General features: G+C 74.9%; 44 protein-coding genes (1 of these 44 running past the window's edge). 32 read left to right on the top strand and 12 right to left on the bottom strand.

Annotated elements, in window-relative coordinates; all coding sequences use genetic code 11:
• Together AB0G11_RS23180 and AB0G11_RS23175 are read right to left on the bottom strand one after the other, a co-directional pair.
• Positions 1-611 carry the beginning of an AAA family ATPase gene (locus tag AB0G11_RS23180; protein WP_357588094.1) on the bottom strand. Its footprint begins 2,083 nt before the window's first position, so the window shows 611 of its 2,694 coding nt (coding positions 1-611); it begins with the start codon at positions 609-611; the stop codon falls past the left edge of the window.
• A gap of 145 nt (positions 612-756) precedes the next feature.
• Positions 757-2,556 carry a 2-isopropylmalate synthase gene (locus AB0G11_RS23175; RefSeq protein ID WP_357588092.1) on the bottom strand — a complete coding sequence of 600 codons (1,800 nt, stop codon included), beginning with the start codon at positions 2,554-2,556 and terminating at the stop codon, positions 757-759.
• Positions 2,557-2,834: 278 nt separating this feature from the next.
• Here AB0G11_RS23175 and AB0G11_RS23170 point away from each other — a divergent pair, with 278 nt between their 5' ends.
• Positions 2,835-3,755, top strand: coding sequence for a UbiA family prenyltransferase (locus AB0G11_RS23170; RefSeq protein ID WP_357588091.1), 921 nt, complete (start codon positions 2,835-2,837; stop codon positions 3,753-3,755).
• 156 nt (positions 3,756-3,911) lie between these two features.
• On the opposite strand, the gene AB0G11_RS23165 is transcribed toward AB0G11_RS23170, so the two are convergent.
• Positions 3,912-4,100: a hypothetical protein gene (locus AB0G11_RS23165; RefSeq protein ID WP_219509608.1), complete on the bottom strand. Its 189-nt coding sequence runs from the start codon at positions 4,098-4,100 to the stop codon at positions 3,912-3,914.
• Positions 4,101-4,154: 54 nt separating this feature from the next.
• Here AB0G11_RS23165 and AB0G11_RS23160 point away from each other — a divergent pair, with 54 nt between their 5' ends.
• On the top strand, positions 4,155-4,931 hold the full coding sequence (locus AB0G11_RS23160) for a sensor histidine kinase (protein WP_357588089.1): 777 nt from the start codon (positions 4,155-4,157) through the stop codon (positions 4,929-4,931).
• The gene (locus tag AB0G11_RS23155) at positions 4,921-5,580 is read left to right on the top strand and encodes a response regulator transcription factor (RefSeq protein WP_357588087.1); all 660 of its coding nucleotides are present in this window, start codon (positions 4,921-4,923) and stop codon (positions 5,578-5,580) included. Before AB0G11_RS23160 ends, AB0G11_RS23155 begins: the two co-directional genes overlap by 11 nt.
• Here AB0G11_RS23155 and AB0G11_RS23150 read toward each other — a convergent pair.
• Positions 5,556-6,521 carry an aldo/keto reductase gene (locus AB0G11_RS23150; protein WP_357588085.1) on the bottom strand — a complete coding sequence of 322 codons (966 nt, stop codon included), beginning with the start codon at positions 6,519-6,521 and terminating at the stop codon, positions 5,556-5,558. The genes AB0G11_RS23155 and AB0G11_RS23150 overlap by 25 nt on opposite strands.
• 280 nt (positions 6,522-6,801) lie before the next feature.
• Between AB0G11_RS23150 and AB0G11_RS23145 the strand changes: the two genes are divergently transcribed.
• Together AB0G11_RS23145 and AB0G11_RS23140 are read left to right on the top strand one after the other, a co-directional pair.
• A complete protein-coding gene (locus tag AB0G11_RS23145) occupies positions 6,802-7,512 on the top strand; it encodes a 4'-phosphopantetheinyl transferase superfamily protein (protein WP_219509612.1) in 711 nt (236 codons plus the stop codon).
• The gene (locus AB0G11_RS23140) at positions 7,509-8,345 is read left to right on the top strand and encodes a TIGR03621 family F420-dependent LLM class oxidoreductase (protein ID WP_357588083.1); all 837 of its coding nucleotides are present in this window, start codon (positions 7,509-7,511) and stop codon (positions 8,343-8,345) included. Before AB0G11_RS23145 ends, AB0G11_RS23140 begins: the two co-directional genes overlap by 4 nt.
• Here AB0G11_RS23140 and AB0G11_RS23135 read toward each other — a convergent pair.
• On the bottom strand, positions 8,326-9,819 hold the full coding sequence (locus tag AB0G11_RS23135) for an NDP-hexose 2,3-dehydratase family protein (RefSeq protein ID WP_219509614.1): 1,494 nt from the start codon (positions 9,817-9,819) through the stop codon (positions 8,326-8,328). The genes AB0G11_RS23140 and AB0G11_RS23135 overlap by 20 nt on opposite strands.
• Positions 9,820-9,843: 24 nt before the next feature.
• On the opposite strand from AB0G11_RS23135, the gene AB0G11_RS23130 reads away from it, so the two are divergent.
• The 3 genes from AB0G11_RS23130 to AB0G11_RS23120 are packed head-to-tail and all read left to right on the top strand — an operon-like array spanning position 9,844 to position 12,274.
• A complete protein-coding gene (locus AB0G11_RS23130; RefSeq protein ID WP_219509615.1) occupies positions 9,844-10,440 on the top strand; it encodes a DUF1707 domain-containing protein in 597 nt (198 codons plus the stop codon).
• A 10-nt stretch (positions 10,441-10,450) separates the two neighbouring features.
• Positions 10,451-11,671 carry a class I SAM-dependent methyltransferase gene (locus tag AB0G11_RS23125; RefSeq protein WP_357588081.1) on the top strand — a complete coding sequence of 407 codons (1,221 nt, stop codon included), beginning with the start codon at positions 10,451-10,453 and terminating at the stop codon, positions 11,669-11,671.
• A 3-nt stretch (positions 11,672-11,674) separates the two neighbouring features.
• The gene (locus AB0G11_RS23120) at positions 11,675-12,274 is read left to right on the top strand and encodes a dTDP-4-dehydrorhamnose 3,5-epimerase family protein (protein WP_357588079.1); all 600 of its coding nucleotides are present in this window, start codon (positions 11,675-11,677) and stop codon (positions 12,272-12,274) included.
• On the opposite strand, the gene AB0G11_RS23115 is transcribed toward AB0G11_RS23120, so the two are convergent.
• Positions 12,246-13,346, bottom strand: a complete 1,101-nt coding sequence (locus tag AB0G11_RS23115; protein WP_357588077.1) for a DegT/DnrJ/EryC1/StrS family aminotransferase — start codon at positions 13,344-13,346, stop codon at positions 12,246-12,248. The genes AB0G11_RS23120 and AB0G11_RS23115 overlap by 29 nt on opposite strands.
• 171 nt (positions 13,347-13,517) lie before the next feature.
• Between AB0G11_RS23115 and AB0G11_RS23110 the strand changes: the two genes are divergently transcribed.
• Together AB0G11_RS23110 and AB0G11_RS23105 are read left to right on the top strand one after the other, a co-directional pair.
• Positions 13,518-14,705: a macrolide family glycosyltransferase gene (locus AB0G11_RS23110; protein WP_357588075.1), complete on the top strand. Its 1,188-nt coding sequence runs from the start codon at positions 13,518-13,520 to the stop codon at positions 14,703-14,705.
• Positions 14,705-16,120: an AfsR/SARP family transcriptional regulator gene (locus AB0G11_RS23105; RefSeq protein WP_219509619.1), complete on the top strand. Its 1,416-nt coding sequence runs from the start codon at positions 14,705-14,707 to the stop codon at positions 16,118-16,120. Before AB0G11_RS23110 ends, AB0G11_RS23105 begins: the two co-directional genes overlap by 1 nt.
• A 17-nt stretch (positions 16,121-16,137) precedes the next feature.
• On the opposite strand, the gene AB0G11_RS23100 is transcribed toward AB0G11_RS23105, so the two are convergent.
• Positions 16,138-17,775, bottom strand: a complete 1,638-nt coding sequence (locus AB0G11_RS23100; RefSeq protein WP_357588073.1) for an FAD-dependent oxidoreductase — start codon at positions 17,773-17,775, stop codon at positions 16,138-16,140.
• A 161-nt stretch (positions 17,776-17,936) separates the two neighbouring features.
• Between AB0G11_RS23100 and fabG the strand changes: the two genes are divergently transcribed.
• From fabG to AB0G11_RS23010, 18 genes are read left to right on the top strand one after another with little or no spacing between them, the layout of a single operon-like run.
• On the top strand, positions 17,937-18,665 hold the full coding sequence (gene fabG / locus AB0G11_RS23095) for a 3-oxoacyl-ACP reductase FabG (RefSeq protein ID WP_308125978.1): 729 nt from the start codon (positions 17,937-17,939) through the stop codon (positions 18,663-18,665).
• Positions 18,666-18,706: 41 nt separating this feature from the next.
• Positions 18,707-18,997 carry a phosphopantetheine-binding protein gene (locus AB0G11_RS23090; RefSeq protein WP_219509622.1) on the top strand — a complete coding sequence of 97 codons (291 nt, stop codon included), beginning with the start codon at positions 18,707-18,709 and terminating at the stop codon, positions 18,995-18,997.
• Positions 18,994-19,470, top strand: coding sequence for a 3-hydroxyacyl-ACP dehydratase FabZ (gene fabZ, locus AB0G11_RS23085; protein ID WP_357588071.1), 477 nt, complete (start codon positions 18,994-18,996; stop codon positions 19,468-19,470). The genes AB0G11_RS23090 and fabZ overlap by 4 nt, the downstream gene beginning before the upstream one ends.
• 2 nt (positions 19,471-19,472) lie before the next feature.
• Complete coding sequence (locus AB0G11_RS23080; RefSeq protein WP_246645972.1) at positions 19,473-20,537, top strand: glycine cleavage T C-terminal barrel domain-containing protein; 1,065 nt, start codon at positions 19,473-19,475, stop codon at positions 20,535-20,537.
• Between the two features lie 31 nt (positions 20,538-20,568).
• Complete coding sequence (locus tag AB0G11_RS23075; protein ID WP_219509625.1) at positions 20,569-23,040, top strand: beta-ketoacyl-[acyl-carrier-protein] synthase family protein; 2,472 nt, start codon at positions 20,569-20,571, stop codon at positions 23,038-23,040.
• Complete coding sequence (locus AB0G11_RS23070) at positions 23,037-23,765, top strand: nitroreductase family protein (protein WP_219509626.1); 729 nt, start codon at positions 23,037-23,039, stop codon at positions 23,763-23,765. The genes AB0G11_RS23075 and AB0G11_RS23070 overlap by 4 nt, the downstream gene beginning before the upstream one ends.
• Positions 23,762-25,006 (top strand): FAD-dependent oxidoreductase, encoded by a 1,245-nt coding sequence (locus AB0G11_RS23065; RefSeq protein ID WP_308125979.1) that lies wholly within the window; start codon positions 23,762-23,764, stop codon positions 25,004-25,006. The genes AB0G11_RS23070 and AB0G11_RS23065 overlap by 4 nt, the downstream gene beginning before the upstream one ends.
• Complete coding sequence (locus AB0G11_RS23060; protein WP_357588069.1) at positions 25,003-25,872, top strand: alpha/beta fold hydrolase; 870 nt, start codon at positions 25,003-25,005, stop codon at positions 25,870-25,872. Before AB0G11_RS23065 ends, AB0G11_RS23060 begins: the two co-directional genes overlap by 4 nt.
• 12 nt (positions 25,873-25,884) lie before the next feature.
• Complete coding sequence (locus tag AB0G11_RS23055) at positions 25,885-26,790, top strand: ACP S-malonyltransferase (protein WP_357588067.1); 906 nt, start codon at positions 25,885-25,887, stop codon at positions 26,788-26,790.
• On the top strand, positions 26,787-27,248 hold the full coding sequence (locus tag AB0G11_RS23050; protein ID WP_357588065.1) for a phosphopantetheinyl transferase: 462 nt from the start codon (positions 26,787-26,789) through the stop codon (positions 27,246-27,248). The genes AB0G11_RS23055 and AB0G11_RS23050 overlap by 4 nt, the downstream gene beginning before the upstream one ends.
• Positions 27,248-28,090, top strand: a complete 843-nt coding sequence (locus AB0G11_RS23045) for an ester cyclase (RefSeq protein ID WP_219509631.1) — start codon at positions 27,248-27,250, stop codon at positions 28,088-28,090. Before AB0G11_RS23050 ends, AB0G11_RS23045 begins: the two co-directional genes overlap by 1 nt.
• 11 nt (positions 28,091-28,101) lie before the next feature.
• Entirely contained in the window at positions 28,102-28,887 is a 786-nt protein-coding gene (locus AB0G11_RS23040) for an alpha/beta hydrolase (RefSeq protein WP_219509632.1), read from the top strand.
• On the top strand, positions 28,884-29,420 hold the full coding sequence (locus AB0G11_RS23035; RefSeq protein ID WP_357588063.1) for a hypothetical protein: 537 nt from the start codon (positions 28,884-28,886) through the stop codon (positions 29,418-29,420). Before AB0G11_RS23040 ends, AB0G11_RS23035 begins: the two co-directional genes overlap by 4 nt.
• Positions 29,411-30,427, top strand: coding sequence for a right-handed parallel beta-helix repeat-containing protein (locus AB0G11_RS23030; protein ID WP_357588061.1), 1,017 nt, complete (start codon positions 29,411-29,413; stop codon positions 30,425-30,427). The genes AB0G11_RS23035 and AB0G11_RS23030 overlap by 10 nt, the downstream gene beginning before the upstream one ends.
• The gene (locus AB0G11_RS23025) at positions 30,424-31,362 is read left to right on the top strand and encodes an ABC transporter ATP-binding protein (protein ID WP_357588059.1); all 939 of its coding nucleotides are present in this window, start codon (positions 30,424-30,426) and stop codon (positions 31,360-31,362) included. The genes AB0G11_RS23030 and AB0G11_RS23025 overlap by 4 nt, the downstream gene beginning before the upstream one ends.
• 1 nt (position 31,363) lies before the next feature.
• Positions 31,364-32,542: an ABC transporter permease gene (locus AB0G11_RS23020; protein WP_357588057.1), complete on the top strand. Its 1,179-nt coding sequence runs from the start codon at positions 31,364-31,366 to the stop codon at positions 32,540-32,542.
• Entirely contained in the window at positions 32,539-33,696 is a 1,158-nt protein-coding gene (locus AB0G11_RS23015) for an ABC transporter permease (RefSeq protein ID WP_357588055.1), read from the top strand. Before AB0G11_RS23020 ends, AB0G11_RS23015 begins: the two co-directional genes overlap by 4 nt.
• A gap of 17 nt (positions 33,697-33,713) precedes the next feature.
• Positions 33,714-34,694, top strand: coding sequence for a hypothetical protein (locus AB0G11_RS23010; RefSeq protein ID WP_219509635.1), 981 nt, complete (start codon positions 33,714-33,716; stop codon positions 34,692-34,694).
• Here the strand turns inward: AB0G11_RS23010 and AB0G11_RS23005 are convergent.
• Genes AB0G11_RS23005 through AB0G11_RS22995 form a run of 3 tightly spaced genes read right to left on the bottom strand, consistent with a single transcriptional unit; the run spans position 34,681 to position 38,393 of the window.
• Complete coding sequence (locus tag AB0G11_RS23005) at positions 34,681-35,859, bottom strand: cysteine desulfurase family protein (protein WP_357588053.1); 1,179 nt, start codon at positions 35,857-35,859, stop codon at positions 34,681-34,683. The two genes, AB0G11_RS23010 and AB0G11_RS23005, sit on opposite strands and share 14 nt — an antisense overlap.
• 4 nt (positions 35,860-35,863) lie before the next feature.
• Entirely contained in the window at positions 35,864-36,754 is an 891-nt protein-coding gene (locus tag AB0G11_RS23000) for an LPD16 domain-containing protein (protein ID WP_357588051.1), read from the bottom strand.
• Positions 36,755-36,758: 4 nt separating this feature from the next.
• Entirely contained in the window at positions 36,759-38,393 is a 1,635-nt protein-coding gene (locus tag AB0G11_RS22995) for a condensation domain-containing protein (protein WP_357588049.1), read from the bottom strand.
• A 176-nt stretch (positions 38,394-38,569) separates the two neighbouring features.
• Here AB0G11_RS22995 and AB0G11_RS22990 point away from each other — a divergent pair, with 176 nt between their 5' ends.
• Positions 38,570-38,839 (top strand): phosphopantetheine-binding protein, encoded by a 270-nt coding sequence (locus AB0G11_RS22990; protein ID WP_219509639.1) that lies wholly within the window; start codon positions 38,570-38,572, stop codon positions 38,837-38,839.
• Between the two features lie 20 nt (positions 38,840-38,859).
• Here AB0G11_RS22990 and AB0G11_RS22985 read toward each other — a convergent pair whose 3' ends face one another.
• Together AB0G11_RS22985 and AB0G11_RS22980 are read right to left on the bottom strand one after the other, a co-directional pair.
• Positions 38,860-40,392, bottom strand: coding sequence for an AMP-binding protein (locus AB0G11_RS22985; protein WP_357588047.1), 1,533 nt, complete (start codon positions 40,390-40,392; stop codon positions 38,860-38,862).
• A 24-nt stretch (positions 40,393-40,416) separates the two neighbouring features.
• Complete coding sequence (locus AB0G11_RS22980) at positions 40,417-41,790, bottom strand: condensation domain-containing protein (protein WP_357588045.1); 1,374 nt, start codon at positions 41,788-41,790, stop codon at positions 40,417-40,419.
• A gap of 263 nt (positions 41,791-42,053) precedes the next feature.
• On the opposite strand from AB0G11_RS22980, the gene AB0G11_RS22975 reads away from it, so the two are divergent.
• The 3 genes from AB0G11_RS22975 to AB0G11_RS22965 form a co-directional block, all read left to right on the top strand.
• Positions 42,054-50,663 (top strand): type I polyketide synthase, encoded by an 8,610-nt coding sequence (locus AB0G11_RS22975; protein WP_357588043.1) that lies wholly within the window; start codon positions 42,054-42,056, stop codon positions 50,661-50,663.
• Positions 50,664-50,691: 28 nt separating this feature from the next.
• The gene (locus AB0G11_RS22970; RefSeq protein WP_357588041.1) at positions 50,692-56,064 is read left to right on the top strand and encodes a type I polyketide synthase; all 5,373 of its coding nucleotides are present in this window, start codon (positions 50,692-50,694) and stop codon (positions 56,062-56,064) included.
• A gap of 4 nt (positions 56,065-56,068) precedes the next feature.
• Positions 56,069-57,671, top strand: a 1,603-nt coding sequence (locus AB0G11_RS22965; RefSeq protein ID WP_357588039.1) for a beta-ketoacyl synthase N-terminal-like domain-containing protein, incomplete at its 3' end; no start/stop codon positions are given.

The raw sequence follows: 57,671 nt of genomic DNA, 5'->3' as shown, positions 1-57,671 counted from the left end.
TCCCCGGCCGCCAGCCGCGTCACCTCCGCCGCGGACAGGTGGGCCAGCCGGACCGCGCGGCAGTGCGGCTGCCGCAGCATCTCCGCGTGCAGGCCGCCGAGCGCGTGCGGGTCCCGTACGGTGACCGCCAGCATGACCGGCGCGTACGCGATCCGCCGCGCCAGATGCGACAGGCACAGCTGCGAGGCGCGGTCGGCGTGCTGCAGGTCGTCCACGACGACGAGCAGCGGATGCCGCTCCGCCAGCTCCAGCAGCACCGTGCAGAGCGCGTCCACGATCAGCACGTCCACGTCGTCTCCCGGCCCGGCCGCGCCGCGCGCCCCCTCCCGCAGCAGGCTCGCCACGGTGGCGCGGTTGTCCTCCGACATCCGCGCGCCCAGCAGGAGCTGCGACAGCACGCCGAACGGCAGCGCGCTCTCGGCGGGCGAGCCGGTCGCCGTCAGCGGGACGGCGCCGTGGTCGCCGGCGTGCTCGGCCAGGCCGTACAGCAGCGCGCTCTTGCCGGTGGCGATCGCGCCGGTCACCATCGCGACGCGGCCCCGGCCGGCGGCGGCCTCGTCCAGGAGTTCCCGGAGCGTGGCCATCTCCTGGCGCTCGACGTCCTCGGCCATGGCGGCCCTCCTTGCTCAGCACTCGGTCGGTCGGGTCAGTAGGGGAGCCGGCGCCCCGACGGGGTGCGCAGGTCGAGGCCGGCCTCGGGGCCGGGGCGGCGGTGCGGGCGCGGCTTCCTGGGGACGACGCGGGCCATCGCCGGCCTCACCCCGCGGCCGCGAGCGGAAGCTGCTCCACCTGACGCTGCTCCCTCGGCCGCTGCTCCCTCGCGCTCGGCTCCAGGGGGCGCGGCTCCAGGGGGTGAGGGTTCAGGGGGTGGGCGGGGCGGTGGTGGGCGCGGCCGGCGAGGCGGGCGCTCGCCGCGCGCACGGCGGAGAACGCCGCCGCCGTCACGTCGGCCCCGGCGCCCACCCCCCACGCGACCTCGCCCGTGCCCTCACTCTCGGCGCCGGCGCCGCACTCGGCGTAGACGACGGCGTCGTGCGGGGCGCGGCGGACCAGGGGCCGCCGGCCGATCGCGCCGTGACGCGACAGCGGGGGAGCGGCCCGGTGCACGGCCCGCACGTCGATGCCCCACGGCGCGAGCGACTGGCGCAGGCCGCGCGGCACCGCGCCGTCGACCCAGAGCGTCGCCGTGACCGGCGCGAACAGCTCCGCCGGCGCGCCGTCGTCGGCGTACGCGTCGCGGAACAGCTCGCCGATCCGGCCGGGCGACAGCTCGCCGCCCTCGGCGTCGGCCCGCGCCTGCACGCGCGCCGACAGGTCGGCCTGCAGGCCGCGCGGCAGGGCGAGCCCGTGCCAGGCGCTCATCACGTACGCGACGCCGCCCTTGCCGGACTGGCTGTTGACCCGCACCACCGCCTCGTACGTGCGGCCGACGTCCCGGGGGTCGACGGGCAGGTACGGGGTGCGCCACGGCAGCGCGGCGGCCGGGGCGCCGGTCGTGACGGCGCGGCGCTCCAGCTCGTCGAACCCCTTCTTGATGGCGTCCTGGTGCGACCCGGAGAAGGCCGTGTAGACCAGGTCGCCCGCGTAGGGGTGGCGCGGGTGCACCGGCATCTGGTTGCACTCCTCGGCCGTGCGCCGCACGTCGTCGATGTCGGACAGGTCGACGCCCGGGTCGACGCCGTGGGTGAACAGGTTCATGCAGAGCGTCACCAGGCAGACGTTGCCGGCGCGCTCGCCGTTGCCGAACAGGCACCCCTCGACGCGCTCGGCCCCGGCCAGCAGCGCCAGCTCGGCGGCGGCGACCCCGGTGCCGCGGTCGTTGTGCGGGTGGACGGACAGGCACACGTGCTCGCGCCGCGACAGGTTGCGGCCCAGCCACTCGATCTGATCGGCGAACACGTTCGGCAGCGACCGCTCGACCGTGGTCGGGAAGTTGAGGATGATGCCCCGGCCCGCCTCCGGCTGCCAGGCGTCCATGACCGCCTCGCACACCTCCAGGGCGAAGTCCGGCTCGGTCTCGTTGAAGAGCTCGGGGGAGTACTGGTAGCCCAGGTCGCAGCCGGGCAGGGCGCGCCCGGCCTGGTCCATCAGCACGTGCGTGGCGCGTACCGCGAGGTCGCGGCAGCCGGCCCGGCCGACGCCGAGCACCAGGTCGCGGAAGAGCGGCGAGGTGGCGTTGTAGATGTGCACCGTGGCGCGCGGCGCGCCCTTGAGGCTGTCCACGGTGGCGCGGATGAGCTCCTCGCGGGCCTGGGTCAGCACGGTGATGCGCACGTCGTCGGGGATGTGGTCGCGCTCGATGAGCAGCCGGACGAAGTCGTGGTCGTCCTGGCTGGCGACGGGGAAGCCGACCTCGATCTCCTTGAACCCGATCCGCACCAGCAGGTCGAACATCCGGAGCTTGCGCTCGGGCGACATCGGGCGGGCCAGCGACTGGTTGCCGTCGCGCAGGTCGGTGGAGAGCCAGCGGGGGGCGGAGTGGATGCGACTGCCCGGCCAGGTGCGGTCGGGCAGATCGAGGGGCGTGAGACCGGTGTAACGTCCGGCACCCTGCATGGCGGAATTCCTTTCGTGGGTGACCCTCGTTTTCCTCGGAACAGGGGTTGGAATTCACCGGAGTCGTTTCTAAGGTGAGGTCCGGCCCCCGCGGTTCGGCTTTCCCGGCGTTATGGCCGGACGTTATAAGGGGGCTCGCGGGCCGGGCAAGACGGGGCATCAGGAGTTCTCCGGTAATAGCCCCGGGTACCACCCCCCGTATCGAAAGGCGCAGTCCCGGCTACAACCTTCGGATCGCCCCTATGTCAGGCCCGGCGCGGGCCGCTCACAATGCGGACATGGCAGCCTTGTCCGCGCGTGCCCTCGGTCTCTGCGTCGCAGAGGCCCGACCTCTGGTGCTGGCCGTCTCGGCCCTGCGCTACCTCACCGGCGTCGCGCTCGCGCTGCCGGCCGCGACCGCCGCCGCCTCCTTCCCGCAGGTCGCCCAGGGTGCCGCCGCCTGGGTGCTGTCGATCTTCGCGATCTACCTCTTCAACGGGGTGACGGACGTCGCGGAGGACCAGATCAACGGTTCGGGCCGGCCGATCGCCCGGGGCGACCTGGACGCCCGGCTGGCCGCCGTGGTGGCGGCCGGGGCCGGGTGTCTCTCGCTGGTGGCGACGGCGGGCCTGCCCGGGCAGATGCCGTGGATCATCGCCGGCAACCTGGTGCTGGGCTACCTGTACTCGGGCCCGCCGCTGCCGCTGAAGGACACCTCGGGCGGCACGGTCGCGGTGCTGTGCCTGTCGGGGCTGCTGTCGTACCTGGCGGGTTTCACGGTGGCGACGGCGGGCGGCGGCGTGGCCGCGCCGACGGCGCTGGTGCTGTTCGCCGGGGTGGCGATCGGCTGGATGGTGTTCGTCGGCGTGCCGGCCAAGGACCTGTCGGACATCGAGGGCGACACGGCGGCCGGCCGGCGCACGCTCGGCGTGCTCATCGGGGAGCGGATGTCGCGGCAGGTCATGGTGGGCGCCGCGGTGGTGCTGCTGGTGGCCTTCGCCCTGGCGGTGGCGCTGGCGCGGGCGCCGCTCGGCGGCGTCGTGGCGGCGCTGGCGGCGGGCGTGGTGGCGGTGGCGGCGGCCGGGCTGCCGGCCGCGCGGGGCCCGGAAGCGGGCGCCGGCGGCGGGGACGGCGGGCGGCGGCGGGCGCGCCGCCCGTATGGAGCGTTCATGGGAACGCAACATCTTCTTCACCTGACCGCGTTTTTGTCATGGATCTGACCCAAATGTTGCATGTGTCTCCTGGTCGCGCGATAGTTTGGAGAACGCTCAACGCGCGGCGGCGGAGGGGGGACATTGGAGGCGGCACACGGGGCCACGGGGGACCCGGCGGAATTAGTCGAATCGTGTCGTGATTTAATCCTCAACGAATTCGAATCAGCCCTTCAGACCGCCGGTAACGTCGTCTTCGCAGATCAGAGCGCGCGCGAGCTCGCGCTCTCCACCGCCCGTCAGGTGCTCGACGACGTGGCGGCCACGCTCCGTGCCGGAAAGGTGCAGGTGGGCGAGCTCTATCAATTTCACGCGCGCGAGGTGGGAAACGCGCGGGCCGCGGGCGGCGTCCATCCCAAAGCCTCACTTGAGGCGGGCTCACTTTTCTTCCGTTCGGCGCTGCGGCATTTGACCCGGGGGCTGGCGGACGCGTACGACTCGCCCGCCGACCTGATCACGCTGGCCGTCAGCGGCATGGAGGAGAGCCTGTCCCGGCGCGTGCGCGAGTCGGCCGACAGCTACCACAGCTTCCTGCTCAACCAGGTCCACGAGGCCCAGGACGACGAGCGCCGCCGCATCGCCCGCGAGCTGCACGACCGCATCGGCCACGGCGTCAGCGTCGCCCACCAGCAGCTCGCGCTGTCGGAGGTGTACCGGCCGGTGGACGCCGCCCGCGCCGCCGCCAAGATCAGCCTCGCCCAGCAGGCCGTCCAGGAGACGATGGAGAACCTGCGCCAGATCACCTCCGAGCTGCACCCGCAGGTCCCGGTCAAGAGCCTGGAGAAGGCGCTGCTCGGCTTCATCGAGACCGTCGAGGACGACGTGGTCTCCGTCGGGCTCGACGTGAGCGGCGACGAGTCGTGGGCCCCGCCGCGCGTCCTCGACGAGGCGTTCCTCATCGTCCGCGAGGCCGTGCGCAACGCGCTCGGCCACGGCCGCCCCAAGCTCGTCGTGGTCCGGGTGAACATCGCCCCGCACGAGCTGTCGGCCTCCGTCCAGGACAACGGCCACGGCTTCGACCCCGCCCGGGCCCGCGAGCACGACGGCGTCGGCCTCACCTCCATGCGCGAGCGCGCCGAACTGCTCGGCGGCCGGGTGCTCATCTCCAGCGAGCCGGGCCGGGGCTGCCTGGTCCAGCTCTTCGTCCCACTCAAGAGGCGGCCCGGTGGACAGCGTGACGCCTGACGCCCGGATCTCCGTGGTCCTGGTCGACGATCACGCCCTGTTCCGGGAGGGCCTGCGGGAGATCCTGGAGTCGGTCGGCGACATCAGCGTGGCCGGGGAGGCCGGCGACTCCGCCACCGCCGTGCGCGTGGTCGCCGAGACGCTGCCCGACGTGGTGCTGCTCGACGTGGAGATCCCCGGCGACGAGGTGACCGAGACCGTCGGCCGCATCCGCGCGCTCTCGCCGGAGACCGGCATCATCATCCTCAGCATGTACGACGGCCCGCACCTGCTCACCCGGCTGCTGGCCGCCGGCATCCGCGGCTACCTGCTCAAGAGCGTGCACCGGCACGAGCTGATCTCGGCCGTGCGCAGCGTCCACGAGGAGCCGTCACGGCTCGTGCTGGCCGTCTCCCGCAGCAGCCTGGCCCGCGTGGAGGCGCCCTCGACCGGCGTGCTGTCGGACAAGGAGCTGGAGGTGCTGCAGCTGGCCGCGCAGGCGCTCAGCAACAACCAGATCGCCCGCCGGCTCGGCCTGGCCGAGGCGACGGTCAAGCGCCACATGCGCAACATCTTCGTCAAGCTGAACGCCGCCTCCCGCATCGACGCCGTCAACAAGGCCCTGGCCGCCTCGCTCATCCCGCCTCAGAGCAGGGGCGGCGACGACTGACCCGACGGGCAGGCCGGGAAGAGCTCCGCCAGCGCGTCGCGGGTCGCCGGCGGCACCTCGACCGACGAGGCCGCCAGGTTCATCTCCAGATGCACCGGGTCGCGCGTGCTCGGGACCGGCACCACGTAGTCGCCCTGCGCCAGCAGCCAGCTCAGCGCGAGCCGGCCGGCCCCCACGTCGAGCCGGGCGGCCATCGCCTCCAGCGACTTCAGCTGCGGCGCGCACGCCTCGCGCTGCTCGGCGTCGAAGCGCGGATCGGCGTGCCGCCAGTCGCCCGGCCCGAGCGCCGGGCGTGACCCCATCCGGCCGGTGAGGAACCCGCGGCCCAGCGGCCGGGCGGCGACCACGGCGATGCCGAGCTCCCGCACGGTGTCGAGCAGCCCCTGCGACGGCCGCCGCCCCCACAGCGAGAACTCCACGGCGACCGCGCTGATCGGGTGCACCGCGTGCGCCCGCCGCACCTGCTGCGGGGTGCCGCCGGTCAGCCCCACATGGGCGATCTTCCCGGCCGCCACCAGCTCCGACAGCCGCTGCACGCCCGCCTCCACGGGCACGCGCTCGTCCTGGCAGTCGAGGTAGAACAGGCCGATGCGGCCGGTGCGCAGCCGCCTGAGCGAGGCGTCGCAGTCACGCTCCAGGGAGCCGGGCCGCCCGTCGGACTCCACGGTCCCGCGCGGGCCGTGACGGCGCACCCCGCCGCGCGTGGCCACCACCACGCCGTCGCCCCGGCGCGCGACCGCCTTGCCGATCATGCTCTCCACGTGGCCCGCGGCGTAGAAGCCCGCCGTGTCGAGAAAGGTCACGCCGGCGTCGAGCGCCGCCCGGAGCAGCCGGTCGGCGTCGGTGTCGCCGACGGGCCCGTAGGCGCCGGACAGGGCGAGCGAGCCGAGCCCGACGCCGGAGATAACCGGCCCCGACGGGCCGAGCCTCGTGTACCGCACGAATCCCCTTACATTCCGTCGCTTTCCACGCGTGCGCCTTCCTATCAAAAAGGGCTTCAAATCGCGTGGCAACCCCGTACTTCACAAAGTGTGGGATTGGTCAGTCAACCCCCGATGTGCCCCTGCGCATGATAGGGGACCTCCCGGCTTCCCGGCCACGCCGGAACCCCTGTCCCTACCCCAGAAAATCCGGCGGCACCCATAAAGATGATTGGCCTTCCTTTCGGCCGCCCTGGACGGCGGCTAATGTGCCGGTTATACGGGGTGCGAGGAGGATTAGGTGATCGAGGAGATCCTGCCGGTGACGGTCAAGTCTTTCGACACCTTCACCGACCCGGCCGGCGTCATCCTCTTCCCGGAGGAGGCCGCGCTGGTGCGCCGCGTGGCCGTCAAGCGCCGGGCCGAGTTCACCACCGCCCGCGACTGCGCCCACCGGGCCATGCGGCGGCTCGGCCTCGACCCCGTCCCGATCCTCAGCGGCTCCTACGGCGAGCCGCTCTGGCCGCCCGGCGTCATCGGCAGCATCACCCACTGCGCCGGCTACCGGGCCGCCGCCGTCAGCGCCGAGCCCGGCGCCGTCGGCATCGACGCCGAGCCCGACGCGCCGCTGCCGCCCGGGGTGCTGGAGGTCGTCTCCGTCCCCGGCGAGCGCGACATGCTGCGCCGCCTGGCCGAACGCCACCCGCGCACGAGCTGGGACCGGCTGCTGTTCAGCGCCAAGGAGTCCGTCTACAAGGCGTGGTTCCCGCTGGCCGGGCGCTGGCTCGACTTCCAGGACGCCGTGGTCAGCGTCGACCCGCTGCGCGGCACGTTCCGGGCCGAGCTGCTGGTGCCGGGGCCGCGCTGGATGGGCCGCCCGCTCACCGGGTTCAGCGGCAGGTGGCGCACCGGCGGCGGGCTCATCGTCACCGCCGTCGCCGCGATCGCCGCCGCGCACACCGTCCCGCCAGCCGTCCCGCCCGCCCGCGGTCACGAGAGCACGCTGCGATGAGGTTCGGCGTCGTGCTCATCGCCGAGGACTGCTCCAGGAACGCCTGGGTGACCCGGTGCCGCCGCGCCGAGGCGCTCGGCTACGACGTGATCGCCGTGCCCGACCACCTGAACCTGCTCGCGCCGTTCCCCACCGCGCTGCTCGCCGCCGAGGCCACCGAACGGCCGCTCATCGGCACGTACGTGCTCAACGCCTCCTTCCACCGGCCCGCCCTGCTCGCCCGCGACGTCGTCACGCTCGACCGGCTCATGGACGGGCGGCTGGAGCTCGGGCTCGGCACCGGCTACATGCGCGCCGAGTTCGAGGCGGCCGGGCTGCCGTTCGGCGCGGGCGCCCGTGCGCGCACGCTGGAAAGGCTCGTCGCCGAGCTCGACCGGCTGCTGGACCGCAAGCGCCCGCCCCTCATGATCGGCGGGCACGGCGACCGGGTGCTCGCCCTGGCCGCCCGCACCGCCGAGATCGTCAGCTTCACCGGCGCCCCCTACCGGCCCGAGTACGGCAGGACCGCGCTCGTCGACGCCGCCACGCTGCTGGAGCGGGTCGCGCACGTGCGCGCCGAGTCGGCCGGGCGGGCCGCGCCGCCGGAGCTCAACGTGCTGTCCAAGGCCACCGTGCTGACCCGCGACCGCCGCGCCGGGCTGGAGGGCCTGCGCCGCTACGCCCCCGACCTCACCACCGCCCAGCTCCTGGACGTGCCGACGCTGTTCGCCGGCACCCCGGCCCAGATCGCCGAGCAGGTCAGGCGCGACCGGGAACGGTTCGGCTTCACCTACGTCACCGTGATGGACTCCGCGATGGAGGACTTCGGCGAGGTCATCGCGCACCTCCGCTGACCGGCTCGCTCGCCAGCCCGTGCAGGCAGGCGTTCAGGCTGCGCGCCTGCACGTTCAGGTAGTAGCTGTGCCGCAGCAGCGCGTCGAGCTGGTGCAGCGCGAGCCAGCGGAAGGACGGGTGGCCGGGCAGCGGGTCCTCGTCCGTCTCCACCACCAGATAGCGGTTGCGCGCGTGGAAGAAGCGCCCGCCCTCCTCCGACAGGACGGTGTCGTAGCGCACCCGCTCCGGCGGCGCCGCGAGCACGTGCGCCAGCAGCGGCGGCCGGGCCGACGCCGGCAGGTGGTCGTAGTTGCCCGGCGTGCACTGCACGGTCGGGGCCAGCTCCACCACGTCGGTGTAGCCGGGCTCGACGCGGGCGTGCACCAGCGCGTGCAGCACCCCGCCGATCGGCCGGACGAGGAAGGCGACCAGCCCGGTGCCCACCGGCTCGATCATCGGCTGCGTCCACCGGTCGACCTCCCGGCCGCGCGCCTCCACGCGCACGCCGATCACGTCGAAGAACCTGCCGCTCTCGTGCGTGATGCGGCCCGCGTCCCGGTGCCAGCGGCGCAGCCGGTTCAGCGGCAGCGGGCTGGCCTGCACGTCCACCGTCGAACGGATGCCGCTCAGCCAGCTCAGCACCTCCTGCACGTCGTGCCGGGCGCCCGCCAGCGGGTCGCGCGAGCGGGCCAGCAGGCCGCCGAACCCGTCACCGCCGAACCCGCCGCCGCCCGGCTCGTCCAGCGCCGGCAGGCACGCCAGCACCGTCCGCGCGTCCATGTTGACCAGGTCCGGCACCGACAGCAGGTCGCGCACCAGCCGCAGTGGCAGCCACCGGAACCCCTCGGCCGCCGCCACCTCCTCGCCGACCTCCACGACCATGTTCCGGTTGCGCTTGCGGTAGAACCACGCGCCCTGCTCCGACTGGCGCACGTCGGCCAGCACCCGGCCGCGCCGCTCCCGGAAGAAGTCCAGGTACGGCACCGCCCGCCCCCGGTGCACGCCCGTGTAGTTGCTCCTGGTCGCCTGCACGGTGGGGGAGAGCTGCGGCCCGTCGACGTTGCCCGGCTCGTTCTTGGCCTGCATCAGCAGGTGCGGCACGCCGCCCGGCCGCTTGAGCAGGATGCCGAGGATGCCCGCTTCGGGCTGGTTGATGATGGGCTGCGTCCAGGCCGGCACCGCCCACCCGGGGCGGCGCACGTCCAGCCCCTCGACGGTGAAGAACCGGCCGCTGCGGTGGTGGATGTTGCCCGTCGCCGGGTCCTCGTGCCAGCCGGCCAGCTCCTCCAGGGGGAGCCGGGTCACGCTCATCGACGTGTGCCCGGCCATCTCGCGCAACCACTCGTGTACGTCGCTGATGGCAGGCTCCTCACAACGGTTTTCCCACCGCCGACGCTGCCACCGGCCACGCGAGCCGCTCAACCCCTGCCTTGCGCCCCCACCCCTGTCCCGCGCGAGGTCAGAGGATAGGGGTTCTGCACTGGGCCGCCGCATTCCTACCCTTCTAGGGTGGACGCCATGACCGATCACCGGGAAGTGCGGGCCAGTGACCACGACCGCGAGAGAGTCGCCGAGATGCTGCGCGTGGCCGTCAGCGAGGGACGCATCAGCCTGGAAGAACTGAACGACCGCGTCGACCGCACCTACTCCGCCCGCACGCTGGGCGAGCTGGACGACGTCGTGGCCGACCTGCCGCACCCCGGCCCGCCGTCCGCGGCGGTCGCGGCGACCGCGGCGCTGCCCGCACCCGTGGGCGGCGCGTTACAGCTGCACACGACCAGCGGCAAGCTCGCCCAGGTGGGCCGCTGGAGCGTGCCCGCCTACCTGAGCGCCAAGGCGGGCCGGTGGGGCAAGGTGCGCGTCGACTTCACCCGGGCCGACTGCCCGCACCGGGAGGTGCGGCTCGACATCGAGATCACCTCCTGGTTCGGCGACATCACCGTGGTGGTGCCGCGCGGCTGGATCGTCCGGGACGAGGAGGTCGTCCGCCGGTGGATGGGCGCCGTCTACAACCGCCCGCCCGTGCCGCTCGCGCCCGACGGCGTGACCGTGCGGCTCACCGGATACGTGCAGACCGGCGACGTCTGGGTGCGCTATCGCCGGGACACCGACTAAGGAGGAGCGCATGGCGTGCCGGATCTGCTCGGGCCGTCTCCACCCTTTCGCCGACTTCGGCCGCCAGCCGGTCTCCGACGCCTTCGTCCTCCCCGCCGACCCCGGGGAGGAGTTCTTCTTCGACCTGGCCGTCGGCGTGTGCGAGAGCTGCGCCATGGTGCAGCTCCTGCACGAGGTGCCGCGCGAGCGGATGTTCCATGACGGCTACCCGTACCTGTCGTCCGGCTCCGCCGTGATGCGCGAGCACTTCCGCGCCCTGGCCGGGCGGCTGCTCGCCACCGAGCTGACCGGGCCCGACCCGTTCGTCGTCGAGCTGGGCTGCAACGACGGCACCATGCTGGCCACGATCGCCGCCGCCGGCGTCAGGCACCTCGGCGTCGAGCCGTCCGGCGGCGTCGCCGACCTGGCCGCCGCCCGCGGCGTGCGGGTGCGCAAGGACTTCTTCGAGGCCGCCACCGCCGCGAGCATCCGCGCCTTCGACGGGCCCGCGGACGTCGTCTACGCCGCCAACACCCTGTGCCACATCCCCTACCTCGACTCGATCATGAAGGGAGTCGCCACGCTGCTGCGGCCCGGCGGCGTGTTCGTCTTCGAGGACCCGTACCTCGGCGACGTCGTCGAGCGCGCCTCCTTCGACCAGATCTACGACGAGCACTTCTACCTCTTCTCCGCCACCTCCGTGCGCGCGATGGCCCGCCGCCACGGCTTCGAGCTCGTCGACGTCGAACGGCTGCCCGTGCACGGCGGCGAGGTCCGCTACACGCTCGCCCGCGAGGGCGCCAGGACCCCCACGGCCGCCGTGGCCGAGCTGCTGGCCGCCGAGGAGGCCGCCGAGCTGGCCGCCCCCGCGACGCTCTCCGCCTTCGCCGGCCGCGTCGCCGGCATCCGCGACGGCCTCGTGGACCTGCTCACCGGCCTGCGCGCGCGGGGTGCCACCGTGTACGGCTACGGCGCCACCGCCAAGAGCGCCACCGTGCTCAACTACTGCGGCATCGGCCCCGGCCTCGTCCCGCTGATCTGCGACACCACCCCGGCCAAGCAGGGCAGGCTCACGCCCGGCTCGCACATCCCCGTCCTCGGCCCGGAGGCGTTCGCCGACCCGTACCCCGACTACGCGCTGCTGTTCGCCTGGAACCACGCCGAGGAGATCATGGCCAAGGAGACGGCGTTCCGCGACGCGGGCGGCTCCTGGATCCTGTACGTGCCGGACGTCCACCTCGTCAGGGGATGACCCGTGCGCCACCGTGAGCTCGCCGTGACCGGCGCCTTCGCCTTCGAGCCCGACGTCTACCCCGACCGGCGCGGCAGCTTCGCCTCCCCCTACCAGGAGAGCGCGTTCGCCGCCGCGGTGGGCCGCCCGCTGTTCACCGTCGCCCAGGCCAGCCGCAACGTCTCCCGGCGCGGCGTCGTGCGCGGCGTGCACTACACCTTGGTCCCGCCCGGCACCGCCAAGTACGTCTTCTGCGCCGGCGGCCGGGCCCTGGACATGGTCGTCGACCTGCGCGACGGCTCGCCCACGTTCGGCCGCTGGGACGCGGTCGAGCTCACCGCGGGCAACGGCCGGGCCGTCTACCTGCCGCCGGGCGCCGGGCACGCGTTCGCCGCGCTGGAGGACGACACCGTCATGTGCTACCTGCTGTCGTCGGAGTACCGCGCGGCCGACGACCTCACGCTGTCGGTGCTGGACGAGGACCTGGCGCTGCCGCTGCCGGCGGGGGAGACGCCGCTGCTGTCGGAGCGCGACGCCGCCGCCCCCACCCTGGCCGAGGCGGCGGCGCTCGGGCTGCTGCCCCGCTACGCGCCCGCTACAGCACCTTCAGCAGCGCCGCGATGACCCGGTCCTGCAGCTCCACCGGCAGCGACGGGTACATCGGCAGCGAGAAGATCTCCCCGGCCAGCGCCTCGGTCACCGGCAGGCTGCCCGCCCCGTGACCCAGATGCGCGAACCCCGACATCGTGTGGACCGGCCACGGGTAGCTGACGTTGAGCTGGATGCCGAAGCCGCGCAGCGCCTCCAGGATCTCGTCCCGGCGCGGGTGGCGCACCACGTACAGGTAGTAGGCGTGCTCGTTGCCCGGCGCCGTCTCCGGCAGCACCAGCCCGGTGCCGGCCAGGGCCTCGGCGTAGCGGGCGGCGACCGCCCGGCGGCCGTCCACGTAGCGGTCGAGCCGGCGCAGCTTGCGGCGCAGGATCTCCGCCTGCACCTCGTCCAGCCGCGCGTTGTGGCCGGGCGTGCTCACCACGTAGTACGTCTTCTCCATCCCGTAGTAGCGCAGCCGCCGCAGCGCCCGCTCCACCTCCGGGTCGGAGGTGATCGTCGCCCCGCCGTCGCCGTAGGCCCCCAGCACCTTCGTCGGGTAGAACGAGAACGCCGCCGCGTGCCCCATCGAGCCGGCGACCCGGCCGTGGTGGCGGGCGCCGTGCGCCTGCGCGCAGTCCTCCAGGATCACCAGGTCGTGCTCGGCGGCCAGCCGCTCCAGCGGCTCCATCTCCACGCACTGCCCGTACAGGTGGACCGGCAGCAGGCAGCGGGTGCGCGGCGTGATCGCCGCCGCCACGCGCTCCACGTCCATCAGGTACGTGCCGGGGCGCACGTCGACGAAGACCGGGACGGCGCCCACGGCGTCGATGGCCACCACGGTCGGCGCCGCCGTGTTGGACACCGTGATCACCTCGTCGCCCGGCCCGACGCCCAGCGCCTGCAGCCCCAGCTTGACCGCGTTCGTCCCGTTGTCGACGCCGACGCAGTGGCGCACCCCGTGATAGGCGGCGAACTCCTCCTCGAACGAGCGCACGCTCTGCCCCAGCACGAGCTGCCCCGAGGCGAACACCGTCTCCACGGCGTCCAGGATGTCGGCTCGCTCGGATTCGTATTCGGGCAGATAATCCCAGACGCGCGTGACCATTCGTCCTCCTGCTGGCTCCGGCGGCCCCAGAATAAACAGCGGGGCCCCGATCGGGGGAACCCCTAGAAAGCGCCGCGAAGGTGAGGGGGAAGCTAGGGGTGACCGATTCTCCCGCCCGTCCATAGATTGGGCAGCGCACGTAAATGCGCAATCATTGCGGGGAGGCCTCACATGACGGGGCGTTTTCTTTTCATGTGCCAGCCCGACCACGGACATGTCATTCCCGGCCTCGCGGTCGCGGCCGAGCTCGTCCGACGGGGCAACCAGGTCACCTATCTCACCTCGCCCGCCATGGCCGGGCTGGTGACGGGAGCCGGCGCCACCCTGCTCCCGTACGAGTCGATCTACCGGGACGTCGACCTGCGCAAGCTGGAGGACGACCCGCTCGGCCTGCTCTCGCTCTTCCTCGACGAGAGCGCGGCGATGCTCGCCGCCGCAGGCCCGGAACACCGGCCCGACGTGATCGTCTACGACGTGTCCGTCCTGCACGCCGGCCGCGTCCTGGCCAGGAAATGGGACGTGCCCGCCACGCAGTTCATCCCGGTGTTCGCCGCCAACGAGCACTTCTCCTTCCTCACCGCCGTCTACGCCGAGGACGGCGGCGGCGGGCCCGGCCCCGAGCTGCCCGGCTGGGTCGACGGCATGCTCGCCAGGACCCGCGACCTGGCCGCCGCCCACGGCGTCACCGCCGACCCGGCCGAGCTGTGGTGGCAGGTGCAGGACTCCAACGTGGTCGCGCTGCCGCGCGCCTTCCAGTACGCCGGCGACACCTTCGACGAGCGGTTCGCCTTCGTCGGCCCATGCCTGGACGAGCGCCGCTTCCTCACCGGATGGCAGCCGCCGGGCGACGGCCTGCCGATCGCGCTGCTGTCCTTCGGCACCGTGCTCACCAGCCGCCCCGAGCTCGTCCGCACCTGCGTGCGCGCCTTCGCCGAACTGCCCTGGCGGACCGTCGTCACCCTCGGCGACGGCCTCGACCCCGCCGAGCTCGGCCCGCTCCCGCCCACCGTCGAGGCACACCGCTGGGTGTCCCACCTCGACGTGCTGCGCCACGCCCGCGTCGCCGTCACCCAGGGCGGCATGGGCACCGCGATGGAGGCGCTGCACTGGGGCCGCCCCGCCGTCGTCGTCCCCGCCACCGCCATCGACCGGGTCAGCGCCCGCCGCATCGCCGAACTCGGCCTCGGCCGCACCCTCGACCCCGCCGCCCTCACCCCCGGACAGTTGGTCGAGACGGTCCTCGACGTCGCCGCCGACGAGACCATGCACCGGGCCGCCGCCGCGATGCGCCGCGAGATCGCCGCCGCCGGGGGCACCGCCCGCGCCGCCGACGTGCTCGAAAGCAGGCTGACCGCCTGATGGACACCGCCTTCGAGTTCCGTGTGCTCGGCCCGCTCACCGTCGTCAAGGACGGCGCCGAACTGCCCATGAGCGCCCACCGCGAGCTGGTCATCCTGGCCAGCCTGCTCCTCAACCCCAACCGCGTGATGAGCGTCGAACGGCTCGTCGAGGCCGTGTGGGCCGGATCCGCGCCCCGCAGCGCCTGGCGGCAGGTCGCCATCTGCGTGTCGCGGCTGCGCCGCACGCTCGGCGCCGGGCTCATCGAGACCTCCAGCCCCGGCTACCTGCTGCGCGCCGCCCCGGCCAGCATCGACTGGCTCCGCTTCCGCGACCTCGTCGGACAGGCCCGGGGCCGGGCCGACGCCGCCGCCCGGGAGGACGCCGTCCTGCTGCTGCGCGACGCGCTCGCCCTGTGGCGCGGGCAGCCGTTCGAGGACATCCGCGGGCTGCGCTACGACGCCGCCCGGATGGCCGAGTCACGGCTGGAGGCGCTGGAGACCTGCCTGGAGCTGGAGATCGAGCTGGGCCGCCACCACCAGGTGATCCCCGAACTGCTCGCCCTCGTCGCCGAATCGCCCTTCCGCGAGCGCGTCCGCGCCCAGCTCATGCTCGCCCAGTACCGGGCCGGCCGCCGCGCCGACGCGCTGCGCACCTACCAGGAGACCCGCCGCTACCTGCTGGAGCAGATCGGCCTCGAGCCCGGCCCCGCGCTGCGGCGGCTGCACGAGCAGATCCTGCGCGACGAGTCCGCCCTCATGCGCCCGCCCGCCGCCCCGGCCTCCGCCCGGCCGGCCGGCCGCGTCGTGCCGTGCCAGCTCCCGCCGCGCGTCCTGCCGTTCGTCGGCCGCGAGGCCGAGCTGGTCGCCCTCGACGCGATCCTCGGCTCCGCCCGCGCCCCCGGCCCCATGGTGCTCAGCGGGCCCGCGGGCGTCGGCAAGACCACCCTGGCCGTGCACTGGGCGCACCGCCGCCTCGACCGCTTCCCCGACGGGCAGCTCTACGCCGACATGGGCGGCACCGGGCCCGGCCCGGTCCTGGACCGGTTCCTGCGCGCCCTCGGCGCCCCCGACCTGCCTGCCGACCCGGCCGAGAAGCTCGCCCTCTACCGGAGCTGCACCGCGCGCCGGCGCGTCCTCGTCGTGCTCGACGGCGCCGAGAGCGCCGACCAGGTGCTGCCGCTGCTGCCCGGCGGGCCCGGCTGCCGCGTCATCGTCACCAGCGCCGACGCGCTCGACGACCTCGTCGCCCGGCAGGGCGCGCACCGGGCGTTCCTGCGGCCCCTCGCCGACGAGGCCGCCACCCGCCTGGCCGACCTGCTCGTCGGCGCGGCCCTCGGCCCCCAGGCGGTCGCCGACCTGGTCGGCACCTCGGGCGGCAACCCGCTGTCCCTCCGGCTCGGCGCCGCCCGCCTCCGCTCCAGCGCCGCCGCCTGACGCCCCGGCCCCGCGGCTCACCGTCCGTGCCCCAGCACCCCGGCCAGCGCCTCCGCGAGGGCCCGCGCCGACGCCGGGCCCGCCGCGGACCGCCAGGCGACATGCCCGTCCGGCCGCACCAGCACCGCCCCCTCCGGGCCGACCCCGTACTCCTTGGCCCACGTCGCGGACACGTACGGGGCCCGGGCCGATCCCCCCGCGTCCGGCGGCGCGGCGAGGTCGTCGGGGGCGACCTCCACCACCGAGAGGGAGGCGGTGAGGTGGGCGGACGCCGCGAGCCAGCCGCTGCCCGACGGGGTGAGCAGGGTGAAGCGGGGGCCGAGCAGGTCCAGGGTCGACAGGCGGCCGCCGGGGCCGGACAGCCAGACGTGCGGCGCCCGGTGCCCGGGACGAGCGGCGGGGACGTACGTGCGGTACGGGTCGGCGGGGGCGGGCGGCGCGGTGCCGTCGGGCAGCACGGCGGCGGAGTCGTAGGCGAACCCCAGCACCAGGCCCTCGTTGCTGCGCCGTCCCGCCTGCCGCTCGATCGCCTCCCGCATCGACAGCCGCCCCTCCATCATCTCGAAGGTGATCAGCGCGTTGTTCAGGCTCTCGTCCACGGTACGGACGGCCACGGGCCGGCGCTCGGCCTCGTAGGTGTCCAGCAGCGCCTCGCCCGCGGCGCCGCGCAGCACGGCGGCGAGCTTCCAGGCCAGGTTGTGCGCGTCCTGGATGCCGCAGTTCATGCCGAACCCGCCCTGCGGCGTGGCCACGTGCGCGGCGTCGCCCGCCAGGAAGACGGGCCCGGCGCGGAAGGCGGCGGCGACCTTGGCCTGCTGCAGCCACGGCATCACGCCGAGCAGCGTGACCGGCAGGTCCGGGACGCCGACGGCCGCGCGCACCGCCGCCAGGCACACCTCCTCGGTGAAGTCCGCCGGGCTGCCGCCCAGCTCGGGCTCGTAGCCGGTCTGCACCATCCAGCGCCGTTCGTGGTCCACGGCCTCCATGGCGCACGGCGGGTCGCGCAGGAACGACAGCGCGGCCCGCCGGTCGGGCGGCAGGAAGCCCAGGTCGGCCTCGAACATGATGCTGATCATGTGCCCGAGCGGCGGGGGGCCCTCGACGGCGATGCCGAGCGCGTCGCGCACGCCGCTGCGGCTGCCGTCGGCGGCGACCACGTACCGGCAGGTCACGGACGTCTCGCGGCCGCTCTCGTCGCGCAGGCCCGCCGTCACGCCGCCGGGGCCGGGCCGCAGGCCGGTCATGGTGACGCCGAACCGGATGTCGGCGCCGGGCAGCGACCCGGCGTGGCGGCGCAGGATCACCTCCAGCCGGTCCTGCGAGCACAGGAACGTGTACGTGGGGCTCTGCGGGGCGTCGCGGTCCAGCTCGGCGGCCGAGCGGACGAAGTCGGGCGCGGTCAGGGAACTGCCGACGCCCACCGCCAGGTACTCCTCGCGGGGCATGCCGGCGCGCTCGACCTCCTCCTGGAGGCCCCAGGCGCGCAGCAGCTCCATCGTCCTGGTGGTGATCAGGCGGGCCTTGGGGAAAATCGCCGTGCCCTCGTGCCTTTCCACCAGGAGCACCGATATTCCGTGGCGGGCGAGCTCAATGGCGGCGCACAGCCCGACGGGCCCGCCACCGACGACCAGAACTTCCGCATTGAGCTCATTCATGGCCCCAGAGTCATATATCGCGATTATTCAGGTCAATGCGCAGATATCTGCGTGATACAGGGGTGATATCGGGGCTTAGTAGCTTATGGGGAGAAGATCCAGTTGATCGATCCGGTGATTATCGAATTCCTGGAGAGATGATGCTCTTTGCCCCAGGATCCGTGGCCGTGGTGACGGGCGGGTCGCGCGGCATCGGCCGGGCCGTCGCCCTCGACCTGGCCCGCGAGGGCGCCCACGTCGTCGTGAACTACGCCCGCTCCGAGCACGACGCCAAGGAGGTCGCCGGCCTGATCACGGCGGAAGGCGGCAGCGCCGCCGCCGTACGCGCCGACGTCACCGACGAGGACGAGGTCAAGCGCCTCTTCCGCGACGTCCGCGCCGAACACGGCCGCCTCGACGTGCTCGTGACCAGCGCCGGAGTGACCCTGGACCGCTACCTCATCGCGATGAGCCTGGAGCAGTTCCGCACCCCCGTGGACACCAACCTCGTCGGCACCTTCCTCGCCTGCCGCGAAGCGCTCAAGATCATGCAGCACCAGCGGAGCGGGTCGATCGTGACGATCTCCTCCTCCAGCGGCCTCGACGGCGGCTTCCCCGGCCAGACCAACTACGTGGCGTCCAAAGGCGCGATCATCGCCTTCACCCACGCGCTGTCCAACGAGGCCGCCCCGCACGGGGTCCGCGCCAACGTCGTCGCCCCCGGCTTCGTCTCCACCGACATGACCCGCAAGGTGCCCGCCGACATCAAGAAGCGGTACGAGTCGCGCATCCGCCTGGGCCGCATGGGCCGCCCCGAGGAGATCGCCGCCATCGTCAGCTTCCTCGCCTCGGACAAGGCCTCGTACATGTCCGGCTCAGTGGTCGTCGCGCACGGCGGCGGCCTGCAGTGACCCGCCCCGACCAGCAGCAGCCCGGCGCACAAGGAGAACCCATGACCATCGACGAACTGCGGGCCAGGGCCGCGCAGCGGCAGCAGACCTGCAGCCAGATCAAGAAGATGATCGTCTCGCGGCTCGACCTGGAGATCGAACCCGGCTGGATCACCGACGACCAGCCCCTGTTCGGCCGCGGCCTCGAACTCGACAGCCTCGACGTGCTCGAACTGTACGTCGCCATCGAGGCCGAGTTCGGCGTCGCGCTCTACGACAGCGACATGGCCGTGTTCGGCTCGGTGTCCCGCCTCGCCGACGAGGTCGACCCCAGCCTGCGGGCCACGGCATGACGGTCGCCGAACAGGCGCCGCCCGTCTCCGGGCTGAACCACGACCAGATCCGCGCCGTCCTGCCGCACCGCTGGCCGATGCTGCTCCTCGACCGCGTCGGCAAGGTCGTCCCCGGCGTCAAGGGCACCGCCACCAAGAACGTCACCGGCACCGAGCTGTGGTTCCAGGGACACTTCCCCGGCGAGGCCGTCCTGCCCGGCGTCGTCATGGTCGAAGCCATGGCCCAGCTCGCCGGCGTCGTCTTCGCCCTGGCCGGAGCCAGCGAGATCAGCTACCTGGCGGGCGTCAGGGCGATGCGCTTCCGCCGCCCCGTCGTGCCCGGCGACCAGCTCGCGCTCACCGCCGAGCGCACCGGGGGCGGCGGCGGGTTCGCCGAATACCGGGTCTCGGCCCGCGTCGACGGCCAGATCGCCGCCGAAGGAAACCTCACCATCGCCGACCCGGCGAACCAACGTTCCGTGCGAAAGGTGTGAACATGGCAAGCGTCCTCGCGACCCGGCATCCGGAGGACACCGTCTACGGCCAGGTGGGCGACGTCACCGTACCGCTGCGCTTCTCCACCCTCGCGGGGGAGTACCAGGTGCTGCGCGAACGGGCGGCCGTGCTCGACCTCGGCGGGCACCGCCTCATCGAGATCACCGGCCCCGCCGCCGTGGACTTCGCCCAGCGGATCCTCGCCCGCGACGTGGAGTACCTGACCTCCGACCGCTGCATGATGAGCCTCGTCCTCGACGACTCCGGCCAGGTCGTCGACCAGGTCATCGCCTTCGGCAGGGAGGACGGCCTGCTCCTGGAGAGCTCCTGCGGCGCCGGCTCCAAGCTCCTGGACCACCTGAACGCCCACGCCGTCGACGGCGCCGAGATCACCGACCGCTCCGCCGAGCTGACCGTCATCGGCCTCGAAGGGCCCTACGCCTGGGGCGTCGTCGGCCGGCTCATCGACGGCGAGCTGGCCTCCCTGCCGTTCGAATCGGTCGTGGACGCCACCTGGGAGGACGTGGACATCGTCTTCGCCAGGACCGGCTACACCGGCGAGTACGGCTACCAGATGATCGTCCCGCGCGAGGCCGCGTCCCGCCTGTGGGCCGGAGCGCTGGAGCACGCCCAGGCCGCCGGGCAGGAGGCGCTGGAACTGGCCATGCTGGAGGTGCGCCAGCCGATCCCGCGCCACGAGGCCACCCCCGGCGCCACCGTGATCGAGATCGGCGCCAACTGGCTGGTCGACATCACCAAGGACGACTTCGTCGGACGCGACGCCGTGCTCGAGGCGTTCGAGAGCGGGGACGGGCGGCGCACGGTCGGCTTCACCGGCTGCGAAGGCGTCCCCGCGCCCGGCACCCGCGTGCTCGCCGGCGGCCAGGACGTCGGCGAGGTCGTCCACGCCGTCCACAGCACCGGCCTCGGCGCCACCCTCGGTCTGGCCCGCGTCGACCCCGAGCTCGCGGCCGCCGGACTGGACCTGACCGTCGGCGGCCTCGGCGTCACCACGCTGACCAGCCCGTACATCGTGCCCAAGAGCTGGAGCATCCCGATCATCTGATCGGCCGGTCACGCTGAGAAGGAGGCAGAGCATGGCGCTGCGGCCCGTCGTGGTCACCGGTCTGGGCATCATCTGCGCGGCCGGCAGGGACCCCGCGGAGTTCTGGACGCGGCTCACCACGGCCAGGGGCGGGCTCGCCCCCATCGAGGACCCGGCGTACGCCGTGTTCGCCGCCAGGCACGCCGGGCAGGTGCCCGACGCCTGGATCGACACCCAGCTCCCCGCCGGCGTCGAAGCCGGCGACCGTACCGCCAGGCTCGCCCTGGTCGCCGCCCGCCAGGCGATTGAACAGGCCGGCCTGCCCCTCCCCGACCCCGGCCCGAGCGCCGGCCCTGGCTTCGGCTCCGGCGTCGGCGGGCCGGGCCCGGCGGGGCCCGATCCCGGGCGGTTCGGGATCATCCTCGGCAAGTGCCAGGCGACCCCCGGGCCGCAGGGGCGCTACCAGCCGATGCACCACACCGCCGACGTGGTCGCCCGGCGGCTCGGCCTCGGCGGCCCGCGCGTCCTGGTCTCCACCGCGTGCGCCGCCGGAGGCAACGCCGTCGGCCTGGCCCGCGACAAGATCCTCACCGGCGAGGCCGACGCCGTCCTCGCCGGCGGGGTCGACCCGCTCCTGTTCGGCACGTACGCGGGCTTCGCCGGGCTCCAGGCGCTCAGCACCGGGCCCTGCCGCCCCTACAGCCACTCCGACGGGCTCAACCTGGGCGAAGGCGCCGCGTTCCTGCTGCTGGAGCCGCTCGACCTGGCACTCGCCCGCGGCGCCACCCCGCTCGCCGAGGTCGCCGGCTACGGGCTGTCCGCCGACGCCTACCACGCCACCGCCCCCGACCCCACCGGCCGAGGCGGCGCCGGCGCCGTCCGCCGCGCGCTCGCCGACGCCGGGCTCACCCCCGCCGACGTCCACTACGTCAGCGGCCACGGCACCGGCACCCCGGCCAACGACGCCATGGAGGCCAAGGTCATGCGCCTGGTCTTCGGCGAACGCGCCCCCCAGGTGCCCACCAGCAGCATCAAGTCGTTCGTCGGCCACACCCTCGGCGCCGCCGGAGCCGTCGAGGCCGTCGCCTCCGTCCTCGCCCTGCGGCACGGCGTCGCGCCCCCCACGATCGGCTTCGACGACGACTCCCGCGCCGACCTCGACTACGTGCCCAACGACGCCCGCCCGATGACCATCGACACCGTCGTCTCCAACAACTACGCCTTCGGCGGCAACAACGTCTCCCTCGTGCTGACCCGGCCCCGCACCGGCGCCGGGCCCGGCCCGTCCGGCCAACCCCGCCCGCACGACCCGCCGGCCCGCCGCGACGCCGTCATCACCGGGCTCGGACCGGTCACCGGCGCGGGCACCGGCATCGCCGAGACCGCCGCCGCCATCACCGCCGGCCGCCGCGCCGACGGGCGCGCCCCCTCCCTGGAAGGCCGCACGTTCGCGCCCCGGTCGCTGTGGCGGCACATGAACCGGCTGTCCCGCCTGGCCATCGCCGCCTCCCGGCTCGCCTGGGAGGACGCCGGGCTCAAACTGCCCCGCCGGGCGCTCGACGACGTCGCGCTGGTCTTCGCCACCGGCGCTGGGTCCGCCGAGAGCACCGGCGGGTTCGACGACAGCATCGCGCTCAACCCCAACAAGCCCGCCGTGCTCAGCTTCTCCAACGTCGTCCTGAACGCCACCGGCGGCGCCGTCTGCCAGACGCTCGGGCTGCGCGGGCCCACCACGACCATCTGCAACGGCGCGGCGTCGGCGTCCATCGCCCTCGACTGCGCCCTGGAGATGATCGCCGCGGGCAAGGCCGACGTCGTCCTGGTGGTGGCCGCCGACGAAACCCCCGCCCCCCAGGCCACCGCCACCCCGGAGGGCGCGGGCTCCGCGTCCGCCGCCTCCGCTCCGTCCGCGCATTCGGGCTTTCCGTACGGGCTCCCGACCTCGGCTTCCGGTGCCGAGGGGGGCGTACCCGGGGTCGCGGGCGGTGAGGGGGCTTCCGGGCCGGTGGCTCAGGGAGCCGGGTCGGGGGCGGTGGCGTTCGTGGTGGAGTCCGCCGAGCACTGCGCCCAGCGTGGCGGCAGGCCGTACGCGCGGGTGGCCGGGACGCGGCACGTGGCGGGCGAAGGGGCCGAGCCGGTGGCGCGCAGCCTGGAACTGCCCGGTGCGGCGCCCGGCCTGGTCGTCGGCGCCGCCACCGGGCTGCCGCGCGACGCCGAGGAGGCGGCGGCGGTCCGGGCACGCATGCCGGACGCGCTCCTCACCGCCTCGGCGGCCCTGATCGGCGACTGCCAGTCGGCGACCGGCGCCATGAACATCGCCCTGGCGGCCCTCGCCGTCCGCGACGGCATCACCCCCGCCCTGGCCGGAGCCTCCGGTCCGGAGGTTGCCGGGTCCTCTGGCGGTGAGGCGGCCGGCGGGCCGTATGTCGCGGGGCCGGAGCTGGCCGGGGCGGTGGAGCGGGCGGTGGCGCTGACGGCGGCGCACGACTCCGTGCGCGGGGCCGTACTGCTGGAGGCGGTGTGAGCGAGAGGCCGTTCGACGTGGCCGAGACGGACAGGCTGCTGACCACGACCAGATCGGTGCGCCGGCGGCTGGACCTGGACCGGCCCGTGCCGCGCGAGATCGTGCGGGAGGCGCTGGAGGTGGCGGTCCAGGCGCCGACCGCGAACAACCACCAGAACTGGCGCTGGCTGGTGATCACCGAGGCGGGCGTCAAGGAGAAGCTCGCCGAGATGATCCGCTCGTCGTGGACGTTCCACCGCAACGACATGTGGACCAACGCGGGCCGGCGGCGCAACGACGCGCAGGCCCGGCGCAACTTCGACTCGGCGCGGGCGCTGACGGAGACGATCGCGGCGGTGCCCGTGCTGGTGATCCCGTGCGTGCTGGGCCGGCCGCCGGACATCGCCGAGATCAACGCCCGCTGGCGGGAGCGCATGGCGAGCAAGGTCGCCGAGGACCCCGGCCACCTGGTGCAGCACGGCGAGACGCGGGCCAGCATCTTCTACGGCTCGATCTTCCCCGCGATCTGGTCCTTCCAGCTCGCCCTGCGCAGCCGGGGCCTCGGCAGCACGATCACCTGCCTGCACGTGCCGCACGAGCGGGAGACCGGGCGGCTGCTCGGCATCCCGTCCGGGGTCACGCAGGTGTGCATGATCCCCGTCGCCTACACGCTGGGTGACGGCTTCCGCCCGGCGGCCCGCTACAGCGCCGGTGAACGCACCTATTGGGAGAGGTGGGGGCAGTGACCCGACCCGAGCAGCCCGACGTCGTCATCGTCGGCGGGGGCATCGCCGGCGCCTCCGCCGCCTGCAAGCTGACCGCCGGCGGGTTGTCGGTGGTGCTGCTGGAGAAGCAGGCGACCTACCACGATCTCGTACGCGGCGAGTGGCTGGCGCCGTGGGGGATCGTGGAGGCGCAGCGCCTCGGCGTGGACGACTGCTTCTCGGCCGGTGGCGCCTGGGAGATCCGCGAGTGGATGACCTGGGACGAGGCCGTCACCGAGGACGAGGTCGAGGCGGTGGACATGACCCGGTTCATCCCGGGTGTCGGCGGCCCGATGTCGTTCCCGCATCACGCGGTGTGCGCGCTGATGGCCGAGCAGGCGGTGGCGGGCGGCGCCCGGCTGGTGATGGACGCGGCGAGGATCCGCGTCGTCGCCGGCGAGCGGCCCGTCGTCACCTACCGGACGGAGGAGGGCGAGCACGAGCTGCGCCCCCGCCTCGTGCTCGGCGCGACGGGACGCGGCTGCACCGTGGGCCGCCAGATCGGCGTCACCATGCGCAACTCCATGCACCACTGGGGCGGCGGCATGATGGTCGAGGGCATGGACGGCTGGCCGCCGGACGTGCAGGCGATGGGCACCGAGGGCGACGTCATGTTCATGGTGTTCCCGCAGGGCTACGGCCGGGCCCGCCTCTATCTGAACTTCCCCGTGGCCAACAAGCACCGCTACCGGGGCCCGGGCGGCGTGGAGCGGTTCCTGGCCGCGTACGCGCTGAAATGCCTGCCCGACCGCGGCAGGGCGGTGACCGGGGCCAGGCCCGCGGGCCCGCTGTCGGTGTGGCCGTCGGTGTCGAGCGTGCCGGAGGGGCCGCCGCTGACCGAGGGCGTCGTGCTCATCGGCGACGAGGCGGGCAACGCCGACACGGTGCTCGGCACCGGCCTGTCGTGCGCCATGCGGGACGCCCGTACCGTGTGCGACATCCTGCTGGCCTCCTCCGACTGGTCCCCGGCGGCGTTCGAGCCGTACGTGAAGGAGCGGGGCTCGCGGCTGGAGCGGCTGGACTTCGGCGCGTCCATCATCAGCAGGCTGCACGTGGAGTTCGGGCCGGCCGCGGTGGAGCGCAGGCGGCGGGTCCGCAGGCTGATGGCGCGCAACTTCGCCGCCCAGGTGACCGGGCTGCTCAACATGGTCGCGCCCGAGGACGTACCGGAGTTCGGCTTCAGCGAGTTCTTCGCTGAGCGCCTGTTCAGGGAGACCGCATGACCGAGAAGAAGACCGTAAGCGTCAACGACATCGAGCTCGCCTACATCGACGAGGGAGAGGGCGACCCCGTCATCCTCCTGCACGGCTTCCCCGACTCCTCCTACCTGTGGCGGCACCAGATCCCGGCGCTGGTCGAGGGCGGCTTCCGCGTGATCGCGCCGGACCTGCGCGGGTTCGGCGACTCCAGCAAGCCGCAGGAGGCCGAGGCGTACGGCATGCAGACGATCGTCAACGACGTCGTGGCGCTCACGCTCAAGCTCGGGATCAAGCGCCCGCACCTGGTCGGCCACGACTGGGGCGCGGCGATCGCGTGGATGTACGCCTTCCTCATGCCGCGCAGGCTCGACCACCTGGTGGTCCTGTCGGTCGGGCACCCGGGCGTCTTCGCCACGCCGTCGCTGGAGCAGCGGGCGGCCTCCTGGTACATGCTCTTCTACCAGTTCCCCGGCGTGAGCGAGGAGCTGCTGCGGCGCAACGGCTGGCGGCTGTTCAAGGAGATCATGGGCCGCGACGGCGACTACGACCGCTACCTGCGCGACCTGGCCCGGCCGGGCGCGCTCACCGCCGGGCTCAACTGGTACCGGGCCAACCGCTCGCCGGAGGCCGAGCTGCGCCCGGCTCGGCCGTTCCCGCCCGTGTACGCGCCGACGCTCGGCATCTGGGGCGCGGGTGACAAGGCGCTGCTGGAGGAGGGCATGACCGCCTCCGGCAAGTACGTGAAGGGCCCGTGGCGCTACGAGCGGATCGAGGACGCCGGTCACTGGCTGCCTCTGGACGCCCCCGACGAGGTCAGCAAGCTGCTGCTCGGTTTCCTCGGCACCGAGCGGCCCGCGCACGAGGAGCGGCGCCCCCGGCGCCGGCTCTAGAGGGGACGGCACATGCTCGGCTATCTCTTCCCCGGGCAGGGGACGGTCCGCGTCGGCATGGGCGCCTGGCTGCGCCGCGCCCCGGCGGCCCGGCGGCGGCTCGACGAGGTCGACGCGCTGCTGGCGCGGCCGATCTCGCCGCTGTGCGCACGGGGTCCGCTGGACCGGCTGGTCGCCACCGAGCACGCCCAGATCGCGGTGACGGCGTGCAACCTGGCGGCGCTGGCCGTGCTGGACGAGGAGGGGTACGAGCTCGCCGTCGTGGCCGGGCACAGCGTGGGCGAGCTGAGCGCGCTGCACGCGGCGGGTGTCCTGGACCTGGCCGCGACCGTGCGGCTGGTGGAGCTGCGGGCCCGGCTGATGGCCGGGGTGGCCGCGTCGGGCGGGATGCGGGCGGTGATGGGCCTGCCGGTGGAGCGGGTCGAGGAGCTGGCCGGGGCCGCGTCGGAGCCGGGGGAGCCGGTCGTCGTGGCGCTGGAGAACGCGCCCGGCCACGTGGTGGTGTCGGGCGCGCCGCCCGGCCTGGACCGGCTGGCCGGGCTCGCCCCCGACGTCAAGATCGTGCCGCTGAAGGTGGGGGACGCCTTCCACTCGCCGCTGATGGCCGGGGCCGAGGCCGCGTGGGCGGCGGCGGTGGCCGGGGCGCCGCTGCGGCAGTCGCGCGTCCCCGTCGTCCCGAACGTCACCGGCGAGCCCACCACCGACGTGGACGTCCTGCGCCGCGCCCTGGTCGCCCAGCTCACCGGCCGGGTCCGCTGGACCGCCACGATGGCGGCGGTCGCGCCGCTCGCGCCGTCCCTCGTCGAGGTGGGCGACAGCAAGGTGCTCGCCGGGCTGGCCCGCCGCGCCGGGGTGCGCTGCCTGAGCATGGCCGACCCGGCCACGCCGCGACGCCTGGCCAAGGGGGTGGCGGCGTGAGGCGGTGGGGCAGCGCGATCGTCGGCCACGCCGGGCTCGGCGGCCCGCGCGACCTGGTCGCCGGCATGCCGCTGGAGGTCGTCTTCACCCGCGCCGAACGCGTCAGGTCGGGCGGGCGGACGCTGCAGCGCTGGGCGGGCCGGCTGGCCGCCAAGCGGGCGGTGCTGCGCCTGCTCGGGCTGCCGGCGGACGCCGAGCGGCTGGGCCAGGTGGAGATCCTGCCGCTGCCGACCCCGGCCTGCGCCGCGGGCGCGGCCTGCCGCGACGGGCATCCGCCGTCGGTGCGCCTGCTCGGCGACCTGCCGGCGCTGGCCGCGTCCGTGCCCGGGTGGATCCGGGTGTCGGTCAGCCACACCGACCTGCGCGCCCTGGCCCTGGCCGTCCGCACCCCCCGCCTCCCCGAGGACGGGTCCCGGGCCATGCGGACGAACCGGCTGATCGAGGGCGGGGGCCGCTGATGGACGCCAGGAAGCTCGCCGAGGCGCATCTGGAGGCGTGGGGGTCCGGCGACGCCGAGGCCGTCGCGGCCACCGCCGCCACCTACGCCGACCCCGACACCGGGGCCCCGCTGGCCGGGGAGGCGCTGGCCGCGCACGCCGCCGCCACGCTGTCCCGCTTCAGGAACGCCCGCTTCGACGTGGAGCGCGTCACCGGCGACGAGAGCGCCGCCGCCGTGTCGTGGCGGCTGACCGCCGACCACCGCGAGCCGTACCTGGGCATGCCCGCGACCGGCGGCGCCGTCGCCGTCGACGGCGTCGACCTGGTCACCGCCGGCGCGGACGGCCCGCACGTGCGGCGCACGTTCGACCGGCTCGCCCTCGCCGCGGCGCTCGGCCACACGGCCCGCTTCACGCCCGGCTCCGACGGGACCCGCGAGTTCGGCGTGAGCGCCAGGGCCGCCACCGGCCGCACCGAGCGGCCCGGCGCGCTCGTCCTGACCTGGCTGGAGATCCGCGACGACGCCGAGGCCGCCGACGTGGACCTGCTCAGCGTCGAGATCGTCAAGTCGCTGCGCGCCACGCGCGGCTTCCTCGGCGTGACCACGTTCGACGTCGGCGGGCGCAAGTTCACGCTGAGCGCCTTCGACCGGCCCGAGTCGATGCGCGCCGTGCACGCCCGGCCGCACCAGCGGGCCATGCGCCGCTTCTTCAGGAGCGGTCTGTGCACCCGCGTCCACACCAGCGTCTGGTATCCCGCCTCCGCGCGGGACTACGCCCGCTGCCCGACGTGCGAGCAGGTCGTCGCCTCGGGCACGGCCTGCGGGTGCGGCTGGATCCCCGACGACGCCCCGACGCTGTGACTGGAGCCACGATGAGGGAATTCACCACCGAGCACCGGCTCGGCGACGCGGACACCGCCGTGGTGTTCATGTCCGCGCTGTTCGCCGGCGGCTGGATCTGGGACCACCCCTACCGCAGCCTGGAGCGGGCCGGCGTGCCGGTGCTGCGTACGAACGAGCCGATCTGCGGCCTGGACCGGCGGCTGGCCGGCTCCATCGAACGGCTCGGCGACGCGCTGCTCGACGCCTGCGACGCCGCCGGGGCGGACGGCCAGGTCGTCGTCTGCGCCAACTCACTCGGCGGCCTGGTCGCGATCGACCTCGCGGGCCGCCGCCCCGACCGGGTGCGCGGCATCGTGGTGAGCGGCGCCCCCGGCCTGTCCGCCGACCCCGACGTCGGCCTGAGCTTCGACCGGCGCGGCAGCATCCGGCCGACCGGCGAGGACTTCGGCCGCCGCATGGTCGCCGCCCTGTTCCACGAGGGCTGCCACTTCTCCGCCGAGCGCATGGCGGAGGCGGGCGAGCTGCTGGCCCGCCCCGAGTCGATGGTGTCGATGGCGCGCAGCCTCAAGGCCACCCGCGCCTACCGGGTGCCGCCCGCGCTGGACAAGGTGACCTGCCCTGCCCTGTACGTGTGGGGGCGGCACGACAGGATGACGCCCGTGGCGCCGTGGGCCGAGGCGCTGGCCGGGCGCGACGGGCACGAGCTGCTGCTCGTCGAGGACAGCGGCCACATCCCGATGGTGGAGCGGGCCGAGGAGTACACGGCGGCCCTGACGTCCTTCGTCGCGGGGACCGGCGCGGGGACGCTCGCGTGAGCGCGCCGGCCGTCCTGCTGGGCGTGGACATCGTGGAGGCCGACCGGCTGGCCGCGGCCGTCGGCCGGGGCGGGCACCTGCTGGCCCGGCACGTCGCCACCGCCGCCGAGCGGAGCCTGGGAGCGGGCCCGGTCGCCGTCTCGGTCAAGGAGAGCCTGATCAAGGCCGTCGGCGGCCGGCCGCCCGGCTTCACCTGGCACGACTTCGAGGCCGTGAAGGAGCCGCCGGCCGCGTGGGCGCGCCCGCTGCTGGACGAGGCGGCCTGCGAGCTGGCCGACTCCACCGGGCTCCCCCTGACGGGCGGGGCGGCGTACCGGGTGCGCGGCGCGAGCGCCCGCGCGGCCCTGCTCCGGCTGGCAGCTCCGGAGAACGCCCCCGAGAAGGCTCCAGCGACCGCCGCCGGGAGCAGCTCCCCCGGCGGCGCGCCCCGGTCCCGGACCGTGGCCGCCGCCGCCCGGTGGGGCGAGGGCGGCGGCGTGTTCGTGTCGCTGGCGATCGTCTACCTGGCCGAGAAGGGGAACGCATGTCCGTGACGAGAACGGTCCGCCCCGGCGAGCCGATCCAGCGCGCCCTCGACGAGGCGGGCCCCGGCGCCCGCGTCGTCCTGGAGGAGGGCACGTACCGGGAGAGCGTCTGGATCAGGCACCCCGGCGTGACGCTGACCGGAGCCGGGGCCGGGCGCACGGTGCTGGAACCCGGCGGCGGCGGCCCGGCTGGCGTCCCCCGGCTGCACGACGCCGCCGAGGACGTGGTCAGCGGCGTCACCGTGTACGGCGAGTCCGCCGGCGGCGTGCGCGTCGAGGCGCTGAGCGTGCGCGGCTTCTCCGGCGCGGGCGTCTACGCCCACACCGTCGCCGGGGTGAGCGTGCGCGACGCCGAGCTGCGCGGCAACGCCGTCTGGGGCGTCTACCTGCGCGAGTCCACCGGCTGCCGGGTGGTGCGCTGCCACGCCTCCGGCAGCCAGTACGGCGGCGTCGCGCTCAGCTTCTGCCCCCGCTCCGACGCGGAGATCACCGGCAACGAGTGCACCGGCAACGCCTTCGGCGTCTTCGTCGACAACTCCTCGCAGGCGCGCGTGACGGGCAACTCCTGCCACGGCAACGCGATCGGCATCCTGCTGCTCAACCAGGTGTACGAGGGCGAGCCCGAAGGCGGCGTGCGCGACTGCCTCGTCTCCGGCAACGACCTGTACGGCAACGTGCTCGCCGCAGGCGCCGAGCCGGACGGGCTGGGCGCGGCCGGGCCGCCGATCTCCGGCGTCGGCCTCGCCCTGATCGGCGCGCACCGCGTCACCGTCGTCGACAACCGCATCCACGACAACCACCCCAGCGGCGAGTCGGTGATGGGCGCCGGGCTCGTCCTGGGCTCGTCCAAGGACTTCGGCGGCGACGACGTCGACGACTGCCACCTGCTGTGGAACCGGGTCACCGGCAACAGCCCGCTGGACTACCAGCTCGGCGCCGACCCCGCCCGGCAGGTGTACGCGGGCAACACGGCGGGCAAGGGCGACCCGCAGGACGCGCCCGGGTGGCGGCGATGACGGCCGCACTCGCCTGCCGGGGCCTCGGCAAACGCTACGGCGACCTGGTCGCCGTGGACGACGTGGGCTTGTCCATCGCCCCCGGGCAGGCGTACGGGCTGCTCGGCCCGAACGGAGCCGGCAAGACCACCACGATCTCCATGCTCGTCGGCCTGCTCCGCCCCGACGCCGGCGAGGTGCTGGTCGGCGGCGTCGACCTGGCCCGCGAGCCGCTGCGCGCCAAGGCGCGGATCGGCTACGTCCCGCAGGAGATCGCCCTCTACCCGGAGCTGACCGGGCGGGAGAACCTGCGCTTCTTCGGCCGCCTGTTCGGCCTGCCCCGGCGTGGCCTGGCCGCCCGCGTCGACGAGGTGCTCGACCTGATCGGCCTGGCCGACCGGGCCGACGGCAAGCTCGGCGCCTACTCCGGCGGCATGAAGCGGCGCGTCAACATCGGCGCCGCCCTGCTGCACCGCCCCCAGGTGCTCATCCTGGACGAGCCGACCGTCGGCGTCGACCCGCAGAGCCGCAAGGCCATCCTCGACGGCCTCGAACGCCTCGTCGCCGACGGCATGGCGCTGCTGTACACCTCCCACTACATGGAGGAGGTCGAGCGCGTCTGCGACCGGGTGGCGATCATCGACCACGGCCGCATCGTCGCCGACGGCACCCGCCGCGAGCTGGTCTCCCTCGTCGGCGGCGCGGACACCGTGGAGCTGGTGCTGGACGGCGACGTCGCCGCCGCGTTCGGGAAGCTGCGCGCGGTCGAGGGCGTGAGCGAGGCCGCCAGGACCGGGGAGTCGTCCGTGCGGCTGCTCGCCGACGGCGGGCGCTACCTGCTGCCATCGCTCATCACCGCCGTGGAGGGACATGCCACCGTGACCGCCGCCCAGGTCGTCGAGCCCGACCTGGAAGCCACGTTCCTGCACCTCACCGGCACCACCTTGCGGGACTGACATGGGGCGGGCCCTGCTCACGGTGAGCGCGCACGAGCTGCGCACGAGGCTGCGCGACGGCACCGCGATCGTCATCGCGCTGATCGTCCCCGTCACGCTGGCCACGCTGTTCGGGCTGGCGCTCGGCGGTGACGACCCGCCGCTGCGCGCCACCATCGGCCTGGTCGACCTGGACGGCGGCGAGTTCCCGGCGAGCGTGCGCCGCGAGGTGGCGGGCGCCGAGGAGCTGAAGGGCAGCGTGACGCTGCGCGACCTGCCGGACGGCGGGGAGGCGCGGCGGGCGCTCGACGCCGGCGAGATCGGCGCGGCCATCGTCTTCCCCGCCGGGTTCAGCGCCCGCGTCGGCGCGGGGGAGGGCGGCGACGTCACCGTCCTCACCTCGGCCGGATCGCCGCTGGCCGGCGTGGTCGCGGGCGCGGTCGTGGACCGCATCTCCGCCGTCGTGGACGCCAGGACGCTGGCCGTGCGGGCCGCGCTGCTCGCCGGGGTGCCCGGCGACGAGGTCAAGGAGCTGGTCGAGCGCAACGGCGCCGCCGGTCCCGCGCTCGCGCTCACCGGCGACCCGCTGGCCGGCGGCAAGGTGGACCTGGCCGTCTACTACGGCTCCGGCATGGCGGCGCTGTTCGCCTTCTTCGTCGTCGGCGCGTCCTTCCGCAGCCTGCTCACCGAGCGCAAGCTCGGCACCCTCGACCGGATGCGCGCCGGGCCGCTCGCCGCCTGGGTGCCGGTCGCGGGGAAGGCCGTCGTCGGGTTCGGGCTGGCGATGGTCAGCGTCTGCGCCACCTGGGCGTCCGGCACGCTCATCTTCGGCTCCTCCTGGGGCGACCCGCTCGCCGTGCTGACCGTGCTGACCGCGCACGTGCTCGCCGCCGCCGCGATCACCATGCTGGTCGCCGCCCGGGTCAGGACCGACGCCCAGGCCGACGGGGTGATCATGGTGATCTCGTTCGTGGCGGCGTTCCTCGGCGGCAGCCTCGTACCCCTGCACAGCCTGCCCGGCCCGCTGCAGACGGCGGCGCTGCTCACCCCCAACGGCTGGACCGCCACGGCGCTGGCCGAGCTCGCCGGGTCCGGCGCGGGCGTGGCCGCCGTCGCGGGCCCCGTCGCCGTCCTGCTGGCGATCGCGCTCGTCGCGGGCGGCCTGGCCGTCCTCGGCCTCAGGAAGGGGATGCTGCTGTGACGCCCCCGCAGGCACCGCACCGGCCCAGGCCGGTGGCCGCGCTCGTGGCCGCCAACCTGCGCAGGCACGCCCGCGACCGCACCGGCCTGTTCTTCATGGTGATCATGCCGTTCGTGTCGATCCTGTTCGTCGGCATGGCCTTCGGTGGCGGCGGCTCCGGCAAGCTGCCCGTCGGCGTCGTCGCCGAAGGCTCCGACCCCGTCACCGCCGCCCTGCTCGCCGAGCTGCGCGCGCACGCCGACCTGGACGTGCGCGCCATGACGGAGACGGACGACGTACGCTCGGCCGTGCGGTCGGGGGAGCTGGCCGCCGGTCTGATCATCGGGCCCGGCGCCGGCCGCCTCGACCTCGTCATGACCCAGGCCAACGGCAGCGGCCTGGCCGCCCGCGGCGCCGTCGACGGCGCCGTCGCCAAGGTCGCCGCCGTCCTGGAGGCCACCCGCGCCGTCAGGGCCGCGGGCGCCACCGCCGAGGAGGCCGCCGCCCACGTACGCCGGGCGCAGGCCGAGTCGGGGCGCGTCGGCGTGACCGGCACCGCAACCGGCAGCGGCGACCCGGGCGGCTTCGCCTACACCGCCCCGGCCAACCTGCTGCTGTTCACGTTCATCAACTCGATGGCCGTGGCCGCCGCGCTCGTGGAGAGCCGCCGGCTCGGCATGCTGCAGCGGGCGCTCACCGCGCCCGTGACCCGCAGGTCGGTGCTGCTCGGCGAGGCCGTCAGCCGCCTGATCGTCGCGCTCGCGCAGGCGGCGCTCATCGTCGTGGTCAGCGCGCTGCTGTTCGGCGTCTCGTGGGGCGACCCGGTCGGCGTGGCGGCGGTCGTGGGCGTGTTCGCGCTCGTCGCCACCGGCGCCGCGATCCTCACCGGCACCCTGCTCAGCTCGCCCGACCAGGCCCCCGCGATCGGCCCGCCGCTCGGCGTCGTCCTCGGGATGCTCGGCGGCTGCCTGTGGCCGCGCGAGTCCTCGCCGGACGTGCTCAACGCGATCGGCCACCTGTTCCCGCACGCCTGGGGCATGGACGCGCTGCTGCGGCTCGCCGAGCCCGGCACCGGCCTCGGCGCGGTGCTGCCGCAGCTCGGCGTGCTCGCCGGGATGGCGGCCCTCCTGCTGTCCGCCTCACTTGTCCTGTTCAGCCGCCGCACGCCGGCGTGAGAGAAGGAGTGACGACCATGTCCATGACAGCGCTGTTCACCGGCAGGTCCGCCTCCGACGGCGGGCACGAGACCGACGTCTACCACTACGCGGCCCGCAAGGGAGCCATCGAGGCCGTCGACGTGGCCGCCGCCGACCTGGGCATCGACGTCCACCTGGTCAGCCAGGCCGTCCAGCACCTGGTGGAGAACCGGCTGCTGCGCGCCGACGCCGCCACCATCGGCCGGTACGTGCCCGTCGACCCCGACCTCGCGGTCGCCTCGCTGGTCTCCTCCGTCGAGCGGGAGATCTACCGGCGGCGCGAGCTCATCGACCAGATCCGCGAGGGCGTCGGCTTCCTCGGCGGCGGCGACGCCGCCCGCAGCACCGTGGACTACCTCGTCGGCGACCTGGAGGTGCGCGGCTTCCTCAAGACGGCCGGCGACGCCTGCCGGGACGAGCTGCTCGTGCTCCAGGCCGGGATCGGCGAGGCGGGCGACCTGTCGCAGATGTACCTCGTGCTGGTCGCCAGGGGCGTGACCGTGCGCGTCATCTGCCAGCACCGCAGCCGCGCCGACGTGGCCACCCGGCTGGCGATGAAGCGGCTCACGGACGCCGGGGTCGAGGTCTACACCGTCAGCAACGTGCCCCGCTCGGCGATCGTCTTCGACCGCTCGCTCGTCGCCCTGTTCGGCGACGGCGACGGCGACGTGTCACTGGCCCGGGTGCGCAACCAGGGGATCGCCCGGTTCTTCCTCGACATGTTCAACCACCTGTGGGAGAGCGCGACCCCGCTGGAGGGCGTCGAGTTCGGCTACGGCACCGTCGCCGACGACCTCCAGCAGTCCATCGCCGCCCTCATGGCCAAGGGCTACACCGACGAGGTGGTGGCCAGGAAGCTCGGCATGTCGGTGCGCAGCTGCCGCCGCCACATCGCCACGCTCATGCGCGACCTGGACGCCACCAGCCGCTTCCAGGCAGGGGTGGAAGCGGCCAGGAAGTTCCTCAAGACGGGGTGAAGGGGGCCTGAGCGCCCGTGGCGACGACCACGCCGGCCAGGTCGCGGGCCCGCTCCACGACCAGGTCGAGCCCGAGCACCAGATCCTCGAACGGCATCCGGGCGTCCAGGCAGATCCGGACCGTGCTGTTGGCGTCCTCCGCGTCCAGGCCGATCGCCGTCAGCACGTGCGACGGCTCCTGCGACCCTGAGTTGCACGCCGACCCGGTGGCCAGCGCCACCGACGACAGGCTCGACACCAGGCTCTCCCCGCGCACGCCGGGCAGCACCACGCTGAGCACGTGCGGCACGCCGTGGCGCGGGTCGCCGTTGACCCGCACGCCCGGCAGCCCCGCCTGCAGCATGTCCAGCGCGGTCGCGCGCAGCTCGGCGGCCCGCGCCCGCTCGGCCTCCAGCCGGGCCAGCGCCAGCTCGCACGCCTTGCCCAGCCCCACCACCAGGTGCGCCGGGATCGTCCCGCTGCGCAGCTCGTACTGGCCGCCGCCGAACATCACCGGCCGCAGCCGGTGCCGGATCTCCGGCCGCACGTACAGCGCGCCGACGCCCTTCGGGCCGCGGATCTTGTGCCCGGAGATCGACAGCGTGTCGGCCGCCGCCTCCCGCACCAGCATCGGGATCCGCCCGGCCGCCTGCGCCGCGTCCACGTGCAGCAGCGCGCCCGCCTCGTGGCAGAGCGCGGCCAGCTCCGCCACCGGCTGCACGGTGCCGATCTCGCTGTTGACCCACGCGGCGGTCGCCACCCGCGAGTGCAGGTCGAGCCGCCCGGCCAGGTGCTCCAGGTCGATCCGGCCGTCCGGGCCGACCCGCATCATTCGCACGTCCACGCCGCGCCCGGCCAGCGCCCGGCCGATCGCCAGCGACGACTTGTGGTCCGTCGGGCAGAACAGCCCGTTGACGGGCGCCCGGTCGTCGTGGCCGAACACGCCGAGCAGCGCCAGGTTGTTGCTCTCGGTCGCGCCCGAGGTGAACACCACGTCGCCAGGGTCGGCGCCCAGGAGCGCCGCCACCGACGCGGCCGCTTCGTCCACCGCCCGCCTGGCCCGCTTGCCCAGCACGTGCGGGGACGACGGGTTGCCGTACTCCTCGCGCAGGAACGGCAGCATCGCGTCCAGGACCTCGTCGTCCACCCGCGTCGTCGCGCAGCCGTCCAGATAGATGACCTTCATGGCGTCAGCTCCCGAACGTGCTGACGGTGACGAGCTTGCCGTAGATCTCCTCGGCGGACATCTCGCCGCTGCCGCCAGGATCGGCGATCACCACCCGCATGCCCGGCAGCTCGTACAGGTTGAGCGCGATGTCCACGCCCGTCTGCACGGGCATCAGGCACTCGCCCGGCGCGAAGATCAGAATGGCCCGGTAGCCCGCCCGGTACACCTCGGAGACCATCTCGGTGATCTCGCCGGCGCAGCCGGTGATGCCGCAGCTGATGAGCGTGCGGTAGTTGCCGTCGGCGTCGAGGAAGGCCACCTCGCTGTCGCCGCTCCCCGAGTCGAGGTAGCGCTTCTCCAGCCGGCCCTGCTTGACCAGCCGGTCGGCGGCCTTCTGGAAGCGGTACTTCAGCCACGTCTCCGGGAACGCCAGCGGGTGCTTCCTGCTGGGCAGCACGTCCTCGGCAGACAGCCCGGCCTCGCGCAGGATCTTCTCGTACGAGCCGGGCAGCTCGGCGAAGCCGGCGAAGAACTCCGCGCGCAGCTCGGAGGCCGGGCGGCCCGCCGACGGCACGTACTGCCAGTCGTTGACGAGCAGCAGCAGGCGGGTGTCGACGCCGGCGGCGGCGTAGTCGCGCAGCAGCCCGGCCGACATCTCCCAGGTGTAGCCGGGGAAGATGCCGACGCGGCCGGCGATCCGGCGGCGCATCGTCTCGTCCGCCTGCTCCTCGATGACGCCCGGGACGAGCCGCCCCGACGCCGCGTCCTCGAACAGCATGAAGTGGCCGCCCATGACGACCAGGTTGGCGAGGTCCTCGCCGGGCAGTTCGCGTGCTATCGCGTCGCGGAGCTCCCGCTCCGAGGCGACCAGGCGCTGTGACCTGGTCACCTGGCCGGTGGATGCGTGGTTCATGGTCTCACTCCGAGTGTGCCTGGTTCTGGTGAAGGCGCCCCTGGGCCAGCCGGGAGGCCAGCGCGCCCAGCGGTGCGGGCCCGGCGAGCTGGTTGAGGGTCAGACCCTCCCAGCCGCGCCGCGCGAGCTCGGCCAGCACCTGCGGGATGCGCAGGACCTGGCCTCCGGCGAGGGTGTAGCTGTCGGAGAGATCGAGGGGGCCGAGGCCGTGCGCCTCCCGCACGGCGTCGGCCAGGGCGCGGGCGGCGGGGCCGGCGTGACCGTGCCACGTCTCCAGCGGGACGGGGTCGGGCGGCGCGCCCGCCGGGGCGAACCCGGCGATCCGGGCCGCCTCGCCGAGCGTCGGACCGGGCGCGCCCTCTTGTGACGCGCGGGCGTCGCAGGTGAGGACCAGCGCCTCCATGCCGCGCAGGAACCGCTCGACGTCGCCGGCATCCATGACGGACGAGGCGGCGTGCAGCGACAGGGCGACCGCGTCGCGCCACTCGTCCACCCGCAGGTACGTGTCGTCGCCGTGGTGCGCCCACGCCCACGGCACCGGGTTCCAGGTGAAGGCGGTGCGCCGGCCGCCGTACTCGCGGGTGCGCTGCTTGATGAAGTTGATCTCCGAGCCGAGCCGTACGGCGACGCCGCGCCGCGACCCCTCCCGCGACACCATCTCCACGACCTTGTCGTAGGGCACGTACGCGTGCTCCCCGGCCCGCCCGTACGCGGCGGCCACCCGGCGCAGCAGCTCGCCGAACGAGGGGTCGCCCGCGCAGCTCACCCGCACCAGCATCGGCGAGAACATGCACGTCAGCACGTCGGGGCACGGGTGCGACTCACGGTTGCTGACGAACGCCAGGTGCGCCACGTCCTCACGCCCGGTGTAGAGGGCCGCCATCGCCGTGTAGGCGGCCACGTGCACCAGCGACGGCCACACGCCGTGCCGGGCGGCGATCCGCCGCGACGCCGCCAGCATCGGCGGCGAGATCAGCGTCGCGTGCCCGGCCGGAGGGCCGTCTGCCCGCTCGGTCCGGCGCGCCGCGAACGGGTCGGCCGGCAGCACGCCGACCTCCTCCTGCCAGTACGCCATCGCGCGTGACGCCACGATGGCGGCGTCCGCCGACGCCTCGTGGCGGGCCAGGTCGGCGGGCTGGTGGCGGACCGGCGGCAGCGCGGCCGGGCGCCGGGCGACGGCCCCCGCGCTCTGCGTGCGCAGCTCCCGCTTGATCTCCCCGAGCGTCCACATGTCGACCGCCAGGTGGTTGAACACCAGCACGCAGTGCCGCGGCGCCCCGCCGGAGGTGATCAGGCACGCCCGCACCGGCCACTCCCCGGCCAGGTCGAACGGCCGCGTGCTGAGCTCCTCGACCACCTCGGCGGGCGTGGCGCCGCCGTCGCGCTCGGCGGTCACCACCGTGACCGGCAACGGCGCGGGCGGGCGCACCCGCTGCTCCGGCCCCGGGCCGAAGGTCGTGCGCAGGATCTCGTGCCGCCGCGTCAGGTACGTGAGCATCGCCCGGCAGGCCGCGACCGTCAGCCCCGCGGGCAGGTCGAACCGCAGCACCACGTGCGTCTCGTGCTGGTGGCCGGGCGGCAGCTGGTGGACCCGCAGCCACATGTAGCGCTGCCCCCAGCACAGGCTCGCGGATTTCATTTTCTCCCACCCCCGGCGGTCGGCGGACACATTCGAGAATCGGCTTTCGGGACAGCCGGCACAACCGCTGTTCAATGGCAGGTTCCGGCCGTGGGAAACGGCCAGGAGCGCCATTGTTGACCGATGATCCGCCGTTCGGCAGCCTGAATATTCACCACTGGATTGGGGGTAACGCGATGCTGGAAATTCCGGACCGGTTCCAGAGCATTCTGCGCGCGCATCTGCCGTACGCGGAGTCGGCCGGGCTCACCGCCCGCGACGAGCTGTCGGCGCTCGGTCTCGACTCGATGGGCGTGGTGCGGCTGATGGTCGACATCGAGAACGGCTACGCGGTCGAGCTGCCCGACGAGCTCCTGGACGAGTCCACGTTCGCGACCGTCGGCTCGCTGTGGCTGGCGCTGTCCACGCTGATGACGACCCGCCCGGACCGTCCCAGGCCGTTCTGAGCGGGGCCGTACCGCAGCCGTCACCCGCGCAGGACCGCCGCCACGGCCCGGCGGTCCACCTTCCCGTTGGCGTTGAGCGGCAGCTCCGCCACCGGCGTGACCGAGCGCGGCACCATGTAGCCGGGCAGCACCTGCGTGACCCCCTTGACCAGCGCCACCGGATCCAGCGCCGCCCCGTCGAGCCCGGTGCAGGCGGCGGCCAGCTCCGGCTCGCCGTCCGGGCCGGGCAGCGCCAGCACGACCGCCTCCTGCACGCCCGGCTGCCCGCGCAGCGCGCACTCCACCTCGCCCAGCTCCACCCGGTGGCCGGAGATCTTCACCTGCTGGTCCAGCCGGCCCAGGTGCACCAGCACCCCGTCACGCCAGGCCACCCGGTCCCCGGTGCGGTACCACAGCTCCGGCGCCGCCGTCGCGCCCGTCTCCGCGCCGGTCGTGACCCGCCCGTCGAACGCGGCGAACCGGCCCGCGTTCACCGCCGGATCGGTGTAGCCGGGGAAGCGCTGCACGCCGCGCAGGCACAGCTCGCCCTCCTCGGCCGGCCGCCCGTCGCCGTCGATCACCAGGTGCTCCACGCCCGGGTACGGCAGGCCGATCGGCACCGTCCCGTTGGCCGTCACGGGCCAGCGGGCCGGGTCGGCGGGCAGGCGGTACTCGGTGCAGCTCAGCGTCAGCTCCGTCGGCCCGTACACGTTCTCCAGGACGCTGTCCGGCGCCGCAGCCCGCCACGCCGCGGCCTGCCGCAGCGTCAGCGGCTCCCCGCAGAACAGGCTCCACCGCAGCGACGGCATCGACCCCGGCGCCAGCCGGCGCAGCCGCATCGCCACCGACACCACCGACGGCACCGAGAACCAGTGGGTCAGCCGCTCCCGGGAGACGAACGCGACCGGTTTGAGCAGGTCGTAGCGGCCCGGCACGACCAGCGTCGCGCCGCTGCCCCAGGTGGCGAACAGGTCGAACACCGACAGGTCGAACGTCAGGTCGAAGGTCTGCGACACCCTGCACCCCGGCCCGAGCCCGTACCGGGGGATCACGTGCCGCAGGTAGGCGTCCACGCTGCGGTGACGGATCGGCACGCCCTTCGGCGTCCCCGTCGAGCCCGAGGTGAACAGCACGTAGGCGACGTCGTCGGCCTGCGCCCGCGCGGACGGCGCGGGACCGGACGGGTGCGGCTGCCCGGCGGCGGCACGGACCACGCGGACGCCGTCCGGCAGCCCGGGCGGCTCCAGGCCCGCGTCCGACAGCACCGCGCCGAGCCCGGCGGACGCGGCCACCAGCCGGTTGCGGGCGGGCGGCGCGGCCGGGCTCAGGGGTACGGCCGCCGCGCCGAGCCGCTGGATCGCCAGGTACCCGGCGTAGGCCAGCGGGCCGCGGCCCGCGTGCAGCCCCACCCGCGACGGCGGCCCGTCGCAGGCGCCGGCGATCAGCGCGGCCAGCCGCCCGGACAGCGCCTCCAGCTCGGCGTACGTCCAGCGTTCGCCGCCGGCCTCCAGGGCGACCCGGTCGCCGTGACGCGCCGCCGACGCGGCGAACCACTGGTGGAGGGTGCGTGCCATGGCCTCTCCCTCGATGACGGTCCGCTACCGGGACGACCCGGCCGGGCTCGGCGGGCCGGGCGGGCTGGGCGGGTTCGCCGGGAACAGCGCCGGGGGGAGCTCGGCGCCCGCGCTCCACAGGTCCTTCAGTGCCCGGTCCGGCTCCGTCAGCGCGAGCTGGATCCCCATCGGGATCGTCCGCATGAGGTCTGTCATCGCCTCGGCCGGCAGCACGTCGGGGTCGCCCAGCATGAGCACGCCGGTGCGCCCGCCCCGCACCTCCACCCGCACCCGGAACGCCTGCCCGTACGGCTGGGCGACGGGCGTCCAGGCCAGCTCGGCCGGCGTCTGGTCGGCGGGGTCGCTCGGCCGCCGGTCCACCTGCACGTAGTTGAACCAGGCGCGGAAGAAGTGGTTGACCCAGCAGCCGTGCTCCGGCGCGGGCCCGGCCACCTCGGTGACGCGGTCGAAGTCGTAGCTGCCGTGCCGGTAGGCCCTGGCCCCCGCCCAGTGCAGCCGCTTGATGTGCTCGGCGAGCGTGGCCCGCCGGTCCACCTCGGTCACGACGGGGACGAGCTGGTTCATGGTGCCGATGAGGTGCTGGTCCTCCGGGGCGAACCGGTTGGACGACATCAGGCTCATCGTCACCCGGTCGGTGCCCAGGTGGCGGGCCAGTCCGGCGGCGACGAACGCCATCACCACCGCCGGCGCGGTCACGCCGTGCCTGCGCGCGGCCTCCGCCGCCAGGCCGCCCAGCCGCCGCGAGTGCAGCGTCAGCTCCAGCCGCTCGCGCTTGACCCGCGCGGGCAGCGTCGGCAGCTCGTCGGTCAGCCCCTCGGCCAGCACCGACCGCCAGTAGCGCTCGGCGCCCTCCTGGCGGGGCCGCCAGGCGTCCGCGCGCTGCCGCCGCGCCACCTCGCGCGGCGGCGGTCCCGCGGGCGCCGGGCGGGCGCCCGACGTGAGCGCCTTGAACTCGTCCTGGAGGTGGTGGATCGACCACAGGTCCACGATCAGATGGGAGAACACCAGCGTCAGGTACACCGGGGCGCCGCGCGAGCACACCAGCCGGCCCCGCCAGTTGAGGTCGTCCGCCATCGCGAACGGCACCGCCACCAGCTCCGCCTTGGTCCGCTCGTGCTCGGCCGGGTCGGTCACCACCCGGTCCACCCGCTCGATCGGCAGCGCCACGCTCTCGTGCACACGCTGCACCGGCGTGCCGCCGCCCGGGTCGTACGTGGTCCGCAGGGCCTCGTGCCGGGCGACGAGCCGCTCCAGCGCGGCGGTCACCTGCCCGACGGACAGGCCGCGCAGGTCCCAGGTGGCAGGCAGGTTCGCCTCGGCCAGCCAGTCCTCCGGATACCGCTCGATCTCCCGCCAGCTGAACAACTGGCCGTGACTGAGCGGAGACTCGACGGGCATGCGCCCTCCTCCCGCGGCTTCGTCCGTCCGTCATTCATCCCCGACCGCCGGCGCCCGGGTCAAGGGGCCGGACGGTCGGCGGCGATGGCAACAAATGGCGGCAACAAGGTGCCGCCTGCGACCTGTGCCCGCGGTCCGAACCGCCAATTAGGGTCTCACTCACTATGCAATGGCCGCGAACTCGTCCGGCTGTCGGTAAATGCTTCACAGCCGTTCGGATAAACGGCGTCAATTGGACGCCCGAGGCTTGGGGTGGCGCATTGATGGGTGAGTCGGGACAGCGGAGCGAGCCGGACGCGATCGCCGTCATCGGCATGGCGTGCAGGCTGCCGCGGGCAACGGATCCGGACAGTTTCTGGAAACTCCTGCGCGATGGCGAGGACGCGGTCACGGACGCGCCCGAAGGCCGATGGCCCGAGGCGGCCGAGTACCGGCGGGGCGGGTTCCTCGACGACGTCGACGGCTTCGACGCCGCCTTCTTCGGCATCTCGCCGAACGAGGCGGCCGCGATGGACCCGCACCAGCGGCTGGCGCTCGAACTCGGCTGGGAAGCCCTCGAGCACGCCCGCGTCGTGCCCGCCGCGCTGCGCGGCAGCGCCGCCGGCGTCTTCCTCGGCGCGATCTCCCAGGACTACGCCGCCCTGCGCGACCGGGCGCCCGGCCCCGGCCGCCACGCCTACACGGGCGTCAACCGGGCGCTGATCGCCAACCGGATCTCGTACGCGCTCGGGCTGCGCGGCCCCAGCCTCACCCTCGACACCGGCCAGTCGTCGTCGCTCGTCGCGGTCCAGATGGCCGCGGCCAGCCTGCGGCGCGGCGAGAGCGACGTGGCGCTCGCCGGCGGCGTCAACCTGAACCTGCTCGGCGAGACCACCGCCGCCATCGGCGCGTTCGGCGCGCTGTCCCCCGACGGCCGCTGCCACGTCTTCGACGAGCGGGCCAACGGGTACGTGCGCGGCGAGGGCGGCGCCGTCGTCGTGCTCAAGCGGCTCGCCGACGCGCTGGCCGACGGGGACCGGGTGCACGCGGTGATCCTCGGCGGGGCCGTCAACAACGACGGCGGCGGCGAAGGGCTGACCGTGCCCAGCGCGCAGGCCCAGGAGGAGGTCATCAGGCTCGCCTGCGCCGAGGCCGGGGTGACGCCCGGCGAGGTGCGTTACGTCGAGCTGCACGGCACCGGCACCAAGGCCGGCGACCCGGTGGAGGCCGCCGCGCTCGGCGCCGCCTACGGGGCCGGGCGGGCCGAGCCGCTGCTGGTCGGGTCCGTCAAGACGAACATCGGCCACCTGGAGGGCGCGGCGGGCATCGCCGGGCTGCTCAAGGTCGTGCTCGCCGTCAAGCACCGCGAACTGCCCGCCAGCCTGCACTTCCGCACGCCGCCCGCCGCCATCCCCCTGGACGCGCTGCGCCTGAGCGTCGTCGCCGAGACCCGCCCCTGGCCGGACGGCGGCCGCCTGCTCGCGGGCGTGAGCTCGTTCGGCATGGGCGGCACCAACTGCCACCTCATCCTCGCCGAACCCCCGCCGCCCGTCCCCGGCGCGGCGGCAACCGCCGCGACCGAAGCCGCAGCCGAAGCCGGGGCCGTGACGGGAGCGGGCGATCAGGCGCCGTGGGTGCTGTCCGGGCGAGCGGAGGGGGCCGTGCGTGAGCAGGCCGCCCGGCTGGCCGCGCTCGCCGCGGACCCCGCCGTCGCGCCGGTGGACGTGGCGCTCAGCCTCGCCGCCACCCGGACGCCGTTCGAGCGGCGGGCCGTCGTCCTCGCCACCGGCCGCGAAGCCCGGCGGGACGCGCTCGCCGCCCTGGCCGAGGGGCGTCCCCACGACTCCGTCGTCACCGGCGCCGCCGTGCCCGGCGGGTGCGCGTTCGTCTTCCCCGGCCAGGGCTCCCAGTGGCCCGGGATGGCGCGCGAGCTGATCGACGCCTCCCCGGTGTTCGCCGCCCGCCTCGCCGAGTGCGCCGACGCCCTCGCGCCCTTCGTCCCGTACGCGCTGATGGACGTCCTGCGCGAGCGCCCCGGCGCGCCCGGCCTGGACCGCGTCGACGTCGTGCAGCCCGCGCTGTGGGCGGTCATGGTCGCGCTGGCCGGGACGTGGCGCGCGCACGGCGTGCACCCCGCCGCCGTCGTCGGCCACTCGCAGGGCGAGATCGCCGCCGCCGCCGTCGCCGGGGCGCTCACGCTGGGCGACGCCGCCAGGGTCGTCGCCCTGCGCAGCCGCGCCATCGCCGGCATCACCGGCAAGGGCGGCATGATGTCGGTCGCCGCCCCGCTGGACGTGGTCGAGCCCGTGCTGCCCGACGGCGTGTCCGTCGCCGCCTACAACGGGCCGCGATCGCTGGTCGTCTCCGGCCCCCGCGAGGCGCTGGCCGAGCTCGCCACCCGGCTGCCCGGGCACCGCACCAAGATCATTCCGGTCGACTACGCCTCCCACTCGCCCGAGGTCGAGGCGGTGCGCGAGGACGTGCTGGCCGCGCTCGCCCCGATCCGGCCGGTGAGGGTGGAGACGACGTTCGTCTCGACGCTCACAGGCGAGCCGATGGACACCGCCGGGCTCGACGCCGCCTACTGGTACCGCAGCCTGCGCCGCCCCGTCCGCTTCGGCCAGGCGGTGCGCGCCGCCCTGGAGGAGTGCGCGCTGTTCGTCGAGTGCAGCCCGCACCCGGTGCTGGTCACCGGCGTGGAGGAGACGGCCGAGGACGCGGGCCGCGACGTCGCCGTGACCGGCACCCTGCGCCGCGGCGAGGGCGGCGCCGAACGGCTGACCCGGTCGCTGGCCCAGGCGTACGCGCAGGGCGCACCGGTGGACTGGGCCCGCCTCTGCCCCGGCGGACGCCCGATCGACCTGCCCACGTACCCGTTCCAGCACCTGGCCCACGGCGACTCCGCCACGCCCCGCCGCACCGCGCCGGCGACGCCGGTCCCGCTGGACACGGAGCCGCAGCAGGCGGCGCCACGCGGCGGGACGTCGCGCGCCGAGGTGCGCGAGCTGGTGCTGGACACGACGGCGCGGCTGCTCGGCTACGGCGAGGCGGCGGCGGTCGAGCCCGGCCGCACGTTCAAGGACCTCGGCATGGAGTCCGCCACCGCCGTCGAGCTGCGCGACAAACTGCGCTCGGCCACCGGGCTGCGGCTGCCCGCCGGGCTGCTGTACGACCACCCCACGCCCGACCGGCTGACCGCCTTCCTGCACGGACTGCTCACCGGAGCGGAGCCGGAGCCCGCCACCGCCGCCGCTGTCACCCCGGCGCGGACCGACGACGACCCGATCGCGATCGTCGGCATGGGCTGCCGCTACCCCGGCGAGGTCGCCTCGCCCGAGGACCTGTGGCGGCTCGTCAGCACCGGCTCCGACGCCATCACCGAGTTCCCCGCCAACCGGGGCTGGGACTTCGGCACCCTGTTCGGCTCGGGCGGCTCCGGCACCAGCGACACCAGGCACGGCGGGTTCCTGCACGACGCCGACCGGTTCGACGCCGCCTTCTTCGGCATCAGCCCGCGCGAGGCCACCGCCATGGACCCGCAGCAGCGCCTCCTCCTGGAGATCTGCTGGGAGGCCGTCGAACGCGCCGGCATCGACCCGGCGGCGCTGCGCGGCTCCCCGACCGGCGTGTACGTCGGCGCGATGGCCCCCGACTACGGGCCCCGCCTGCACCAGCCGGACGGCGCCTCCGACGGCCACCTGCTGACCGGCACCGCGCTCAGCGTCGTCTCCGGCCGCATCGCCTACACGCTCGGCCTGCGCGGCCCCGCGATCACCACCGACACGGCCTGCTCCTCCTCGCTCGTCTCGATCATCCTGGCGATGCGGGCGCTGCGGCGCGGCGAATGCGCGCTGGCGCTGGCGGGCGGCGTGACCGTGATGTCGACGCCCGGCATGTTCGTCGAGTTCAGCAGGCAGGGCGGGCTGGCCCGCGACGGGCGGTGCAAGGCGTTCTCCGCGCAGGCCGACGGCACCGGCTGGGCCGAGGGCGCCGGCATGCTCGTGCTCGAACGCCTCTCCGACGCCCGCCGCCACGGCCACCGCGTCCTCGGCGTGCTGCGCGGCGGCGCCGTCAACCAGGACGGCGCCAGCAACGGGCTCACCGCCCCCAGCGGGCAGGCCCAGCGCGAGGTCATCAGGCAGGCGCTCGCCGACGCCCGGCTCACCGCCGCCGACGTCGACGCCGTCGAGGCGCACGGCACCGGCACCCGGCTCGGCGACCCCATCGAGGCCGACTCGGTCATCGCCGTCTACGGCGAGGGCCGCGACCCCGGCCGGCCGGTCTGGCTCGGGTCGCTCAAGTCCAACATCGGCCACACCCAGGCCGCCGCCGGCGTCGCCGGGGTGATCAAGATGGTGAAGGCGCTGGAGCACCGGACCCTGCCGCCCACCTTGCACGCCGCCGACCCGACGCCGCACGTCGACTGGGCCTCGGCCGGGGTCAGCCTGCTCACCGAGCCGGTCGAGCTCACGGGGGACCGGCCGCCCCGGGCCGGGGTCTCCAGCTTCGGCATCAGCGGCACGAACGCGCACGTCATCGTGGAGGCCGCCCCGCCGCCCGCCGAGCTCCCGTACGAGGAGCCGGTGGCCGGCACGGACGCCGGGCCGATCGTCTGGGTCGTGTCGGCCCGCACCGAGGCCGCACTGCGCACCCAGGCCGCCCGCCTCCACACCCACGCCGAAACCCTCATCACCCAGCCCCCCACCTCGGAACCCACCGCCGGGTTGGCCACCCCTCTGGCGGAGGCCGCCGCCCCCGCAGAGGCCGCCACCTCCGCGGACGTCACCGCCCTCGTGAAGGCCGCCACCTTCGCGGACGCCGACGTCCCCGCTGGTGAGTCCGCCGACGCGGTCGCGGGTGGTGTGATCGGGGTGTTGGTGGATGCGGGGCGGACGCTGGCGCGGCGGGCAGTGTTCGCGCACCGGGCCGTGGTGGTCGCCGCGGACCCGGACGAGCTGCTGGCCGGGCTCGCCGCCCTGGCCGCCGGGACGCCGCACGCCGCCGTCACCAGCGGCGTCGCGCCCGCCGAGGCCAAGCCGGTGTTCGTCTTCCCCGGCCAGGGCTCCCAGTGGGCCGGCATGGCCGTCGACCTGCTGGACGGCAGCCCCGCCTTCCGCGAGCAGGCCGCCCGCTGCGACCGCGCCCTGTTCCCGTACACCGGCTGGTCCGTCATCGACGTGCTGCGCGGACGCCCCGGCGCGCCGCCGATGGAGGGCTCCGACGTCATCCAGCCGGTGCTGTTCACCGTCATGGTCGCGCTGGCCGGGCTGTGGCGCACGCTCGGCGTCCACCCCGCCGCCGTCGTCGGCCACTCGCAGGGCGAGATCGCCGCCGCGTGCGCCGCCGGGGCGCTCTCTCTGGAGGACGCCGCCCGCGTGGTGGTGCTGCGCAGCCGGGCGCTGACGAGGCTGGGCGACAAGGGCGGCATGCTCGCCGTGTCGCTGCCCGCCGACCGCGTCGGCGAGCTGCTGGAGCCGTTCGCCGGAAGGCTGTGGCCGGCCGTGTTCAGCGGGCCGTCCAGCACGGTCGTGGCAGGCGACGCCGGCGCGCTCGACGAGTTCGCCGCCGCCTGCGGCGACGCCGTGCAGACCCGCCGCGTCGCCATCGGTTACGCCGCCCACACCCCGCACATCGACGAGCTGCGGGAGGAGATCCTGCGCGTCCTCGACGGGGTACGGCCCCGCGACACCGAGGTGGCGTTCTGCTCCTCGTACGCGGGCGAGTTCATCGACCCTGGCCTGCTCACGGCCGAGTACTGGTTCACCGGGCTGCGCAACCCGGTCCGGTTCCAGCAGGCGATCGAGGTGGTGGCGGCGGCGGGCACGCCGGTGTTCGTCGAGGCCAGCCCGCACCCGGTGCTGACCGGCCACGTCCAGGACACGCTCGCGGCGGCCGGCGCGCCCGGCGGCGCCACGGGCACGCTGCGGCGCGGCGACGGCGGCGCGCCGAGGCTGTTCAAGGCGCTCGGCCAGGCGTGGGTGCTCGGCGCGGGCGTCGACTGGGCCGCCGCGCTCGGCACGGCCCGCCGCCACCACGAGGCTCTGCCCGGCTACCCGTTCGAGCGGGCCCGGCACTGGCTCACCGCCCCCTCGGGCGGCTCGGGGGAGCTGTTCGGCCTCGCCGCGCCGGGCTCCGGGCATCCGCTGCTGGGCGCCGTGCTGCCGGTGGCCGCCGACGACGGGTTCCTGCTGGCCGGGCGGCTGTCCGTGCCGGCCGTGCCGTGGCTGGCCGACCACGCGATCGACGGCGGCGTCCTGCTGCCCGGCACCGCCTTCGTCGAGCTGGCGCTGCAGGCCGCGGCCGCCGCCGGCTGTGACGCCGTCGAGGACCTGACCCTGGAGGCGCCGCTGCCGCTCCCGGCGGAGGGCGCGGCGCACGTGCAGGTCAGCGTGTCGGGGCCGGACGAGCAGGGCCGCCGCACCCTGACCGTGCACGCCCGCCCGGCGGGCGACGCCGACGCCCCCTGGACGCGCCACGCCACCGGCCTGCTCGGCCCCGGCGCCGGGGACGCCCCCGAGCGGCTGCCCGGCTGGCCGCCCGAGGCGAGCCCGATAGGCCTGGACGGCCTCTACGAGCTGCTCGCCGAGCGCGGTTACGCGTACGGTCCCGCGTTCCAGGGGCTGCGGGCCGCCTGGCGCGACGGCGGCGACGCGTACGTGGAGGTGGCACTGCCCGAGCAGGCGCGCGCCGACGCCGGCCGGTTCGTGCTGCACCCGGCGCTGCTGGACGCGGTGCTGCACCTGGTGGTGCTGGAGTCGGCCGACGACCCGTCGGCGCTGCTGCTGCCGTTCTCCTGGAGCGGCGTGCGCGTCACCGCGCTGGGGGCCGAGACGGTGCGCGCCCGGATCACCGACCTGGGCGACGACCGGATCGCGCTGGCGCTGTTCGACGGCACGGGCGCCCGGATCGCCGCCGCCGAGCTGGCCCTGCGCCGCCTGCCGCGCGGCGCGGCCCGGCCCGCCGTCGGGGCCGCCGGGCACACGCTGGACTGGACGCCGCTGCCCGAGCCGTCCGCGGCCGGGGCCGGTGGCTGGGCGCTCGTCGGGTACGACGAGGCCGCCGACGAGCTGGCGGCCGAGCTGGAGCGGGCGGGGATCGCCGCGCCGCGCCACTACGACCTCGCCTCGCTGGCCGGCATGAACGCGGGCGGCGTGCCCGCCACCGTGCTGGCTCCTGTCCACGTGGACGGCGACGACCTGCCGTACTCGGCGCACGACGCGCTGCGCGAGGTCCTCGACCTGGCGCAGGGGTGGCTGGCCGACGAGCGGTTCGCCGGGTCGCGGCTGGTGTTCGCCACCCGGCCGGGCGGGCCGGGGACGGCCGCCGTCTGGGGCCTGCTGCGGTCGGCCCAGTCCGAGCACCCGGGCCGCTTCGCCCTGGCCGAGATCGCGCCCGGCTTCACCGCCTGGGAACGCCTCGCCGCCGCCGTCGCCTCCGGCGAGACCCAGCTGGCCACGGCCGGCCAGCAGTTGCTGGCGCCGCGCCTGACCCGGCAGGAGCTCACCCAGGGAACATTGCCCGAAATTTCGGGACCTGTGCTGGTGACCGGTGGCACGGGTGGTCTGGGGGCGCTGGTGGCCCGCCGTCTGGTGACGGTTCACGGGGTACGGGATCTGCTGCTGGTGTCGCGGCGTGGTGAGGCCGCTCCGGGGGCCGGTGAGCTGGTGGCGGAGCTGGAGGGGCTGGGCGCCCGGGTCACGGTCGCCGCCTGCGACGTGTCGGACCGCGACGCGCTGGCCGCCCTGCTCGCGGACGTGCCGCCGGCCGGGGTCGTCCACACGGCGGCCGTGCTCGACGACACCGTCCTGGAGGGGCTGTCCGGGGCTCGGCTCGACGCGGTGCTGGCGCCCAAGGCCGACGCGGCCTGGTACCTGCACGAGCTGACCCAGGATCGCGAGCTGTCCTTCTTCGTGCTGTTCTCGTCGCTGGCCGGGGTGCTGGGGAACGCCGGCCAGGGCAACTACGCGGCGGCGAACGCGTTCCTCGACGCCCTCGCCGCCCACCGGCGGGAGCTGGGCCTGGCGGCGGTGTCGATCGCCTGGGGCCTCTGGGACACCGAATCCGGAATGTCGGGCGGCCTGTCGCAGGCCGACGTGGCCAGGCTGGCCCGCGCGGGCATCGCCCCGCTCACCGTGGACCAGGGCCTCGACCTGTTCGACACGGCCCTGACCAGCTCAGAGCCGCTGATCGTGGCCGCCCGCTGGGACACCGCCGGGCTGCGCGCCCGAGCCGAGGCGGGCGACCTGCCGCCCATGCTCCGCGGCCTCGTCCGCACCCCTCGGCGCGCGACGGCGGCGGCGAGCCCGGCGGCCGTCGCCGGACCCGGCGGGCTGACCGAGCGGCTGGCCGGGATGGCCGAGGCCGACGGCCGCGCCCACCTGGTCGAGCTGGTCCGCTCGCACGTCGCCGCCGTCCTGGCCCACGGCAGCCCCGAGGACGTGGACGTCGACCGGGCCTTCAACGAGCTGGGCTTCGACTCGCTCACCGCCGTCGAACTGCGTAACCGGCTCAACGCCGACGCCGGGCTCCGGCTGCCCGCCACGCTGGTCTTCGACCACCCGACCGTCACCGCGCTGGCCGCCTACCTGTTCGGCGCGCTGGCGCCCGAGGCGCCGTCGGCCGAGGACACGCTGCGGGCCGCCGTGGACCAGGCCGAGTCGATGCTGCGGACGGCCAACGGCGAGGCGGACGCCATGCGCGGCCAGCTCGTCGCCATCCTGCAGAGCGCTCTCACGAGGATCGGGGCCACCAGCGCCGTCCCCTCCGCCGACCCCGCCGGCACCGGCGGCGCGGCGGAGATCGGCTCCGCATCGGACGAGGAGATCTTCGCCCTGATCGACAACCGGGCGATGACGTCCCCCCTGTCTATGGAAAGGCCAGAACGTGGCGAATGACGAGAAACTCCGTGCCTATCTCAAGCGTGTGACCGTCGAGCTGGCGGAGACCCGCCGGCGGCTGGCCGACGAGGAGGGCCGCCGGCACGAGCCGGTGGCGATCGTCGGCATGGCCTGCCGTTTCCCCGGCGGGGTGACGGGCCCGGAGGAGCTGTGGGACCTGGTGGCGTCCGGGGGCGACGCGATCACCGAGTTTCCCGCCGACCGGGGCTGGGACGTGGACGGGCTGTACGACCCCGACCCGGAGGCGTCCGGGAAGTCCTATGTGCGACACGGCGGGTTCCTGCACGACGCGGGGGAGTTCGACGCGGGGTTCTTCGGGATGAGCCCGCGCAGCGCGCTGGCGACGGATCCGCAGCACCGGCTGTTCCTGGAGTCGTGCTGGGAGGCGCTGGAGCGGGCCGGGATCGACCCGGGCACGCTGCGCGGCAGCCGCACCGGCGTCTACGCGGGCAGCATGTACGAGCTCTACTCCACGCGCTTCCTCGACCGGGTGCCCGAAGAGGTCGAGGGCAGCCTGCTCACCTCCAGCACGCCGAGCGTCCTGTCCGGGCGCGTCTCGTACACGCTGGGGCTCGAGGGGCCGTCCATCACCGTGGACACGGCCTGCTCGTCGTCCCTGGTCGCGCTTCACCTCGCCACGCGCGCCCTGCGCCAGGACGAGTGCACGCTCGCGCTGGCCGGCGGCGTCACCGTGATCGCCGCGCCGGACATCTTCGTCGAGTTCTCGCGGCAGCGGGCGCTGTCGGCGGACGGGCGGTGCAAGTCGTTCTCGGCCTCGGCGGACGGGGCGGCGTGGTCCGAGGGCGTGGGCGTGCTGGTGCTGGAGCGGCTGTCGTCGGCGATCCGCAACGGGCGGCGCGTGCTGGCCGTGATCCGGGGTTCGGCGGTCAACCAGGACGGGGCCAGCAACGGGCTGACCGCCCCCAGCGGCCCCGCCCAGGAACGCGTGATCGGCCAGGCCCTGGCGGACGCGCGGCTCGACACGCGGGACGTGGACGCCGTCGAGGCGCACGGCACCGGGACCCGCCTGGGCGACCCGATCGAGGCCGGGGCGCTGCTGGCCACCTACGGCCGGGGCCGCGCCGACGACCGGCCCGTGTGGGTCGGCTCGATCAAGTCCAACATCGGCCACACCCAGGCCGCCGCCGGGGTGGCCGGAGTGATCAAGATGGTGCAGGCCATGCGCCACGAGGTGCTGCCGCCCACCCTGCACGTCACCGAACGCACCCCGCACGTCGACTGGGAGTCCGGGCGGGCCGAGCTGCTGACCTCCGCCCGCGCCTGGCCCTCGGGGGAACGGCCGCGCCGGGCCGGGATCTCCTCGTTCGGCATCAGCGGCACCAACGCCCACCTCATCATCGAGGAGGCCCCCGCCGCCGAGCCCGCCGCCGAGCCCGCCGCCGAGCCCGAGCCCGAGCCCGAGCCCGGGCCCGTGACGCCGGAACAGGTCGCCTGGCCGATCAGCGCCCGCAGCCCCCGGGCCCTGCGCGCCCAGGCCGCCCGGCTGCACGCCGCCGTCACCTCCGGCGAGCCGCCCCGGCCCGCCGACGTGGCGCGCACCCTCGCCGGACGCGCCGCCCTCCCGCACCGCGCCGTCGTCCTCGGCCCCGACCACGCCGCCCTCACCACCGCCCTCGCCGCGTACGCCACCGGCACACCCGCCCCGGCCGCGCACGCCAACGGGACCGCGGTCCCCGCCGCGCACGCCAACGGGAGCTCCGCAAGCGGCGGGCCCGCCGGGGCGGCCGTGGTGGAAGGGGTGGCGGGGGAGCAGCCGAGGACGGCGTTCCTGTTCACCGGGCAGGGCGGGCAGCGGGCCGGGATGGGCCGCGAGCTCGCGGCGGCGTCGCCCGTGTTCGCCGCCGCCCTGGACGACGTGTGCGACGCGCTGGGCCCGTACCTCGACAGGCCGCTGCGGGACGTGATGTGGGCCGAGCCCGGCAGCGCCACCGCCGCTCTGCTCGACAGGACCGCTTACACGCAGCCGGCGCTGTTCGCCTTCGAGGTGGCCGCACTCAAGCTGCTCGCCTCGCACGGCGTGCGGCCGGACGCGGTCGCCGGGCACTCGGTGGGCGAGTACGCCGCCGCGTACGCCGCCGGGGCGTGGTCCCTGGCCGACGCCGCCCGCCTCATCGCCGCGCGCGGCCGGCTCATGCAGGAGCTGCGCGAGCCCGGCGCGATGGTGGCCGTGGAGGCCACCGCCGAGGAGGTCGCCGGGTCGATCGCCGGGCTGGAGTCGCGCGTGAGCGTCGCCGCCGTCAACGGCCCCGCCGCCGTGGTCGTGTCCGGCGCCGAGCGGGAGTGCCTGGCCGTCGCCGAGCAGTGGCGGGCCCGGGGCCGCCGCATCCGCCGCCTGCCGGTCAGCCACGCCTTCCACTCGCCGCTGATGGAGCCGATGCTGTCGGCGTTCGCCGCCGAGCTGGCGGGGGTGACGTTCGGCAGGCCGCACACCACGGCCGTCCCGGGAGCGGGCGGCACGTGGGCGAGCACCTCCTACTGGCTCGACCAGATCACCGGGCCGGTGCTGTTCCGGGCGGCGATCTCCCGCCTGGAGGACGAGGGCGTCGGCGTCTTCGTGGAGGTGGGGCCGCAGGCGGTGCTGTCCGGGATGGCGCACGACTGCGTCACCCGCGAGGACGCCGCGATCGTCCCCCTGCACCGCCGCGACCATACCGAGGCCGACGGGCTCGCCGGCTGCCTGGCCCGCGCCTGGACGGCGGGGGTGCGCGTGGACTGGCCCGCGCGGGCGGCGGGCGGCCGGCTCGTGGACCTGCCGACGTACGCCTTCGAGCGCGAACGCTACTGGCTCGCCCCGCCCGCGCCCGCCGCCGACCTGGCGGCGGCCGGGCTGCGCGAGGCCGGGCACCCGCTGCTGAGCGCGGCCGTCGACCTGCCCGAGGACGGGCCCGTGGTGCTGACCGGGCGCCTGTCGGTGGCCACGGCGCCCTGGCTGGCCGGGCACGCGGTGTCCGGGACGGTCGTGCTGCCCGGGGCGGCGCTGGCCGAGCTGGTCCTGGAGGCGGCCGGGCGGGTGGACTGCGACGCGGTCGAGGAGCTGGTGTTCGAGTCGCCGCTGACGCTGCCGCCGGAGGGCGGGGTGGCCGTCCGGGTGGTCGCCGAGAGCTCCGACGACGCGGGGGCCAGGCCGGTACGCGTGTACTCGCGGCCCGCCGGTGACCCGGACGCCGACTGGACCCGCCACGTGTCCGCCACCGTCACGGCGGGCGGCGCCCCGCAGGCGGCCGCGTACCCGTGGGCCGGGACCTGGCCGCCGGAGGGCGCCGAGCCGGTCGAGGTCGAGGGCGGTTACGAGCGGCTGGCCGAGCGCGGTTACGAGTACGGCCCGGCCTTCCAGGGGCTGCGCGCGGTGTGGCGGCGCGGCGACGAGCTGTTCGCCGAGGTCGCCCTGCCCGGCGACGTGGACCCCGCGGGGTTCGGCATCCACCCCGCGCTGCTCGACGCGGCCTTCCACCCGCTGCTCGTCGCCGGGGACGACGAGAGCGTGCGGCTGCCGTTCGAGCTGCGCGGCCTGCGGCTCCTCCATCCCGGCGCGGACCGGCTGCGGGTGCGCCTGACCGGCGCGGGCGGCGACGAGTGCGCGCTGGAGGCCGCCACCCCGGCGGGACAGCCGGCGCTCTCCTTCGCCTCCCTGCGCGTGCGGGCGGTCCCGTCCGGGACGCCGGCCGGGCCCGCGCAGGCGGTGTACGCCGTGGAGTGGTCCGAGACGCCGCCCGGCAGCGGCGTGGCCGAGGCCGTCGTCATCCCGTGCGTCACCGACCGTCCCGGCGACGTCCCCGCCGCCGTCCGCCGGCTCACCCAGCAGGTGCTGACGGCGATCGGCGACGCGCGGATGGCCGAGTCGCGGCTGGCGTTCGTCACCCGCTCCGGCGACCCGGCGGGCGCCGCCGTGTGGGGGCTGGTGCGCGCGGCGCAGGCCGAGCAGCCCGGCCGGTTCGTGCTGGCCGAGGTCGAGGACGGCCACGCCGACTGGGGCAGCCTGGCCGCCGTCGCCGAGCCCCAGGTACGGGTCCGCGACGGCAGGGTGCTGGCCCCGGCCCTCGTCCGCCGCAAGCCCGAAACCCGCCCATTGCTGGAAATTTCGGGGCCTGTGCTGGTGACTGGTGGCACCGGTGGTCTGGGCGCGCTGGTGGCGCGCCGTCTGGTGACGGTTCACGGTGTGCGGGATCTGCTGCTGGTGTCGCGGCGTGGTGAGTCCGCTCCGGGCGCCGGTGAGCTGGTGGCCGAGCTGGAGGAGCTGGGCGCCCGGGTCACGGTCGCCGCCTGCGACGTGGCCGACCGCGACGCCCTGGCCGCGCTGCTCGCGGACGTGCCCCTGGCCGGAGTCGTCCACACCGCGGCAGTCCTGGACGACGCGCTGATCGAGAGCCTGACCCCCGAACGCATGGACGCGGTGCTGCGCCCCAAGGCCGACGCCGCCTGGCACCTGCACGAGCTCACCCGCGACCGGGACCTGTCCTTCTTCGTGCTGTTCTCGTCGCTGGCCGGGGTGCTGGGGAACGCCGGTCAGGGCAACTACGCGGCGGCGAACGCGTTCCTCGACGCCCTCGCCGCCCACCGGCGGGAGCTGGGCCTGGCGGCGGTGTCGGTCGCCTGGGGCCTGTGGGACACCGCATCGGGCATGTCGGGCGGCCTCTCGCAGGCCGACGTCGCCAGGCTCGCCCGTACCGGCATCGCCCCCCTCACCGTCGACCAGGGCCTCGACCTGTTCGACACCGCGCTCACCAGCCCCGACCCCCTCGTCGTCGCCGCCCGCTGGGACACCGCCGGGCTGCGCGCCCGAGCCGAGGCGGGCGACCTGCCGCCCATGCTGCACGGCCTCGTCCGCACCCCCCGCCGCACCGCCAAGCCCGCCGGCGTGGCCGAGCTGATGTCCCGGCTCGCCACCCTCACCAGGGACGAGGCGCTGCGCCTGCTCACCGAACGGGTGCGCGGCCACGTCGCCGTCGTGCTCGCCCACGGCAGCCCCGACAAGGTCAGCGTCGACCGCGCCTTCAACCAGCTCGGCTTCGACTCCCTCACCGCCGTCGAACTGCGCAACCGGCTCAACGCCGACACCGGCCTGCGCCTGCCGCCCACGCTCGTCTTCGACCATCCGACGATCAGCTCGCTCGCCGAGTACCTGTTCAGCACCCTCGCGCCCGCGCCGCCCTCCCCGGAGGAGACCCTGCGCGGCGCGCTCGAACGTGTGGGATCCATGCTCACCAGCGCCACGGGCGACGGCGAGGCCATCCGCAGCAAGCTCGTCGCGGTGCTGCAGAGCGGCCTGGCCAGGTTCGGCGCGGCTCCGGACGGCGCGGGCCGTCCCGACACGGTGATGGACAAGATCGATTCCGCTTCCGACGAGGAGATCTTCGCCCTCATCGACAACGAGATGTGACGCCATGACCGAGACCGGAAGGGCCAGACCGATGGGGACCGAGGACAAGCTCCGCGCCTACCTCAAGCGCGCGACCGTCGAACTGGCGGACACCCGCAGGCAACTCGCCGACGAGGAGGGCCGCCGGCACGAGCCGGTGGCGATCGTCGGCATGGCCTGCCGCTACCCCGGCGGGGTGACGAGCCCCGAGGAGCTGTGGGACCTGGTGGCGTCCGGGGGCGACGCCATCACCGAGTTCCCCGCCGACCGGGGCTGGGACCTGGACGGCCTCTACGACCCCGACCCCGAGGCCGCGGGCAAGTCGTACGTCAGGCACGGCGGCTTCGTCCACGACGCCGGGGAGTTCGACGCGGGGTTCTTCGGCATGAGCCCGCGCAGCGCCCTGGCGACGGATCCGCAGCACCGGCTGTTCCTGGAGTCGTGCTGGGAGGCGCTGGAGCGGGCCGGGATCGACCCGGGCACGCTGCGCGGCAGCCGCACCGGCGTCTACGCCGGATGCATGTACGAGCACTACTCCACCCGGTTCCTGGAGCTGGCCCCCGGCTCGGTCGAGGGCACCCTGTTCACCTCCAGCGCCTCCAGCGTCCTGTCGGGGCGCGTCTCGTACACGCTCGGGCTGGAAGGCCCCAGCCTGACCGTCGACACCGCCTGCTCCTCCTCGCTCGTCGCCCTGCACCTGGCCGTGCAGTCGCTGCGGCGCGGGGAGTGCGCGCTCGCCCTGGCCGGCGGCGTGACGGTGATGGCGTCACCGGTGCCGTTCATCGAGTTCTCGCGGCAGCGGGCGCTGTCGGCCGACGGGCGGTGCAAGTCGTTCTCCGCCTCGGCGGACGGGGCGGCGTGGTCCGAGGGCGTGGGCGTGCTGGTGCTGGAGCGGCTGTCGTCGGCGATCCGCAACGGACGGCGCGTGCTCGCGGTGATCCGCGGATCGGCTGTCAACCAGGACGGCGCCAGCAACGGGCTGACCGCCCCCAGCGGCCCCGCCCAGGAACGCGTGATCGGCCAGGCCCTCGCCGACGCCCTGCTGGACACCCGCGACGTCGACGCCGTCGAGGCGCACGGCACCGGCACCCGCCTGGGTGACCCGATCGAGGCCGGGGCGCTGCTGGCCACCTACGGCCGGGGCCGCGGCGAGGGCCAGCCGGTGTGGGTCGGCTCGGTCAAGTCCAACATCGGCCACACCCAGGCCGCCGCCGGCGTCGCCGGAGTGATCAAGATGGTGCAGGCCATGCGCCACGGCGTGCTGCCGCGCACCCTGCACGTCACCGAGCCCACCGCGCACGTCGACTGGGAGTCCGGCGGCGTCCGCGTGGCCACCGAGGAGGTCGCGCTGCCCGCCGACCGCCCGGCCCGCACCGGCGTGTCCAGCTTCGGCGTCAGCGGCACCAACGCCCACGTCATCCTCGAAGCCGTCCCCGCCCCCACCGGCACGCCCGCCACGACCGGCGAGCCGCTCGTCTGGACCGTGTCCGCCAAGACCGAGACCGCCCTGCGCGCCCAGGCCGCCCGCCTGCGCCGCTACGCCGCCACCGCCACCGACGCCGACCTGCGCGCCACCGGCCGCGCCCTGGCCCGCCGCGCCGCGTTCGCGCACCGCGCCGCCGTCGTCG

Source organism: Nonomuraea sp. NPDC023979 (assembly GCF_040639085.1).
Lineage (GTDB): Bacteria > Actinomycetota > Actinomycetes > Streptosporangiales > Streptosporangiaceae > Nonomuraea > Nonomuraea ceibae.
This window is presented reverse-complemented; position numbering and strand designations above follow the sequence as displayed.

What these genes read in the sequence shown, in the direction of transcription:
- AB0G11_RS23075 (WP_219509625.1), top strand. Translation starts at nt 20,569, where the DNA reads ATGGCGCTGCGGCCCGTCGTGGTCACCGGTCTGGGCATCATCTGCGCG.
- AB0G11_RS23135 (WP_219509614.1), bottom strand. Translation starts at nt 9,819, where the DNA reads ATGCGGCGGCCCAGTGCAGAACCCCTATCCTCTGACCTCGCGCGGGAC.
- AB0G11_RS23105 (WP_219509619.1), top strand. Translation starts at nt 14,705, where the DNA reads ATGGACACCGCCTTCGAGTTCCGTGTGCTCGGCCCGCTCACCGTCGTC.
- AB0G11_RS23110 (WP_357588075.1), top strand. Translation starts at nt 13,518, where the DNA reads ATGACGGGGCGTTTTCTTTTCATGTGCCAGCCCGACCACGGACATGTC.
- AB0G11_RS23125 (WP_357588081.1), top strand. Translation starts at nt 10,451, where the DNA reads ATGGCGTGCCGGATCTGCTCGGGCCGTCTCCACCCTTTCGCCGACTTC.
- AB0G11_RS23030 (WP_357588061.1), top strand. Translation starts at nt 29,411, where the DNA reads ATGTCCGTGACGAGAACGGTCCGCCCCGGCGAGCCGATCCAGCGCGCC.
- AB0G11_RS23005 (WP_357588053.1), bottom strand. Translation starts at nt 35,859, where the DNA reads ATGAAGGTCATCTATCTGGACGGCTGCGCGACGACGCGGGTGGACGAC.
- AB0G11_RS23080 (WP_246645972.1), top strand. Translation starts at nt 19,473, where the DNA reads ATGGCAAGCGTCCTCGCGACCCGGCATCCGGAGGACACCGTCTACGGC.
- AB0G11_RS23045 (WP_219509631.1), top strand. Translation starts at nt 27,248, where the DNA reads ATGGACGCCAGGAAGCTCGCCGAGGCGCATCTGGAGGCGTGGGGGTCC.
- AB0G11_RS23115 (WP_357588077.1), bottom strand. Translation starts at nt 13,346, where the DNA reads ATGGTCACGCGCGTCTGGGATTATCTGCCCGAATACGAATCCGAGCGA.
- AB0G11_RS23140 (WP_357588083.1), top strand. Translation starts at nt 7,509, where the DNA reads ATGAGGTTCGGCGTCGTGCTCATCGCCGAGGACTGCTCCAGGAACGCC.
- AB0G11_RS23010 (WP_219509635.1), top strand. Translation starts at nt 33,714, where the DNA reads ATGTCCATGACAGCGCTGTTCACCGGCAGGTCCGCCTCCGACGGCGGG.
- AB0G11_RS22980 (WP_357588045.1), bottom strand. Translation starts at nt 41,790, where the DNA reads ATGCCCGTCGAGTCTCCGCTCAGTCACGGCCAGTTGTTCAGCTGGCGG.
- AB0G11_RS23170 (WP_357588091.1), top strand. Translation starts at nt 2,835, where the DNA reads ATGGCAGCCTTGTCCGCGCGTGCCCTCGGTCTCTGCGTCGCAGAGGCC.
- AB0G11_RS23020 (WP_357588057.1), top strand. Translation starts at nt 31,364, where the DNA reads ATGGGGCGGGCCCTGCTCACGGTGAGCGCGCACGAGCTGCGCACGAGG.
- AB0G11_RS23090 (WP_219509622.1), top strand. Translation starts at nt 18,707, where the DNA reads ATGACCATCGACGAACTGCGGGCCAGGGCCGCGCAGCGGCAGCAGACC.
- AB0G11_RS23055 (WP_357588067.1), top strand. Translation starts at nt 25,885, where the DNA reads ATGCTCGGCTATCTCTTCCCCGGGCAGGGGACGGTCCGCGTCGGCATG.
- AB0G11_RS23175 (WP_357588092.1), bottom strand. Translation starts at nt 2,556, where the DNA reads ATGCAGGGTGCCGGACGTTACACCGGTCTCACGCCCCTCGATCTGCCC.
- AB0G11_RS22985 (WP_357588047.1), bottom strand. Translation starts at nt 40,392, where the DNA reads ATGGCACGCACCCTCCACCAGTGGTTCGCCGCGTCGGCGGCGCGTCAC.
- AB0G11_RS23025 (WP_357588059.1), top strand. Translation starts at nt 30,424, where the DNA reads ATGACGGCCGCACTCGCCTGCCGGGGCCTCGGCAAACGCTACGGCGAC.
- AB0G11_RS23100 (WP_357588073.1), bottom strand. Translation starts at nt 17,775, where the DNA reads ATGAATGAGCTCAATGCGGAAGTTCTGGTCGTCGGTGGCGGGCCCGTC.
- AB0G11_RS22990 (WP_219509639.1), top strand. Translation starts at nt 38,570, where the DNA reads ATGCTGGAAATTCCGGACCGGTTCCAGAGCATTCTGCGCGCGCATCTG.
- AB0G11_RS23000 (WP_357588051.1), bottom strand. Translation starts at nt 36,754, where the DNA reads ATGAACCACGCATCCACCGGCCAGGTGACCAGGTCACAGCGCCTGGTC.
- AB0G11_RS22995 (WP_357588049.1), bottom strand. Translation starts at nt 38,393, where the DNA reads ATGAAATCCGCGAGCCTGTGCTGGGGGCAGCGCTACATGTGGCTGCGG.
- AB0G11_RS22975 (WP_357588043.1), top strand. Translation starts at nt 42,054, where the DNA reads ATGGGTGAGTCGGGACAGCGGAGCGAGCCGGACGCGATCGCCGTCATC.
- AB0G11_RS23165 (WP_219509608.1), bottom strand. Translation starts at nt 4,100, where the DNA reads ATGGACGCCGCCCGCGGCCCGCGCGTTTCCCACCTCGCGCGCGTGAAA.
- AB0G11_RS23060 (WP_357588069.1), top strand. Translation starts at nt 25,003, where the DNA reads ATGACCGAGAAGAAGACCGTAAGCGTCAACGACATCGAGCTCGCCTAC.
- fabZ (WP_357588071.1), top strand. Translation starts at nt 18,994, where the DNA reads ATGACGGTCGCCGAACAGGCGCCGCCCGTCTCCGGGCTGAACCACGAC.
- AB0G11_RS23040 (WP_219509632.1), top strand. Translation starts at nt 28,102, where the DNA reads ATGAGGGAATTCACCACCGAGCACCGGCTCGGCGACGCGGACACCGCC.
- AB0G11_RS23130 (WP_219509615.1), top strand. Translation starts at nt 9,844, where the DNA reads ATGACCGATCACCGGGAAGTGCGGGCCAGTGACCACGACCGCGAGAGA.